At 28.2% G+C, this 57632-nt stretch carries 56 protein-coding genes, 1 tRNA gene and 1 rRNA gene; 49 read left to right on the top strand and 9 right to left on the bottom strand.

The features are described 5' to 3' along the window. From H8S10_RS09570 to H8S10_RS09525, 10 genes are all read left to right on the top strand, one after another. A 23S ribosomal RNA gene (locus H8S10_RS09570) occupies positions 1–113 on the top strand; the annotation flags it as partial. Positions 114–165: 52 nt separating this feature from the next. Further along, positions 166–240, top strand: a tRNA-Asn gene (locus tag H8S10_RS09565). A gap of 161 nt (positions 241–401) precedes the next feature. Continuing rightward, entirely contained in the window at positions 402–1433 is a 1032-nt protein-coding gene (locus tag H8S10_RS09560) for a polysaccharide deacetylase family protein (protein ID WP_186838705.1), read from the top strand. Between the two features lie 186 nt (positions 1434–1619). Continuing rightward, complete coding sequence (locus H8S10_RS09555) at positions 1620–2312, top strand: response regulator transcription factor (RefSeq protein WP_186838704.1); 693 nt, start codon at positions 1620–1622, stop codon at positions 2310–2312. Beyond that, positions 2305–3699 (top strand): ATP-binding protein, encoded by a 1395-nt coding sequence (locus H8S10_RS09550; protein WP_186838707.1) that lies wholly within the window; start codon positions 2305–2307, stop codon positions 3697–3699. The genes H8S10_RS09555 and H8S10_RS09550 overlap by 8 nt, the downstream gene beginning before the upstream one ends. Before the next feature lies 1 nt (position 3700). Next, on the top strand, positions 3701–5155 hold the full coding sequence (locus H8S10_RS09545; protein WP_186838703.1) for a hypothetical protein: 1455 nt from the start codon (positions 3701–3703) through the stop codon (positions 5153–5155). Position 5156: 1 nt separating this feature from the next. Beyond that, complete coding sequence (locus H8S10_RS09540; RefSeq protein ID WP_186838702.1) at positions 5157–6536, top strand: TldD/PmbA family protein; 1380 nt, start codon at positions 5157–5159, stop codon at positions 6534–6536. 11 nt (positions 6537–6547) lie between these two features. Next, positions 6548–7891 carry a TldD/PmbA family protein gene (locus H8S10_RS09535; protein ID WP_186838701.1) on the top strand — a complete coding sequence of 448 codons (1344 nt, stop codon included), beginning with the start codon at positions 6548–6550 and terminating at the stop codon, positions 7889–7891. Positions 7892–8008: 117 nt separating this feature from the next. Beyond that, a complete protein-coding gene (locus tag H8S10_RS09530) occupies positions 8009–8896 on the top strand; it encodes a diacylglycerol kinase family protein (RefSeq protein WP_186838700.1) in 888 nt (295 codons plus the stop codon). 17 nt (positions 8897–8913) lie between these two features. Continuing rightward, positions 8914–9849 carry an FAD-dependent oxidoreductase gene (locus tag H8S10_RS09525; RefSeq protein WP_186838699.1) on the top strand — a complete coding sequence of 312 codons (936 nt, stop codon included), beginning with the start codon at positions 8914–8916 and terminating at the stop codon, positions 9847–9849. Positions 9850–9862: 13 nt separating this feature from the next. Here H8S10_RS09525 and H8S10_RS09520 read toward each other — a convergent pair whose 3' ends face one another. Both H8S10_RS09520 and H8S10_RS09515 read right to left on the bottom strand, forming a co-directional pair. After that, positions 9863–10420 carry a GDSL-type esterase/lipase family protein gene (locus H8S10_RS09520; RefSeq protein ID WP_186838698.1) on the bottom strand — a complete coding sequence of 186 codons (558 nt, stop codon included), beginning with the start codon at positions 10418–10420 and terminating at the stop codon, positions 9863–9865. A gap of 11 nt (positions 10421–10431) precedes the next feature. Further along, positions 10432–11049: a RusA family crossover junction endodeoxyribonuclease gene (locus H8S10_RS09515; RefSeq protein WP_186838697.1), complete on the bottom strand. Its 618-nt coding sequence runs from the start codon at positions 11047–11049 to the stop codon at positions 10432–10434. 211 nt (positions 11050–11260) lie between these two features. On the opposite strand from H8S10_RS09515, the gene tsaD reads away from it, so the two are divergent. The 3 genes from tsaD (at position 11261) to H8S10_RS09500 (ending at position 14605) form a co-directional block, all read left to right on the top strand. Continuing rightward, positions 11261–12271, top strand: coding sequence for a tRNA (adenosine(37)-N6)-threonylcarbamoyltransferase complex transferase subunit TsaD (gene tsaD / locus H8S10_RS09510; RefSeq protein ID WP_055265709.1), 1011 nt, complete (start codon positions 11261–11263; stop codon positions 12269–12271). A 31-nt stretch (positions 12272–12302) separates the two neighbouring features. After that, the gene (locus tag H8S10_RS09505) at positions 12303–13301 is read left to right on the top strand and encodes an alpha/beta fold hydrolase (RefSeq protein ID WP_186838696.1); all 999 of its coding nucleotides are present in this window, start codon (positions 12303–12305) and stop codon (positions 13299–13301) included. A 116-nt stretch (positions 13302–13417) separates the two neighbouring features. Next, positions 13418–14605 (top strand): trypsin-like peptidase domain-containing protein, encoded by a 1188-nt coding sequence (locus tag H8S10_RS09500; protein WP_186838695.1) that lies wholly within the window; start codon positions 13418–13420, stop codon positions 14603–14605. Between the two features lie 83 nt (positions 14606–14688). Here the strand turns inward: H8S10_RS09500 and H8S10_RS09495 are convergent, their stop codons facing one another. Beyond that, on the bottom strand, positions 14689–15750 hold the full coding sequence (locus tag H8S10_RS09495; RefSeq protein ID WP_186838694.1) for an FAD:protein FMN transferase: 1062 nt from the start codon (positions 15748–15750) through the stop codon (positions 14689–14691). 358 nt (positions 15751–16108) lie between these two features. On the opposite strand from H8S10_RS09495, the gene H8S10_RS09490 reads away from it, so the two are divergent. Both H8S10_RS09490 and H8S10_RS09485 read left to right on the top strand, forming a co-directional pair. Beyond that, positions 16109–16498: a NusG domain II-containing protein gene (locus H8S10_RS09490; RefSeq protein WP_186838693.1), complete on the top strand. Its 390-nt coding sequence runs from the start codon at positions 16109–16111 to the stop codon at positions 16496–16498. A gap of 11 nt (positions 16499–16509) precedes the next feature. Next, positions 16510–17022 (top strand): Gx transporter family protein, encoded by a 513-nt coding sequence (locus tag H8S10_RS09485; RefSeq protein WP_186838692.1) that lies wholly within the window; start codon positions 16510–16512, stop codon positions 17020–17022. Positions 17023–17198: 176 nt separating this feature from the next. On the opposite strand, the gene H8S10_RS09480 is transcribed toward H8S10_RS09485, so the two are convergent. Next, entirely contained in the window at positions 17199–18335 is a 1137-nt protein-coding gene (locus H8S10_RS09480) for a glycosyltransferase family 1 protein (protein ID WP_186838691.1), read from the bottom strand. 124 nt (positions 18336–18459) lie between these two features. On the opposite strand from H8S10_RS09480, the gene H8S10_RS09475 reads away from it, so the two are divergent. The 3 genes from H8S10_RS09475 to H8S10_RS09465 are packed head-to-tail and all read left to right on the top strand — an operon-like array spanning position 18460 to position 21233. Further along, positions 18460–19455, top strand: a complete 996-nt coding sequence (locus H8S10_RS09475; RefSeq protein ID WP_186838690.1) for a CotS family spore coat protein — start codon at positions 18460–18462, stop codon at positions 19453–19455. Positions 19456–19466: 11 nt separating this feature from the next. Beyond that, positions 19467–20201: a hypothetical protein gene (locus tag H8S10_RS09470; protein WP_186838689.1), complete on the top strand. Its 735-nt coding sequence runs from the start codon at positions 19467–19469 to the stop codon at positions 20199–20201. 15 nt (positions 20202–20216) lie between these two features. Then, a complete protein-coding gene (locus H8S10_RS09465; RefSeq protein WP_186838688.1) occupies positions 20217–21233 on the top strand; it encodes a CotS family spore coat protein in 1017 nt (338 codons plus the stop codon). 101 nt (positions 21234–21334) lie between these two features. On the opposite strand, the gene H8S10_RS09460 is transcribed toward H8S10_RS09465, so the two are convergent. After that, the gene (locus tag H8S10_RS09460; RefSeq protein WP_186838687.1) at positions 21335–22453 is read right to left on the bottom strand and encodes a glycosyltransferase family 1 protein; all 1119 of its coding nucleotides are present in this window, start codon (positions 22451–22453) and stop codon (positions 21335–21337) included. 106 nt (positions 22454–22559) lie between these two features. Between H8S10_RS09460 and H8S10_RS09455 the strand changes: the two genes are divergently transcribed. The 13 genes from H8S10_RS09455 to rho all read left to right on the top strand — a co-directional run bounded on the left by H8S10_RS09455 (position 22560) and on the right by rho (position 37745). After that, positions 22560–23561 (top strand): CotS family spore coat protein, encoded by a 1002-nt coding sequence (locus tag H8S10_RS09455; protein ID WP_055265685.1) that lies wholly within the window; start codon positions 22560–22562, stop codon positions 23559–23561. 88 nt (positions 23562–23649) lie between these two features. Next, on the top strand, positions 23650–24531 hold the full coding sequence (yabG, locus tag H8S10_RS09450; protein WP_055265683.1) for a sporulation peptidase YabG: 882 nt from the start codon (positions 23650–23652) through the stop codon (positions 24529–24531). Between the two features lie 454 nt (positions 24532–24985). Further along, a complete protein-coding gene (locus H8S10_RS09445) occupies positions 24986–25222 on the top strand; it encodes a Veg family protein (protein ID WP_055265681.1) in 237 nt (78 codons plus the stop codon). Positions 25223–25598: 376 nt separating this feature from the next. Further along, positions 25599–27167 (top strand): SPOCS domain-containing protein, encoded by a 1569-nt coding sequence (locus H8S10_RS09440; RefSeq protein ID WP_186838686.1) that lies wholly within the window; start codon positions 25599–25601, stop codon positions 27165–27167. Between the two features lie 138 nt (positions 27168–27305). After that, a complete protein-coding gene (locus H8S10_RS09435) occupies positions 27306–28139 on the top strand; it encodes a cyanophycinase (protein ID WP_055265677.1) in 834 nt (277 codons plus the stop codon). Next, a complete protein-coding gene (cphA, locus tag H8S10_RS09430) occupies positions 28123–30744 on the top strand; it encodes a cyanophycin synthetase (protein ID WP_186838685.1) in 2622 nt (873 codons plus the stop codon). Before H8S10_RS09435 ends, cphA begins: the two co-directional genes overlap by 17 nt. A gap of 139 nt (positions 30745–30883) precedes the next feature. Next, positions 30884–31726 (top strand): 4-(cytidine 5'-diphospho)-2-C-methyl-D-erythritol kinase, encoded by an 843-nt coding sequence (ispE, locus tag H8S10_RS09425; protein ID WP_055265673.1) that lies wholly within the window; start codon positions 30884–30886, stop codon positions 31724–31726. Positions 31727–31793: 67 nt separating this feature from the next. Then, positions 31794–32435: a stage II sporulation protein R gene (spoIIR, locus tag H8S10_RS09420; protein ID WP_186838684.1), complete on the top strand. Its 642-nt coding sequence runs from the start codon at positions 31794–31796 to the stop codon at positions 32433–32435. Between the two features lie 15 nt (positions 32436–32450). Further along, positions 32451–33440, top strand: coding sequence for a DUF814 domain-containing protein (locus H8S10_RS09415; protein WP_055265669.1), 990 nt, complete (start codon positions 32451–32453; stop codon positions 33438–33440). Between the two features lie 9 nt (positions 33441–33449). Next, positions 33450–33866: a DUF1934 domain-containing protein gene (locus H8S10_RS09410; RefSeq protein WP_186838683.1), complete on the top strand. Its 417-nt coding sequence runs from the start codon at positions 33450–33452 to the stop codon at positions 33864–33866. Between the two features lie 124 nt (positions 33867–33990). Then, positions 33991–34281 carry a ribose-5-phosphate isomerase gene (locus H8S10_RS09405; RefSeq protein WP_186838682.1) on the top strand — a complete coding sequence of 97 codons (291 nt, stop codon included), beginning with the start codon at positions 33991–33993 and terminating at the stop codon, positions 34279–34281. A gap of 191 nt (positions 34282–34472) precedes the next feature. Continuing rightward, positions 34473–36077 (top strand): CTP synthase, encoded by a 1605-nt coding sequence (locus tag H8S10_RS09400; RefSeq protein WP_186838681.1) that lies wholly within the window; start codon positions 34473–34475, stop codon positions 36075–36077. 261 nt (positions 36078–36338) lie between these two features. Beyond that, entirely contained in the window at positions 36339–37745 is a 1407-nt protein-coding gene (gene rho / locus H8S10_RS09395; RefSeq protein WP_055265661.1) for a transcription termination factor Rho, read from the top strand. Between the two features lie 230 nt (positions 37746–37975). Here rho and rpmE read toward each other — a convergent pair whose 3' ends face one another. After that, positions 37976–38182 carry a 50S ribosomal protein L31 gene (gene rpmE, locus H8S10_RS09390; protein ID WP_032117239.1) on the bottom strand — a complete coding sequence of 69 codons (207 nt, stop codon included), beginning with the start codon at positions 38180–38182 and terminating at the stop codon, positions 37976–37978. A 173-nt stretch (positions 38183–38355) separates the two neighbouring features. Here rpmE and H8S10_RS09385 point away from each other — a divergent pair, with 173 nt between their 5' ends. The 18 genes from H8S10_RS09385 to H8S10_RS18260 all read left to right on the top strand — a co-directional run bounded on the left by H8S10_RS09385 (position 38356) and on the right by H8S10_RS18260 (position 53977). Continuing rightward, a complete protein-coding gene (locus H8S10_RS09385) occupies positions 38356–38943 on the top strand; it encodes a thymidine kinase (RefSeq protein ID WP_055265655.1) in 588 nt (195 codons plus the stop codon). 18 nt (positions 38944–38961) lie between these two features. Next, positions 38962–40722 carry a peptide chain release factor N(5)-glutamine methyltransferase gene (gene prmC / locus H8S10_RS09380; protein ID WP_186838680.1) on the top strand — a complete coding sequence of 587 codons (1761 nt, stop codon included), beginning with the start codon at positions 38962–38964 and terminating at the stop codon, positions 40720–40722. 62 nt (positions 40723–40784) lie between these two features. Continuing rightward, a complete protein-coding gene (gene prfA / locus H8S10_RS09375) occupies positions 40785–41870 on the top strand; it encodes a peptide chain release factor 1 (protein ID WP_186838679.1) in 1086 nt (361 codons plus the stop codon). A 317-nt stretch (positions 41871–42187) separates the two neighbouring features. Next, the gene (locus H8S10_RS18100) at positions 42188–42514 is read left to right on the top strand and encodes a hypothetical protein (RefSeq protein WP_243175856.1); all 327 of its coding nucleotides are present in this window, start codon (positions 42188–42190) and stop codon (positions 42512–42514) included. 19 nt (positions 42515–42533) lie between these two features. Next, positions 42534–43583, top strand: coding sequence for an L-threonylcarbamoyladenylate synthase (locus tag H8S10_RS09365; protein ID WP_186838706.1), 1050 nt, complete (start codon positions 42534–42536; stop codon positions 43581–43583). Positions 43584–43734: 151 nt separating this feature from the next. Then, entirely contained in the window at positions 43735–44190 is a 456-nt protein-coding gene (gene rpiB, locus H8S10_RS09360; RefSeq protein ID WP_055265647.1) for a ribose 5-phosphate isomerase B, read from the top strand. Between the two features lie 81 nt (positions 44191–44271). Continuing rightward, the gene (upp, locus tag H8S10_RS09355) at positions 44272–44901 is read left to right on the top strand and encodes a uracil phosphoribosyltransferase (RefSeq protein WP_055265645.1); all 630 of its coding nucleotides are present in this window, start codon (positions 44272–44274) and stop codon (positions 44899–44901) included. A 231-nt stretch (positions 44902–45132) separates the two neighbouring features. Continuing rightward, positions 45133–45627, top strand: coding sequence for a dCMP deaminase family protein (locus H8S10_RS09350; RefSeq protein ID WP_186838677.1), 495 nt, complete (start codon positions 45133–45135; stop codon positions 45625–45627). Between the two features lie 190 nt (positions 45628–45817). Then, entirely contained in the window at positions 45818–46999 is a 1182-nt protein-coding gene (locus H8S10_RS09345; protein WP_055265641.1) for an acetyl-CoA C-acetyltransferase, read from the top strand. Positions 47000–47262: 263 nt separating this feature from the next. After that, positions 47263–47655, top strand: coding sequence for an ATP synthase subunit I (locus tag H8S10_RS09340; RefSeq protein WP_055265639.1), 393 nt, complete (start codon positions 47263–47265; stop codon positions 47653–47655). After that, positions 47634–48317, top strand: a complete 684-nt coding sequence (locus tag H8S10_RS09335) for a F0F1 ATP synthase subunit A (protein WP_055265637.1) — start codon at positions 47634–47636, stop codon at positions 48315–48317. Before H8S10_RS09340 ends, H8S10_RS09335 begins: the two co-directional genes overlap by 22 nt. A gap of 121 nt (positions 48318–48438) precedes the next feature. Next, positions 48439–48672: an ATP synthase F0 subunit C gene (atpE, locus tag H8S10_RS09330; RefSeq protein WP_032117250.1), complete on the top strand. Its 234-nt coding sequence runs from the start codon at positions 48439–48441 to the stop codon at positions 48670–48672. 44 nt (positions 48673–48716) lie between these two features. Further along, on the top strand, positions 48717–49196 hold the full coding sequence (locus H8S10_RS09325) for a F0F1 ATP synthase subunit B (RefSeq protein ID WP_186838676.1): 480 nt from the start codon (positions 48717–48719) through the stop codon (positions 49194–49196). A gap of 2 nt (positions 49197–49198) precedes the next feature. After that, positions 49199–49738 (top strand): F0F1 ATP synthase subunit delta, encoded by a 540-nt coding sequence (locus H8S10_RS09320; RefSeq protein ID WP_186838675.1) that lies wholly within the window; start codon positions 49199–49201, stop codon positions 49736–49738. A 10-nt stretch (positions 49739–49748) separates the two neighbouring features. Then, positions 49749–51263 carry a F0F1 ATP synthase subunit alpha gene (gene atpA, locus H8S10_RS09315; protein WP_186838674.1) on the top strand — a complete coding sequence of 505 codons (1515 nt, stop codon included), beginning with the start codon at positions 49749–49751 and terminating at the stop codon, positions 51261–51263. Between the two features lie 33 nt (positions 51264–51296). Beyond that, entirely contained in the window at positions 51297–52142 is an 846-nt protein-coding gene (gene atpG / locus H8S10_RS09310) for an ATP synthase F1 subunit gamma (RefSeq protein WP_186838673.1), read from the top strand. A gap of 15 nt (positions 52143–52157) precedes the next feature. Beyond that, on the top strand, positions 52158–53555 hold the full coding sequence (gene atpD, locus H8S10_RS09305; protein WP_186838672.1) for a F0F1 ATP synthase subunit beta: 1398 nt from the start codon (positions 52158–52160) through the stop codon (positions 53553–53555). 5 nt (positions 53556–53560) lie between these two features. After that, positions 53561–53977 carry an ATP synthase delta/epsilon chain alpha-helix domain-containing protein gene (locus tag H8S10_RS18260; RefSeq protein ID WP_186838671.1) on the top strand — a complete coding sequence of 139 codons (417 nt, stop codon included), beginning with the start codon at positions 53561–53563 and terminating at the stop codon, positions 53975–53977. Positions 53978–54396: 419 nt separating this feature from the next. On the opposite strand, the gene hflX is transcribed toward H8S10_RS18260, so the two are convergent. The 3 genes from hflX to H8S10_RS09285 form a co-directional block, all read right to left on the bottom strand. Then, positions 54397–55641, bottom strand: a complete 1245-nt coding sequence (gene hflX, locus H8S10_RS09295) for a GTPase HflX (protein WP_162214182.1) — start codon at positions 55639–55641, stop codon at positions 54397–54399. Positions 55642–55822: 181 nt separating this feature from the next. Beyond that, on the bottom strand, positions 55823–56596 hold the full coding sequence (locus H8S10_RS09290; protein WP_007286427.1) for a 23S rRNA (adenine(2058)-N(6))-methyltransferase Erm(Q): 774 nt from the start codon (positions 56594–56596) through the stop codon (positions 55823–55825). Between the two features lie 661 nt (positions 56597–57257). Continuing rightward, a partial coding sequence (locus H8S10_RS09285; RefSeq protein WP_186838670.1) for an IS1595 family transposase occupies positions 57258–57632 on the bottom strand: 375 nt, incomplete at its 5' end.

The raw sequence follows: 57632 nt of genomic DNA, 5'->3' as shown, positions 1-57632 counted from the left end.
CCCATAGCATAAGCTAGTAAGACCCCTTGAAGAACACAAGGTTGATAGGTCAGAGGTGTAAGTGCGGTAACGTATTTAGCTGACTGATACTAATAGGTCGAGGGCTTGACCAATAAAAATATAAAATTCATGTGCAATTTTCAGAGAACAAACTCTGATTAATAATCCGCGATAGCTCAATGGTGGAGCACTCGGCTGTTAACCGATAGGTTGGAGGTTCGAGCCCTCTTCGCGGAGCCATAATAAACAGAAACATTTATGTTTCTGTTTATTTTTTTACTTTTAATAATTTTTGTAACTCTTTTGTAACCATAATTAATTATTTTGTAAAGAATTAATTATATTTTAATAATATAATTTAATCAAGGGAATAATTAAAGTGATTAAGGGGAGTTTAACAGATGAAAAGTAAAAGAGCCAATACGGTTAAAAAAGGTAGGAATTATAAACATTCAAATAGATTAAAAAAGAATAAGAGGAAGTTAAATAAATTAATAAGAGCAACAATAATAATATTTATTGCACTTGTTATAAGTACAGTAGCTTTAAAATCACTTAATACTATGTCATTAGGTACAAATAAAGAAAATAACATAGATATTAAAGATAATATTAATATAATTAGTGATAACAAAGAAACCAATGAAGAACAAAATCAGTTAAAAGAAGAAAATATTAATGATAATGAATCAAACAATAAAAAAGTAGATTCTGATGAAATGGTGTACTTGCCATTACAAGAAGATATAAATGCTACAGATGCTAGAGAAGTCCAAAATAGATTAACTTATTGGAATTATCAAAGAGAAGATAACAAGAAAATTGCATATTTAACATTTGATGATGGGCCATCAGAATATGTTACAGATGAAATATTAGATGTTTTAAAAGAAAAAGATGTAAAAGCTACATTTTTTATATTAGGAAGTATGGTTGATAAAAATGACTATGCTAAAAGAGCCTTAAAAAGAATAGTTAAAGAAGGGCATGCCATTGGAAATCATGGATATTGTCATAGATATGATGTATTGTATCCAGGTGGAGTAGTTAATGCAGATGTATTTATGGATGATATGAAAAAGTCAGAAGATGCAATGAAAAAAGTACTAGGAGAGAATTTTAGTACAAAGGTTATAAGATTTCCAGGTGGACATGGTTCTTGGGATACATCAACTATAGATAGTGTTTTAGAACAAGATGGATATTCATATATTGATTGGAATACTCTTAATGGAGATGCAGAGGGGCAAGGATTAAGTCCAGATCAATTACTAGCTAGATTACAAGAGACTGTAACAGACCTAGAGGGAAATAACGATGTTATAGTAATTTTAATGCATGATACAGATGCAAAAGAAAGTACTGCACAATATTTAGGGAAGGCTATAGATTACTTAAAAAGTCAAGGATATGAATTCAAAACATTAAAATAAACTTAAATGTCGGATAAATAGTATAAACTATTTATTCGGCATTTTTTATATAAAGTATAAGCATAATAAAGAAAAAGTGAATATTTATATAAGTTACATTTAAAGAGATATACTATATTTTCAAATTCATATTGTAGTAAAAAATAGAAAACATGTTATATAATTATATAAAATGGAGGTAGAAAAGTGGAGAAGATATTATTAATAGAAGATGAAGCTAGTATAAGAGGTTTTTTAAAAATAAATTTAAAAAGAAATAATTTTGATGTGTTGGAATGTGATAATGGGGAAGAAGGTATACAAATAGCATTACTTGAAAGACCAAAGATTGTTATATTAGATGTTATGCTACCAGGTATAGATGGATTTGAAGTATGTAAGATACTAAGAGAAAAAATAAGTGATATAGGAATAATTATGCTTACAGCAAAAGGACAGGATATGGATAAAATAATAGGATTAGAATATGGAGCAGATGATTATATTGTAAAGCCATTTAATCCTATGGAAGTTATATTAAGGATAAAGGCTATATTAAGACGCATAGGTAAGGAAGAGAAAGGAAACGAAATACTTGAAAATGGGCCATTTAAAATAGATTTATATTCACAGAAAGTTAGTAAGAATGATGTAGAGTTAGACTTAACACCAAAGGAATATTTACTTATGAAGTTATTTTTAGAAAATCCTAAAAAGGCATTTACTAGAGATGAGCTACTAAATATATTATGGGGAAAAAATTATTTTGGAGATTTAAAGATAATAGATGTTAATATAAGAAGGTTAAGGGCTAAAATTGAGAATGATTCATCTGCACCAAAATATATAGAAACTATATGGGGAACAGGGTATAGATGGAATGGTAAAGAAGATGAATAGTGTAAGGAGTAAATTAATAAAGAACTTTCTAATAGTAATTGTATCTACTGTAATAATATTAGATATATTTATGATAGTTTTCTTTAAGGAATACTACTATAAAAATAGACAAGACTTTTTAACAAATCAGATTGAATCATCAATAAATTTTTATGATAAGTATTTTTCAAGTCAGACATTAATACAAAATATCTATGACAATATAGATTCTTTTTGGAATAATATAAATGCACAAGTAGAAATATTAGATCCAAACGGAAAACTACTTATGGATTCTATAGGAATAAGAGATGATAAGTTACTACAAACTCCTGACATAGGAAAGGCTATTAATGGAGAAACTGCTAGATGGGTTGGTAAAAGTGATTATTATCATGGAAATATAATGATTGTATCTCATCCTATAATAATAAATGGTGAATTAAATGGAATAATAAGAGTTATATCTTCGTTAGAAGATATAGATAATACAATAAATGCTTTTATAATATTGTTTTTAATAATATCTTCAATAGTTATATTAATAGGATTGATATTGAGTATATTAATGGCAAAATCAATAGTAGATCCTATTAAATCAATAACTAAAGTTGCTAAAAAGATGGCAAGTGGAGATTTAAAGATTAAGAGTTCAGTATATAACAATGAAGAAATAACTCAATTATCTAATACATTAAATTACATGGCATCAGAGATAGAAAAGAGAGAAAAATTAAAAAATGAATTTATATCTTCAGTTTCTCATGAATTAAGAACTCCACTAACTGCAATTAAAGGTTGGGTTATTACTTTAAATGATGATGAGACAGATAAAGAAACATTAAAAATGGGATTTGATATAATTGAAAAAGAAACTGATAGGCTTACGCTTATGGTTGAAGAGCTATTAGATTTTTCTAAGCTAGTAAGTGGGATAGTTCATCTTAATAAAAGAAATGTTGATATAAGAAGCTTTGTAACTCATATTGAAAATTATATGAAACCTAGGGCAGTAAACGAAGATATAGTGTTTAATGTAGATATTAGTAATAATGTATCTAAAGGATTTTTTGATTACAATAAAATGAAACAAGTTTTAATAAATATATTAGATAATGCATTTAAATTTACTGATAAAGAAAGAAAGGTAAGTTTATTTGTAGACCAAAATGAAAGTGATATAAAATTTACTATTATAGATAGTGGAGTAGGAATAAGTGAGGAAGAACTGCCTAAAGTAAAAGAAAAATTTTATAAAGGTAAAAATAGCAATTCACAGAATGGAATTGGATTATCCATATGTGATGAAATAATAAAACTTCATAAGGGAACTTTCAATATAGAAAGTGAACTTGGAAAAGGAACATCAGTTAAAATTACTATTCCGAATATTAAGGAGGAAAAGTAGTATGAAATATAAGTTGTTTGTAGTAGTTCTTATCCTTAATATAATATTTATAGGATGTTCAAAGTCAAATAATTTAGATGATATACTAGTAGATAATACGTTTAAGTATAGTGGAACATGGATAGTAGAAAGTTATTCTAGTATATCAGAAGATAAATATAATGAAGCGGAAGATTTAACAGGAAAAGAAGTTCAAATAAAAAAAGATTCTATAAAAATATTTAATTCTTTAGTTGCAAACGTTAGATATAAGCTAAAGGTTGTAGATAAGAGCTATGTAATATCATATGAAAACAATATTACTGCAGAAAGATTTATGGGATCAAAAGATAGAGTAGATATTATTTCGGCTATAGATAATAATATAACTTTATGTGAATTTATAATTTTAGATGATGATAATATAGTTATGATATATAGGTCAGACTTAATATATTTAAAAAAGATTAGTAGTGATACAAATTTTACTGTTAATAATGGAAATATAATCAATGATAATTCTATAGATGATAGTAATAATAGTGATGTTGGTGTTATGATTGGACTAAAAAAACCAAGAATGTTAAATGAAGATGGTAGCTATACTCAAGATGAATATAGAACTATTTGGATAAGTTATAAGAATGACTATATAAATGCTATATATGAAAAAGAGAATATTATATTTCCGAGAATAAATGGTATTTGGTCTATAAAATTTAAATATGATGAGATAGACAATAAACATTTTGATTACTTTGAGATAAGTACCTTAGAAGGAAAAATAGTTAGTAATAGTGAATATAATAAAGAGGTAAGTACTTATAAAAGTATTAATTTTATAGGAAATGATTATATAGCGTTAGAAAGTTATAGAGGAGATAATTTTATAAATGAATACCATGATTATAAAATAATACCTGTAGATAATATTAACTCTAATGATGGATTAACTATAGAACAGCTTTTTAATAAAGATATTAAAGAGTTATATGATGCTGACTTTAAAAAGGCTTATGAAAATATAACAGATGAAGATAAAGAAGATTATAAAAATACAGTAGATTATACTAATATAACTATGGATAGACATGATGGTAAATGGATATTAAAAGGTAAAATAACATCAGTTAAAGAAAATGAAGATGGTAAAGATTTTAGTACTTCTATAGCTCCAAATACAAAGTTAATTAATTTTAATTCTTTATTAGTACCATGGAAAATATTAAAAGGAGAAGTACCTTTTTTATCAGATGCATATACTTCACCTAATGGAGAAATAGCAATAGTTAAATATAAAAATTATTTAACTGTATATAGAATAGAAGATGGACACTTACAAGGTTCACCATTAATAAATATACCAATGAAGGAAAATGAAGAAATAATAATGGCAGAATGGTGCACTAGTGGATATGTAGATGAATGGCAAAAAGCTTTTAATGATGGAAGCGAGATATATATAGAGGAGGAATAGAATGTTATCAAGAGAAGTAGCACAAAGAGTTTTAGGAAGGTGTTTAATTACAGGAGGAGATTTTGCAGAAATATTTGAAGAGGATACTATAAATAATACTATAGGAATTCTTAATGGAAAAGTTGAAAATTCTGTTGGTGGAAGAAGCTATGGAATAGGAATAAGGATATTTAAAGGGTTAAAAAGCGTATATGCTTATACAAATAACAATAGTTTATCATCATTACTTAATGTTGCTTATAAAGCAGCATTAGCTCTTGGAGAAGCCAAGGAAGAAAAAAATATAGTATTAGACTGTACAACTATCAAAAATTCACATCCAATTATACACATGCCATCTAGCATTGATATAAATAAAAAGATTGGTGTTATGAAGATAGCTTATAATGCAGCCAAAGATTATAGCAGCGAAATATCTCAAGTTGGAGTAAATTATATAGATAAAGAGCAAAATGTTTTAATCGCAAACACTGAAGGGTTATATGTAGAGGATAAGAGAGTTAGAACAAGACTTGCGATTAATTCAGTAGCATCTCTTAATGGAGAAAATCAAACTGGATTTGAAGGACCAGGAGCTCATATGGGATTTGAACTTTTTAATCATATAAATCCAGAGTACTATGGAAAAGAAGCTTCAAGAATAGCATATACAATGCTTCATGCTAAAAATTGTCCAGCAGGTAAAATGACGGTAGCTATAGATAACGGATTTGGTGGAGTTATATTCCACGAAGCTTGTGGACACTCATTGGAAGCAACTGCTGTAGCAAAAGGAAATTCTGTATTTACTGGAAAACTTGGTGAACAAATAGCTTCAACAAAGGTCACAGCTATTGATGATGGTACAATTCCTAATGCATGGGGTTCATTAAACATTGATGATGAAGGTAATAAAACTCAAAAGAATGTTCTTATTGAAAATGGTATTTTAAAATCTTATATGATAGATAGATTGAATGGTAGAAGAATGGGGATGGCTCCAACAGGAAGTGGAAGAAGACAAAGTTATAAATTTGCTCCAACTTCAAGAATGACTAATACTTATATAGCTAACGGTGAGGATTCACCAGAAGAAATAATAAAATCAATTAAAGATGGATTATATGCGAAGAAGATGGGTGGAGGTTCTGTAAATCCAGTAACAGGAGAATTTAACTTCGCAGTATCTGAAGGATATATAGTTAAAAATGGTGAAATACAAGAACCAGTAAGAGGAGCTAGCCTAATAGGAAAAGGTAGCGAAATACTTATGAATATAGATATGGTAGGAAATAATATGACACAAGGTCAAGGAATGTGTGGATCATCATCAGGAAGCATACCTACAAATGTTGGTCAACCAATGATAAGAGTAAGTGAAATAACTGTAGGTGGAAGATAGGGGGGATATTTATGAAATTAAATCAATTTGTTAATGAATTATTTGATAAAGCAAAAGAAGTTGGATTTGCTGAATGTGAAGTATATTATGTTGATAGAGAAAGCCTTAGTATAGGAGTATATAAAGGTGAAGTTGAAAAATATAATTTAAATAACTCCTATGGACTATCATTTAGAGGAAAGATAAATGATAAAATAGGATATTCATATACTGAGATATTAGATAAAGAAGCTATAGATATGCTTGTAAGAAGTGCAAAGGAAAGTGCGTTAGCCGTAGAAAGTGACGATATTCAGTTTATATATGAAGGAGATAAGGAATATAAGGATGTTAGCACTTATTATCCTGCATTAGAAAATATAGAAGCTGATAAGCTTATAAATATAGCATTAGGAATGGAGAGAAAAGCTAAGGAGCTTTCAGATAAAGTAACTAGCTTTAGTGGATGTTCAGTTAGTTATAGTTCTGGAAAATATGGAATAATTAATACAAAAGGATTAAATTTAAAAAATAAATCTAATATATTAACTGCGTATGTTGTACCTATACTTACTATTGATAATAAAATGTATGATGGTTTTGGATATGTAGTAGCAAAATCTTTAGATGAGGTTGATGTTAAGAAGATAGCAAAACAGGGAATAGAAGAGGCTTTATCTAAAGTAAATGGAAAGAGCATTGAGTCAGGTAGTTATCCAATAGTAATAAAAAATGAAGCAATGGTATCTTTACTTTCAACTTTTGCAGGAGTATTTAGCGCAGATGCAGCTCAAAAAGGATTAAGTTTATTAAAAGATAGAGAAGGAGAAGTTATTGCAAGTTCAAATGTATCTTTAGTAGATGATCCACATTTAGAAGATGGATTAGCAACTGTAGGATTTGATGATGAAGGAGTAGCAACTAAGAAAACATATTTAATAAAGAATGGTAAACTAGAAACTTTACTTCATAATTTAAAAACAGCTAATAAAGCAGGAGTTAAGTCAACTGGTAATGGATTTAAAGGATCTTATGCTTCACCTATATCAGTTTCTCCAACTAATTTTTATATTGAACCAGGAGATAAGGATTTTGACGGAATAATATCATCAATAGATAAAGGGTTAATAATTTGTGATTTTGCAGGATTACACTCAGGTGCTAATTCAATAACTGGAGATTTCTCTTTAGCAGCAAAAGGATTCTATATAGAGAATGGCAAAAAAACATTTCCAGTTGAACAAATAACTATAGCAGGTAATTTCTTTGATATGTTAAAAAATATTGAAGAAATAGGAAATGACTTATTATTCCCTATGAGTAGTGTAGGAAGTCCGTCTATTAAAGTAAATGGCCTTTCAGTAGCAGGAGAATAATTATTTACAATATATGTAAAATAATATAAAATTAAATTAAGGATCTGTCATATAGCTATTTATAAATTAAATACATATTTATAAATAGCTATAAATTTTTTATTGAGGTATTATAGTATGAAGCATTTATTTATTATTAATCCTATTGCAGGTAAGGGAAATGCAATTAGGTGTAAAGAAATAATAGAAAAATATTTTGAAGATGAAGATGACTACTATGAAATTATAACTACTGAAAGACCGGAAGAAGCTACAGATGTTGTCAAAAATTATGATTATAGTGAAGAATGTAAGGTCTATTCTGTAGGAGGAGATGGAACTTTAAATGAAGTTATAAACGGATTAATAGGAAAAAATGCATCTTTAGGAATAATACCAGCTGGATCAGGAAATGATTTTGTAAGAAGTTATTTAGATTATAGTGATTTAAGCAATATCATAAAAGATACTATAGAGGGTGAAAGTAAAGAAGTAGATGTTGGATGTATAAACGATAGGTATTTTATAAATATATCTGCAATTGGTTTTCCAGCAGATGTTAATTTGAATGCAAAGATATTTAAAAATAAACATATTATATCGGGGTCATTAGCTTATATATTAGGAGCATTAGTATCATTATTTAAGTTTAAATCTGAAAAAATAAAGTTTATAATAGATGGTGTAGAAAATACTGATGAAATGTTTTTAGTTGCATTAGCTAATGGTAGATATTATGGTGGAGGAATAGTTTTAGCTCCAGATGCTGAATTGTCAGATGGAAGTTTAGATTTTTATGGGATAAAAAAATCTAATCCATATAAAATTCTAAGATATCTAGTAGCTTTTTTAACTAAAAAAGATATTAGAAAATTTAAAGATACTTATTATAATAAATGTAAAACTCTAAAAATAATTTCTGAAAAAGAAATAATAAGTAATATAGATGGAGAAATAATAAAGTCTAATGAATTTAATTTTGAAATAATACCAAAAGGGATAAAGCTTATTGTACCTAAGAATTAAGGTATGGAGGGATAATAATGAAGGAATATAATTTAGTAATTATAGGGGCTGGAGCATCAGGACTTTTAGCTGGAATAGCAGCATTAGAAGAAAATATAGAAAATGTTTTAATAATAGAGCAAGAAGAGGATTTAGGTGGAAACCTAAACTTATTTATAAATAATGATTTTGGAGAATTTCATTTAGGAGAAAAGGTTCCAGGTCCGGAATTTGCTAGTATATTAATTACAACATATATTAGCTTAAATGGACAGTTTAAAAATAATACAAGAGTTTTAGAGATAACTGATAATAAAAAGATTAAGTATGTTAATCCTTATGAAGGGGAAGCAGAGATAATAGCCAATAAAATAATATTAGCTTCTGGATGTAGAGAGAAGTACACAGGTAACATAATAGTGCCAATACATAAATATACAGGAATATTCTCAACGGCTGCAGCTCATAGATTAGTAAATTTTCAAGGTTTATTACCAGGAAGAGAAGTAATATTATCAGGTAATACAATGTGGACATATATATTAGCGAGAAGACTTGTTATTGAAGGAGCTAAAGTAAAAGGTATAATAACGTCAAGAGAAAGCGTAAATGAAGATTTAGCTAATATAATAGATGAATTTGATGTACCTGTTATATGTAATAGTGAAGTTGTCGAAGTTGGTGGAAGTGAAAGAATAGAGTGGGCTAGAATAGAAAATTATAGTGGAAAAGAGGAATCTAAAATTATAGAGTGTGATTCTTTAGTTCTTGCTATTGGATACTATCCAGAAATTGATTATTTAAAAAATAGTAATATTAAGATAAATGAAGACTCTTTAGAGATAGAAAATTATAAAACATCTATAGATGATATATATTGTTGTGGAACAATTATAAATGGTAGTAATGGATTGTTCAATAGTGGAGAAGATGGATATAAAGTTGGAAAAATAGTAGCATCACAAATGAAATAAAGTGCTTCGCACTTTATTTCAAGAACTCCTTTAACATAAGTTGATGTCCTTTAGGATTTAAGTGTATTCCATCGAGATAAATATTACTTTTTATATTGTTTTTTGTTAAAGAATAAAAATCAACATATTTACAACTATAATTATTACAAAGAGAAATGATATTTTCTCTTAATATTGGGAGTGAGGCTTTACAATAATCATATGTAGGTGATTCCATAAATAAATTATAAGCATCTTCAATAATTATATCTGGAGGTATTCCTATAATTATGTCAGAATTAATTAATTTTAAATCTTTAATCATTAATTCGATATTTGACTTTATAGATAATATGCTTCTATTACATAATAAATCATTTGTACCACCCATAATAAATACCTTTCTAGGGGTAAGGGATATTACATCTTTATCAAATCTTACAAGCATATCTATAGTAGTGCTACCATTAATACCTTTATTTATTATATTAAATTCAGAAGTACTAGCAATTAATTCAACCCAGCACTCTTTTTTATTTACTCCATAACCAAAGGTTAGGCTATCTCCTAAAAAAACGAAATTATCTTTCATTTTATATCTCCTTAAAATAACTTTGTAAAACAAGTTCTACATATAATAGTTTTTCCACCATCAGCTTTTACGCATGAATTAAGATCTACTGTCTTGTTACAAACAGAACAAACGCTATTTGAAGATTTAAGTTTTTCTTCTTTTTTCTTAATAGGAGCTTTAGTAGATTTTTTTAGTGAAGAATATAAGAGCTTATCTTTTCTATCAACATTTTCTATTAGTGAATAAGATAATGAGAATTTACTTTCTGCAAAAAGTTCAAGTTCAAACCTAGGATTTTCTTTATCATAAAATTCCTCTACAATTATTCTTCTTATTTGAGCATCATTTACTATTAAGCCGCTCTTTTCTATTCCGTCAAAGATACTTTTTGTAATATTAGCTGTATCTGGATGACGTTTTTCGCTTTTATAATAAACTTTTAAAATTGCAATTAATGATTCCTCAAAAACTATAGTTGGATTTTGACTTCTGGCATAGTAAGCTATTTCTTCTTCATATAATGCATATTTATCATGTACCTTACCTGTATTGTAAGGAAGAATTGCTCTACCATCTTTATTATGTAATTTGAAATTTGACTTTGAAATTGGTGACCCTGGGACAATAACTTTAGCATAAGTATTCATATAAATCTCCTTAAAAATCCAAAAAATGAAACAAAAAATGATGAATAATTTGTTTAATAAGTATATAATATTCGTAATAGTTAGATGTAGTTCTAAATCTATACTAAAATATACAGTAGAAAGAATAAATTAACAAGTAATAGTTTGAATATAAATAATTGATGATATATAATACAAGTATTGTAAAAACAAGAAAAGAAGAGGTATATATATGGAAAAAAAATATATTTTATCTATAGAGTCAAGTTGTGATGAAACTTCTGCGGCAGTAGTAGTAGACGGTAGGGAAGTTTTATCAAATGTAATAGCATCTCAAATAGATACACATAAAAAATTTGGTGGAGTTGTACCAGAAGTTGCATCAAGAATGCATATTGAAGTAATAAGCGGAGTAGTAGAAGAAGCACTTCAAAAAGCAAATGTAACTCTAGATCAAATTGATGCTATAGGAGTTACATATGGACCTGGACTTGTTGGAGCACTTTTAGTAGGCTTACAATATGCGAAAGGATTAGCTTTTGCAACTAAAAAACCTTTAATAGGAGTAAATCACATAGAAGGACATATATGTGCTAATTATATACAGCATAAGGACTTAAAGCCACCATTTGTATCATTAGTAGTATCTGGTGGACATACGTTTATAGTTCACGTAAAAGACTATGGACAATATGAAGTAATAGGTCAAACAAGAGATGATGCTGCTGGTGAAGCTTATGATAAAGTAGCTAGAGCTTTAGGGCTTGGGTATCCAGGAGGTCCTAAGATAGATAAATTATCTAAGGAAGGTAATCCAAATGCTATTGAGTTTCCAAAAGCTAAATTCCAAGAAGACACATTAGACTTCTCATTTAGTGGAGTAAAATCTGCAGTATTAAATTATTTGAATAAGTGTAAAATGCAAAACATTGAAGTTAATGCAGCAGATGTTGCGGCTTCTTTCCAAAAAGCTGTAGTTGATGTATTAACTGAAAATGTATTATTAACTTGTAAAAGAAGAAAAGTGAATAAGATAGCTATAGCTGGGGGCGTAGCATCTAATTCAACCTTAAGAGAGAATTTAATAAAAGTTGCAGGAAAGAAAGGAATAGATGTATTATTCCCAGATATGATTCTTTGTACAGACAATGCTGCTATGATTGGTAGTGCTGCATATTATAACTTTATAAATGGGAAGGAAAATAACTTAAGTTTAAATGCTAAGCCAAACTTAAAGTTATAATTATACAAAAGAAAATAAGGGGGGATGGGAAATGAAGCTATTGCCATATTCAAATGGTTTAAGAAAAGTTAGCATGAAAAAAAATCGAACGCCTAAAGAGATTGCAAAGCTAATTTTAATAATACTTAGTATAATATTTGTAATAGGGTTTGTTTATCAAAAAATAAGCAATTTTATTACTAAGGAAACTTTAAGACAAAGAGTTGATTATACTACAGTAGATGATAGAAGAATGGACTATAGGTTAGAAGGAGAAGGGAACTATACTGTAGTTTTTGATGGAGGAATAGGAGGAAATTTAGAACAGTGGACACCTGTTGTTGATGAATTAAGTGACGATAATGTAAGTACATTTGTTTATAATAGAAGAGGTTATGGATATAGTGATTCAGGACCAGAAAGAACCCCAGAAGAGCAAGCACAAGATCTAAAAATATTACTTAGAAAGGCTGGAGCTCCAGAACCGTATATATTAGTAGGAGAGGGATATGGATCATTAGTGTTAACAAGCTTTGCAGAACAATTTAAAGATAGTGTTGCTGGTGTAATGTTGATAAATCCATTAGATGAATCATATATAGGATCAAAGGATTATAATAAGAAACAATTAATTACTAAAATAAGAAGAAATATTGAGAAAATAGGATCAAATTTTGGTTTGACAGAATTGTTAGATAAGTTAAATTTAGATGTTAGTTTAGATGATTTTGAAAATTCTATTTCAGGAGATCAGTTAGAGGAGTTTAAAGCACAAAGAACTAAAACAAAATATACAACTGCTGTATATAATGAAATGAACAACTTATCTAAAGGATTAAGTAGTAGCCAAAATCCAGGAGTATTTTCCGGAATACCATATTACTTAATGACTAATTCTGATGGAGAGAAGTTTAAAGATTTAGGAGATGAATCATTAACTAAAATTTATAAAACAGAATCAGAAACAATTTTTTCAGGTTTAAATAGCACAGAAAGTGTTGTAAATGGAATTAGATATATAGTTAAAGAATTACAAAGTAAACAAAGGTAGAAATAAAAAGATGGGCTTTATTAGCTCATTTTTTTTATTATTTTAATTTTGTCATATATTTGACACATTATAGGTTTATATTATAAATATAGAAAAAAGTAAGAGGAGTGTACATTATGGACAACGAAAATATTTATGATGCAGTTTATAAAGAAGAGAATTTGAATCAGAAAAATGAAAATAATAGCTATAATAGCGAAAGAAATAGAAAGCCAAGAAAAAAAGGTGGCGGAATGGGAAAAATAATTGCTCTAGTAGTTTCTTGTTCATTACTAGGTGGTGTTGCAGGTAGTGGATTAACATATGTTATGATGAATAACGAAGTAGATACAACTCAACAAAATACTGTAAGCAATGTAAACACTGCAGATGTTAGTTTTAAAAATGATAGTACATTATCTATAACAGAAGCTTTTGAGAAAGTTGCACCAGCAGTAGTAACTGTATCAACTAAGGGAGTTACATCAAATGGTTTCTTCCAACAACAATATGAAGGTGTAGGTTCAGGTTTTATTATAAATGAAGATGGATATATATTAACTAATTATCATGTTATTGAAGGTGCTTCAGAAATATCAGTTACTTTAAGTGATAACACAACTGTAGCAGCAAAGGTTGTTAATTATGATGAAAACCAAGATGTAGCAATGTTAAAGATAACAGATAGTGATGTTAAAATTCCAGCAGTAGTTGAATTAGGAGATTCAGATCAATTAAGACAAGGTGAATCAGTAATTGCTATAGGAACACCTTTATCAACTAATTTATCACAAACCGTTACAAATGGTATAGTTAGTGCATTGAATAGAAATGTTGAGACTGAGTCAGGAGTTATGCAAAATCTTATTCAAACAGATGCATCTATAAATCCAGGAAATAGTGGTGGACCATTAGTAAATACTAGAGGTCAGGTAGTAGGAATTAATACAATGAAGGCTACTGGTACTGATACTGAAGGTATAGGTTTTGCAATTCCTATAAACGATATAAGTGATAAAATAGAATCTTTATCAAAACCAATATTAAATCTTGGAATATCAATTAGAACAGTAGACGAAACATTAGCAAATAAATTAAGTATGGAACAAGGTTTATATGTTGTTGAAGTAAATGAATTCTCTCCAGCAGAAAAAGCAGGAGTAAAGCCGGGAGACTTAATTGTTAAAGTAGATGGTCAAGGAGTTAAAACTTTTGATGAATTAAAAGAAATTAAGAACTCAAAAAATGATGGAGACACTATTACGTTAGAAGTTATAAGAGATGGAAAAACTAAAACATTAAACGTAACTTTAACATCAGAGTAATTTATTTAATCAAATAAGTAACAATTAATAATTGAGATTACTGAAAAGAGCTAGCGAATGCTAGCTCTTTAATATATATTTTTTTAGTTCATAACTTTAAAGTTGTCATCTCTTAACTCAAAATTATCTTTAATTCCTGATGTAAGATATATTCCATTATCTTTAGTAACAAATATTGCATCTACACCATCTAATCCTTCTACAAATTTTATACCTTCATCAACGCCAAGGGCAAATACAGATGTAGATAATGCATCACCTGTAGTTGATTTATCGCTTATAATAGTTATACCAGCAATAGTATTCTCATATGGATAACCTGTTTCTGGGTTTAATATATGATGATATTTAACTCCGTTAACTTCGATATATCTCTCATATACACCTGAAGTAACTATAGATTTATTTTTTGTAGAAATAGCACCTACTATTTCACCTCTAGTTGAAAAAGGATTTTGAATACCTATTTTCCAAGCATCACCTGAAACTTTTTCACCATGTGCAAATATATTACCACCAAGATCTATAATTGCACTTTTAACTCCTTCATTAGTTAACATCTTAGAAATAACATCTGCAGTATATCCTTTTGCTATACCACCTAAATCAAGCATCATACCAGGTCTAGTTAAAAATACAGTTTTGTTGTTTTCATCTATAATAACGTCTTTATAATTAGTTAATGGAAGAACTGCATCTATCTCATCCTGGGTTGGAATATCTTCTGTAGGACGATCTGGTATATTCCAAAGCTTAACTAATGGACCTATTGTTATGTCAAACTTACCATGAGAAAGATCTGAATAGTAAAGCCCTTCTTTAACTACTTCCATTGTATCATCAGATACTTTAACTGGTTCAATACCTGCATTTTCATTTATTTTATCTACTTCTGTACCTGCTTCATTTATACTTAATGTTTCTTCTAAATTTTTAACTTTATCAAAAACCTTATCAAGGATTGTTTCATCAGTAGAGTCATATAAAGTAACACTGATAACTGTACCCATTAGCATTTCAGTACGCTTTATAGGTTCTTGCTGAGTAGTTTGTTCATTTTTTTTAGTATTTTGACCACAACCAACAAGCATAAATACTAAGGACAAACATAAAAGTGATTTTGAATACTTTTTGAATTTAAACATATGTAATTTCCTCCTTTGAATAGAAATGTGTACGACGAAGTCAAACCTTTCACCAAAATGCTTCGCACTTTATTTTTATTGTTTACTAACTAATTATAAAATATAAAGAAAACATTAACAATATAAATAGATTATGTAAAAATTATTATGATAGATTATTAGTATAAATAGATAAAGAATTGTTTGAATGTGTAGACATTTTAACAAATAACTTATAGAATAATCTAGTAGTTATTTTTAATTTTAATAGATTAAAAAATAATTATAATTAAAAAGTAAAGAAATTAGAATTATATAAATATTAACCTTTAGATAAAATATTATCAATTTTGATAAATAATAGAGAAGAGGAATTTTTATGTTTAAAAGATGGGATTTTATCATTATTGCAATTTTAATGATTTTTTCTTTTTTACCAGAAGTTATTTTTGGATTTGTAGTAGGAAGAGATTTTGATCAGACTTATGCTGAAATTAGTATTAATGGGAAGATTGAAAAGACAATTCCATTAACTAACCATACAGGAGAAGAAATTATTGATTTTAAAAGTGACAAAGGTCATAATACAATAATTATAAATGGAGACAAGATAGGAATAATTGATGCAGATTGTTCTGATAAGGTTTGTATGAATCCAGAATATATAAGTAAACCTGGAGAGACTTTAGTTTGTTTACCACACAAGTTTATGATAGAAGTTAAAGGTAAAAAAAATGATGAAGATGAAGATATTATATTATCTCATTAGGGGTGAAGTTTATGCGAAAGACAAGTAAAATGGTGTATATTGGATTACTGGTAGCGCAAGCATTAGTTTTACATATATTTGAGAGAATGATACCAGTTCCTTTTGTAACTCCAGGTGCAAAGCTTGGGTTATCAAATTTAATAACAGTAGTAGCTTTATATACTTTAGAAAGTAAAAGAGATGCATTTCTTGTAGTGTTTTTAAAACTTACATTATCTACAATGTTTGGTGGAAACCTATCATCATTTATGTATAGTGCTGCAGGTGGGGTTTTAAGTTTTTTTGCAATGGTATTAGTAAAGGAAAGTTTTAAAGAAAAAGTAAGTATTGTAGGAGTAAGTGCAACTGGAGCTATATTTCATAATGTAGGACAATTATTAGTTGCTTCATCAATAGTTCACAATATATCAGTTATGTTATATTTACCGGTACTATCTATAGTAGGTATAGGGACAGGAATTTTTATAGGGGTTACTGCTAATTATTTAGTAAGGCATCTGTCTAGATTACCTGTATTTAGATAAAAAGTGCGAGTCATTTTATAGTTAAAAGTTAAAATAGAAAAGTTAATGGTCATAGGTTGAAATTATAGTGTAAATTTATTAAAGATATATTTTTAGACACTATGTGGTATTTTCATCCTTAACTATTAAAGCTTGATTCTTAACTGTTAACTAGAAGTGCTTCGCACTTTATTTTTTTAGATATTATTATTTAGTGATTTATAGATTGCTTCATAAGCTTGCAATGTTAATTCTGCTGTTTTAGTCCAAGTGAAATTTTTACTATTACTATATCCTTTTTCAGAAAGTTCTTCACTTAAAGAAGAAGAATTTAATACTTTTAATATTGAGTTAGATAACTCATCTTTGTTGAATGGATCTATTAACAAAGCACAATCCTTAGTAACCTCAGGTATAGATGTTAAATTTGAAGTAATTACGGGAGCTTTACAGCTCATAGCCTCCAACGGAGGTAAACCAAAACCTTCATAAAGTGAAGGATATACAAATAAGCTACAACCATTATAAAAGAATGGTAAATCTTCATCAGGAACAAATCCAGTAAAAATAACGTTATTTTCAAGTCCGAGACCTTTACAGAATTCTTTTAATTTTTCACCTTCATCTTTTATAGAGCCACATAATACTAATTTATATTTCTTTTTTAGTGATGAATAAATATCATTAAAAGAGAGAATAAGTTCTTTAACATTTTTTCTTGAACTAAAGCCACCTATATATAAAATGAAAGGAAAATCTATATTATATTTTTCTTTTAAAAAACTATTACAGATATCTTTTTCCATAGGGTAAAAGGATGAATTTGCAGCTAAAGGTGTTACAAAAATTTTATCTTCAGGAAAGCTTGGGAAAAATTTAAGTATATCCCTTTTAGAATATTCAGATACTGTAAGAATCCCTTTAGAATTTTCTATAATATATGGCATATCTTTTAAAAATCTTGTTAAATATCCTTTACCACAGGTTTCAGGCAGAGTATAAGGAATTAAATCATGAATTGTAACAACACAAGGAACAGGATAATCTTTTGATAAGCCAATTCCATTTTGAGGTATATGATGTAAATCTATATTATTACTTTGTAAGTAATTAGGGTAATAAAAATTTTCATAAAACATACCATGTCTTTTTGAAGTTAAAACAATATTAGTATTGCTTTTTTTAAATGCATCATAATTATCTCCAGCCCAAAATATAGTATATTCATTTTTATTATCAATAGTAATTAATACTTTAAGTAGATTTGCTATATAAGTACCAATTCCTGAACCGTTATAAAGTGTAATACCTCGACCATCTATGGAGAGATTCATTAAATTTCACTCCTTAAAACTTTATAATATTAATAATATTATTTGAGATTTAATTATGTGATAGCAAACACAATAAAATATAGTATTCATATAATAAATAAGAAGAAAAATATAGGAGTTTGTTATGGATACTATCAATATAAGTAGGGTTATAGAAAATAATTACGATATAGATATACGCTACATTGAACAAATAAAAAATGCATATAAAATTGATTCAAAAGATAGAGGGTATTGTGTAAAAGTTATAGGATATAAATTCCCTCATTTTCATTTTATTTTATCTGCTATGAAACATTTGCAAAAAAAAGGATTTAAAACTGTTCCAAGTATAATAAAAACTAAAAATAATATGGATTTCATAAAATTAGGTGATAAATATGCATATTTAACAGAATGGATTCCATCTAGAATAAGCAATTATGATAATCCTATAGAACTTGCTAAAGTTGCTGAAAAGATAGGTGAACTTCATACTTGCAGTACAGGTTTTATATTAGATAGAAGAATGACACCAAGATATGGGTGGAATAAATGGATAAGTACTTTTAGTACAAGATGTGATGAAATGTTAGATTTTGCTCATAGAATTTCTCAAAAAGCTAAGAAATCTGAATTTGATAGATTGTATTTAGAGCATTTAGATGAAGAGATAGAGAGAGGAATAGCCAGTATAAACGGATTAAAAAAGAGTAACTACTTCTATTTAATGAATAAAGAAATTATGAAATGTGGATTTTGCCATCATGATCTTGCTCATCATAATATATTAGTAGATAGGAATGGAGAACTTAATATTATTGATTTTGATTACTGTATATTAGATTCTCATATTCATGATTTAAGTTCTCTTATGATAAGGGCAATGAAAGATGGGAAATGGAGTAAAGAAAAAGCCGATTTAATATTAAACAATTATTCTATAAGTAATGAAGTAAAAGATGAAGAGTTAAATATAATGAAGTATTTTATAAAATTCCCTCAAGTTTTTTGGCAAGTTGGAATTCAATATTATTGGGAGCAACAATTGTGGGGAGAAGAATTTTTTGTAAGTAAATTAAAGAAATATTTAGATGATAGAGAAGAAAGAGAGGAGTTTTTAGAAGAGTATTTTAGATAGGTGGTGAACTTATGGATATAATAACTTATTTAAATAATAACAAGGTAATTATAGATGAAAATATTACTAGAAAAAGCGATAAAAATAGTATAGATATAAGTAGTCAGTTAGATCTAATTGTAATGATACAAAGTAGATTAATGAATAATAAGATAACAATAATACCTAGAATAAATAGTACAATTGGAAAAGATGTTGAAAATTTTAGAGTTCAGATTAAAAAAGTAGATAAACTATTGAATACTATAAACCTAAAGAATAATAAAAATGAATTTGATTTCTATCTTTTAGAAAAAGGAAATATAGCTTTAAATAGAGCAAAGACATCATTTGATGTTATGGATAATGAGAGTTATTTTGATCTTATAAGACGGAGTATGAATAATTATGAAATGTGCTTAGGAAGAGTAGATGAAGGAAATTTGAAACTTGCAGAAAATGAAATCTTAAAAATAAGAACAACAAAATATATATCATATAATTTAATAGAGCATGATTTATTTAATTATATTAAAAGGATAAAACGTAGAAATTTTAACATACAAATAGAAAAAGTAATTGATGAATTTGTATATAAATCATCATTATCAGAAAAAAGTAAAAATTATTTAACTGCCTTATGCAATTATCCATTTGAAACTATGAAGTTAATATATAAGTATAGAGGGTATGATGATAATGACTACGATGATTGGATTAAAAAGATTAATATGGCTATAGAGATAGATGGTGATGAGATAATATAAGGGGGGAGAGTTAATTTGGTTAAAACCAGATATGTAGATAAAAATATATTGTGTGAATATGACTTTAAAGAAGAGTTCATAAATTTATTAGGAATAAAGATAAATGATGTAATTCCATTAAGAAAGGTATTTGTCTTATTCACAGATAAGGGCAAAAAAGTATTGAAGATAACAGATTCTACAAAAGATAGAATCGATTTTATAGATAAGGTATTAAAAATAATTGAGTCAGAATATCCCATGGTTTTAAAATACACTAGGAATACAAATGGAGATATAATAACCGTATGGAAAGGTAAGAAATATGTATTACTTGATATGGTAGAAGGAAGAGAGGCTACATTTACTAATCCTATTGAAGTGGAATTATGCACTAAAGCTATTGCAAAAATGCATATAGCCTCTAATAATATATTTAAGAATATTTCAGAAGAAGAGATAAAGAAAAATAGCAGTGAAAATTTAATTAATAAGATGGAAGAGGAATATTATACTTTATTACAACTAGAAGAGCTTGTTAACAAGTATAGATATAAAAATGAATTTGACAATTTGTTTTTACAAAATGTAGATAATGCAAAAAAAGACTTAATAAAGACTATAGAAGAATTGAAAAATAGTAGGTACGAAAGTTTGATTAACAATAAAGAGAATAGAGTGCTATGTCATAATGATTTGGCACATCATAACTTTATTATAGATGGAGATAAAGTAAATATTATAGATTTTGATTATTGTAGCATTGATATGAGAATAGTAGATATTTATGGATATGCTATGAAGGTAATTAAGAATTTAGCATATAACGAAGAAATAATAGAACTAATTATAAAATCATATGATGAAGTGAATAAGTTAGAGAAAGAAGAGGTAGAAATATTAAGAAAATTAATTAATTATCCTAAAGATTTTATAAGTATTGCAACTGATTACTATTTTAAACAAAAAGCTTGGAGTGAAGAAGTATTTTTAAGCAGACTAAAAAATAAATTAGAAATAGATAAATTTAGGATAGAATTTTTAAATAATTAAATATTTATTAGCAATAAATAAAAAGGGCTAGCAATGCTAGCCCTTTTAAATTAAGAGATTACAGTATAGCAAATTTAGTTTTAAATAATAACAATGCATAATTAAACTCCAATTATAGATTTATATGCTGAAATAGTATCTTTGGCCGTATTTAACCATGAATATTTCGAGCAGTTGCTTAAACCACATTTAATCATAGAATTTTTTAAATTATCATCAGATAGTAATTCCTCCATAGATAAATTTAAAGCATCTATATCATGAGGATCTACTAATAATGCTGAACCAGAGCAAATTTCAGGGATAGACGTTACATTTGATGCTATAACAGGAGTACCACAAGCCATAGCTTCTAGTGGAGGTAATCCAAATCCCTCATAAAAAGATGGATAAACTAAGAATTCACAAGCATTATAAAATAATGGTAGGTGATCTAAAGGAATAAAATCGGTAAATATTACAGAATTTTTGATTCCTAAGTCTTCAGCTCGCTTCATATATATACTATAGGAAATACCTTTTTTACCTGTAATAACAACGTAAAGATTTTCTCTTAGCTTAGGATCTAAAAGAGAGAAAGCTTCTAATATACCGATAATATTTTTGCGTGGGCTATAGCCACCTACGTAAAGTATAAAGTTTTTATCGATATTATATCTATTTTTTAAAAAGTTTTTGCATGACTTTTTATCTAATGGTTTATAAATATCCTCTGCACCTAAATAAGTAACAAAAATTTTTTCTTTAGGAAAATTAAATTCCTTTGCTATATCATTTTTAGAAAATTGAGAAACAGTTATTATACCATCACAGTTTTCGATTATTTTAGGTAATTGATTATTAAAGATATTAAGATATCTATCACTGACAGTTTCAGGCATTCTTAAAGGGATTATATCATGAAGTGTTATAGTTTTTAGGCAATTAATATTTTCTGTAAGTCCAACACCATTTTGAGGAACGTGATATAAATCTATGTCAGTATTATTTAATATATTAGGGGCATTGACTTCATCCCAAAAGTTAGAGTTAGGAGATTCTTCGATTAATTTTGTTGCAAAGTTATTATTTAGTTTGAGGTCTGTATTTTGAGGAAGAAATAATAGATAGTTATTAATATTATCAATCTTATTTATATTACTTATAAGTTGATAAGTATATGTTCCTATCCCTGTACCTCTATACCACTTTGCAGCTCTTCCATCAATACCTATATTCATAATTAAATCCTTTCAATATAGTTTTAATTTATTATATTAAATAAAGTAAAAAAACGTTAATAAAAGAATTGAATAGTACATATAAATATATAAGGGGGTGAGAGTTATGATGAGGGAGTTTGAAGTAGAAAGACAATTTGGAATTAAAATCGATAATATTAAAGCTAACAAAGGAGTATACTATTTAAAAACCAACAAAGGTGAAAGGTGTTTAAAGAAGATAAATTATGGCCCTCAAAAGCTTTTATTTGTATATGGAGCTAAGGAGCATCTTATAAAAAATGGTTTTAAAAATGTAGATAGGTATTTTTTGAACATAGATGGGGAGCCCTATGCATTAGTTAATGAGGACTTATATACTTTGTCTGAATGGCTAGAGGGTAGGGAATGTGATTTTCATAACATAGAAGACGTAAAAATTGCGGCTAGAACACTTGCAAAATTACATGAAGCATCAAAAGGATATGATCCACCAGAAAATTCCAAGTTAAAAACCGACTTGGGGAGATGGCCTACATTAATGGCAAAGAGGGTTAAATCTTTAGATAAGATGAGAGATATGGTAAGAAAGAAAAATAATAAGAGTAGCTTTGACCTATTATATATAAAATCATTAGATTTTTATAAAAAGATAGGTAAAGAGGCTTTAAAAACTTTAGAAGAATCTGAATATGAAGCATTATGCGCTGTAGCAGAGAATGAAAAGGGATTTTGTCATCATGATTATACTTATCATAATATTATAATTGGACAAGATAACGAGATAAGTGTAATTGATTTTGATTATTGCAAGAGAGAAATAAGAACATTTGATATTTCAAATTTTATGACAAAGGTTTTAAAGAGATGTAATTGGAATATAGATTTTGCAACAGCTATAATTGATTCTTATAATGAAGAGTCACCTTTAAAAGAAGAGGAATATAAAGTACTTTTTGCATATTTACAATTTCCACAAAGATATTGGAGATTAGCAAATAGATATTATTATAATGAAGTAAATTGGGGTCAAAACACCTTTGCTAGTAAATTAGAAGGTATAATAAATGAGCAAGAAGAATATCTTAAATTCTTAGAACAATTTAAGAATAATTATGATATCAAATAAAGCATCGTTATTTTAACGATGCTTTATTTGAGTCAAAATTAGTAAAAAAACATATTATAAAATGATAGTAACTTTAAGCGAGGTAGAGATGCAAATAGGAGATATTGTCGTAAGAAAATCCTATGATAAAGATATTACATTTAAAATAATTGATATAAAAGAAGAAAAAGGTCAAGCTATTTATATTTTAAAAGGAATTAGTATAAGAATAATTGCGGATTCTTCTGTTGATGATTTAGAACAAGTAGATTCAGCTTTTATAGGAACAAAGGAAAAGATATTAAATACAAGGGTAAATGAAGCTATAAATAAAGCTATAGGGCTTAGAGGTGATTTGGCAGCGAGGGAAGCGATAATGTCAAGGGGGAGTAAAAGTCAAAAACAAAATCCAAATAAAGAATTAATGTTTGGACGACCCGGGAAGATACTCCACATTGACGGTGATAAAGATTATTTAGAAACTTGTTTAAAAGTATATAAGCAATTATCCTTAGATGCAGTTGGGAGAGCTATTCCAGAAAAAGAACAATGGAATTGCGTAGTTGATTTAGTAAAAGAAATAAAACCAGATATAGTCGTATTAACAGGTCATGATAGTGTTTTAAAGAAAACTGATGATTTTTTAGATTTGGACAATTATAGAAACTCTAGATATTATATAGATGCAGTTAAGGCACTAAGAAATTATAATTCTAGTTATGATGAATTAGTTATTTTTGCTGGTGCATGCCAATCATGTTATGAGTGCTTATTAGATGCAGGAGCAAATTTTGCAAGTTCTCCAAGTAGAGTATTAATACATTGTCTTGACCCCGTATTTGTATGTGAAAAAATTGCATATTCAAGAATAGATACGGTTGTATCAATTACAGATGTAATAGATAGTACAATAACAGGAATAAGAGGAATTGGGGGATTGCAAACAAGAGGAAAATACAGAGAAGGATATCCTAGATCTCCATTTGTATAAAGTGCGAGCTAAGGCTCGCAAGTGAAAAGTCGACTTTGTCGAAGTGAAAGGCTACTACGTAGCGGTGAAAAGTTAACTACGTTAAGGGGGAAATGCTACTATAAGTAGCAGAGAAAAGCATTTTATCTCATTAGAGATCTTTTCCCTATTGCCATAGGCAATATTTTCTCCTCAGCTTTAGCTGAATTTTCCCCTTTGACGAAGTTAAACCTTTCACCAAAGTGCTTCGCACTTTATTTCAAGTGTTCTTTAATCTATTTTGCGTACTAATTATATTTTAAAAAAATGTATAAAAGGTTAACAATATTCCCATAATATTAAATGTGGGAATTATTATTTTTATAAAAAAGTAAAAGATTACATTGACATTGTATCTAACACGTGATAAAATAATATATTTGCTTTGACTAAAAATACCAAATATGTTATAATATATTAAAAGGAGGGTGTTTATATGGAGTTAAACAAAACTATCGCTACCATTAAAAAAGATATACAAAATCATTTAGGTGAAAAAGTTACTCTTAAAGCTAATGGTGGTAGAAAAAAGATTTTAGTTAACGACGGAGTAATAGAGAGTGTTCATCCAAGTATTTTCGTAGTTAGGCTAGAAAACGACACCCAAAGGACAGTGACATACAGTTATTCAGATGTTTTAACAAAAACAGTACTGTTATATTATCCTGTATAAACAAAAGCTTCGATATTTATCGAAGCTTTTGTTTATTAAAAAAAAGAAAGATGGCGGGTATCCATCTTTCAACTATGGTATAAAAGGGTATTGAGAATTTATGAGAGGTTATATGGTCAATAACCATCTTTATAATACGACATATTTAAACAATAGTCAACAACTTATTTAAAAAAAATAAAAAAAAATTAAAAAAAGTTCTGATAAAACCTAAAATTCGACACAATATATGTAATTATAATACTTAAAAGTAAATATATGAAATAAATTGAAATTTAAAATATAAATAAAAAAAGAAACAGTTTATATATTTTAGAATAAATATATATTTAGAGAAATATATATTAAATAGTAGTTATACTATGGGAGGGATATTATGTCACAAATAGATGTTATAAAAGAGAATGTTCAATATGAACAACTACTAAGAGAAGGCTCAACTAATCATGTTCTCAAAGGGGAATATTTAATTAAGGATTCACATCCAGATGCACATCAGATTTTAGGGGTAGATGCAAAAGCAACTGTAACCAATAAAGAGATACTTGCAGATAAAGTAATGATTGAAGGACAAATAAATTATTCTGTATTATATCTGTCTGAAGATGAAAGCGGAACACAAAGAGTTGATTCTGTTAATTTATCTGAAAAATTTGCCGATTATCTTGAACTTAATAATGAAGAACATAAAATCCTTTGTGATGTAGAGTGTGTAATTGAACATATTCAAGCTAACATAATGAATGAAAGAAAGATTTCTATTGATGGAGTAAGATCAACTAAGTGGAATATTTATAAAATACAAGATCTTGAATTTGTAAAGGATATTGAAGGTAGTGGAGATGTACAAGTTCAAAGAAAAAATGAAGAATTAAATCAAGTTAAAGGTCAAAAAGATATTGAATTTATAGGAAAATCACTTATAAAAGTTACTATGGATAAACCAGAAGTTGATGAAATCTTGAAGTATTCTATGATGTTACACAAAAAGGAAGTTAAGTTAGGAGAAAATAAAGTTTACTTTGGATGTTATTGCAAAATAGAAGTACTATATAAAGGCAGAGATTCAGAAGATTTAGTAGTATTACAAGATGATGTTTATTTATCTAAGGAAGAAGAATTAGTGGGTGCTAATAGTGAAATGATGACATCCCACAATATAGATGTAGTTAATAGCGATTGTACTGTAATGCCTGATGATTTGGGCGAAAATAGAAACATAAGCATTGAGTTCGTAGCTAGAGGTGATGTTAAGGTCATGTCTAGAGAAAGTGTAGAAGTAGTAAAAGATGCGTATTCACCAACAGTTACAATGGACCTAGTTGAAAATAACTGTGAGATTGGAGTAGTTCATGGAAACATGACAACTGATCTTATATTAAAAGATAATTTATACTTAAAGGATGAAAATGAAAGATTAGGAAATATTATTATGGTTTATGGTTGTCCTGTTATAGCTGATAAGACAGCTGAAGAAGATAAAGTAAAGATTGAAGGTATAATTAAAGTATCTGCTTTATATAAAACTGCTGATGAGGGCTATAAAGTTGATATGTGTAATGGAGAAATACCTTTCACATCAGTATTAGATATAAAAGGAACTAAGCCAGACATGAATGTTATAGCTAAAGTTCAATTAGAATCTATAGATGGAACAATAGAGGCTAATACTATAGCTATTAGAGCTACGTTATCAGTTTCAGTAAATGTATTATACAATGTTAACAAGGAATGGATTGTAGATGTAGTTCAAAATAAAGAAGAAAAGAAAGAAAAGAAATCATCTGTTACAATTTATGTTGTTAACAAAGGTGATACTTTATGGGAATTAGCTAAGAAGTTCAATACTACTATGGATGAATTGATAAGGGTTAACGATATGGAGAATCCAGACTCTATTAATATTGGACAAAGAATTATAATTCCTGGAAGAGCAATTTTTTAGTTACCAGTTAAAAGTTAATAATTAAGAATAAATTAAAAGGTAATTGCTGAAATTAAGCAATTACCTTTTAATTTATGATTTTGAATAATATGGTTTAGGAATGGATAAAATAGTGAATGTGTGATTTGAGGTGAAAATATGGATGAAAAAATAGAAGGAAATTTAATAATAATAGGAGGCGCAGAAGATAAAAAAGGTGATAAAGAGATATTAAAGCGTGTAGCTGATTTTATAAATAAAGATACTGATATGCTATTAATAGCTACTATAGCAACTGAATGTCCGGACGAAAGTTATAGTAAATATAATAAAGTTTTTTCAGGTCTTGGAATAAAGAATATAGAAAAATTAGATATAACTAATAGAGAAGATGCGTGTAATAAGAAGAATGTAGATTTAATAAAAAGATGTAATTTATTATTTTTTACAGGTGGAGATCAGCTTAGAATAACAAGTATTTTAGGTGGAACTCCAGTGTATGATGCATTGAAGGATATTTGTAGTGAAGGGAAAGTAATAGCTGGTACTTCTGCAGGAGCTTCTGTTATGAGTCATACAATGATAGTTCAAGGAGAAGACGAGGAGTCACCAAGAAAATGCACATTAAAAATGTCACCTGGATTAGGGCTAATTGATAGTGTAATAATAGATCAACACTTTGCTCAAAGGGGAAGAATAGGAAGGTTATTAACAGCTGTAGCTCAAAATCCAGAAGTTTTAGGAATTGGAATAGATGAAGATACTGCAATAGTGGTAAGTGATAAAGGCATTGCAGAAGTAATAGGATCAGGGGCAGTATATTTTTTAGATGGAAGTTCAATAATATATAGCAATGTATCAGAACAATACTGTGATGAAGTTTTAAGTATGTTTAATGTTAAACTTCATGTTTTAAAGGAAGGTAATAAATTTGATTTAATTAAAAAAGTACCTTTCGAGGAGGATAATTTAAAAAATGAAAATACTAAGTAGTAACATTTATGAGGGGAAGAATATATACTCACATAAAAAGTGTATAAGACTTGATGTCGATTTAGAAGGATATTGTGAAACGCCTAGCAAGGATATAAATGGATTTAACGAGAATTTAGTAAAAATGATTCCAGAATTATATACTCATAGGTGTGGAATAGATGAAGATGGAGGGTTTGTAAAAAGGCTTAAGGAAGGTACATATTTAGCTCATATATGTGAACATATCATTATTGCAATACAAAATATAATTGGTATAGATGTTGCTTATGGGAAAGCAAGAGAAGTAGAAGGCGATATATATCAAATAATATATCAATATAAATACCCTAAAGCAGGTATAGAATCTGCAAAATTAGCTATTGATATAATAAATGGATTAATTAGTGGCATGGTTATAGATTTTAAAAGTAGAATATTGATTATAAAAGAAATATTAAATGATGAGCTAATTGGACCTAGTACTTTAGCAATATGCGAAGCTGCTCAAAAGCATGGATTACCAGTTATGAAGTTGGGAAGCAGCAATTTTTATCAAATAGGTTACGGGAAGCAAGGGAGAGTTATAGAAGCGTCAATTACAAGTAATACTGGTTGTATTTCAGCTGATATATCTTGTGACAAATTATTAACTAAAGAATTATTATATTTGCAAAATTTACCTGTAGCTAGAGGGGCTAAAGTATGTAATGTAATAAATTTATTAAAGGAAGCAGAAAGAATAGGATATCCTTTAGTATTAAAACCTCAGTATGGAAATAAAGGTAAAGGCGTTATTATAGGAATAAAAAATGAAAAAGAGCTTATTATAGCTTATCAGAAATTAATAAATGAGTTTGATGATATTATACTAGAAGAATATTGGGAGGGTGATGACTACAGAGTTTGTGTAGTAAACAATAAGGTAGTTGGTGTCTCTTTAAGAATACCACCATATATAATAGGTGATGGCAATAAGTGCATAGAAGAATTAATAGATGAGTTAAATTCACATGAGTATAGAGGTGAAGGTCATGAAAAACCACTTACTAAAGTTAAGAAAGATAATATGCTTATTAACTTTATAAGTGAGCAAGGTTATTCATTAAGTAGTGTTTTAGAAAAAGATAAAAAATTATTATTAAGAAAAAATGCTAATTTATCTACAGGTGGTATAGCTATTGACTATACAGATAAAATATGTGAAGAAAATAAAGATATATGTATAAGAGCTGCTAAAACTATAGGATTAGATGTATGTGGCATAGATATATGTACGAAAGATATATCAAAAAGTATTATGAATAATAATGGGATAATAATGGAGGTAAATACTGCTCCAGGTTTAAGAATGCACATATACCCTTCTGAAGGAAAGAGTAGGGATGTCGGCGATGAAATAATTAAGATGATGTATAAAGAAGATATAAAGAATATACCTGTAGTATCAGTAAGTGGAACAAATGGAAAGACTACAACTACACGTCTTATAAATTATACCTTATGTAAACTTGGAATGTGTTCAGGAATGACTAGTACAGAAGGAATCTTTATAAATAACAAATGTATAGATATTGGCGATGATACAGGAATGGATAGCGCAAAATGTGTACTATTAAATAAGGATGTAGATATAGCTATACTTGAAACAGCTAGAGGTGGAATAATAAGAAAAGGATTAGCTTATGACTTAGCCGATGTAGCTGTAATAACAAACATAACAGAAGATCACTTAGGTTGCGATGGCGTGCAGGATATGGAAGATTTATGTTATGTAAAATCGTTGGTAGCAGAAGCTGTTAAGAAAGATGGTTATGTAATAATTAATGCTGACGATAAGTATAGTAATACAATTATAAATAGAATAAAGTCAAATATAATATATTTCTCTAAAGATTATAAAAACCCACTTATAATAAATAGTATTAGAGACGGTAAAACTGTAGTTTATTTAAAGGAAAGATATATCTGCATTAATAAGAAAAGAAGAGAATATAGAATAAGTAGTATTGATGATATTCCAATAATATTAAAAGGTGCATTGCAATTTAATATAGAAAATGTAATGGCTGCTTGTGCAGCGTTAATTGGATTAAATGTTGATTATAATATTATACAAGATTCAATTCAAAGTTTTGAGTTAAATTCAAGAGAGAACTATGGAAGATTTAATATTCATGAGTATAATGGAATTAAAATAATATTAGATTATGGTCATAATATAGAAGGATATAAGAAAGCTTTATCAGCAGTAAAAGAAATAACTGATGGTAAAGTAATAGGAGTAATAGGAGTTCCTGGAGATAGAAATAATGAATCAATAAAAGAGATTGGAAAAGTTAGTTCAAAATTTATTGATAAAATTATAATCAAAGAAGATAAAGATAAAAGAGGTAGAAAATCAGGTGAAATTGCAAAAGTTATAAAAAATGGAATAGATAGTTGTAATAAATATGTTAGTGTAAAAATGGTATTAGATGAGGTAGAAGCTTTTAAAGAAGCTATAAGAGAAGCTACTATAGGAGATAGTATTATTGTTTTCTACGAAAAGATTGAACCTTTGATAGAAGTTATAGATAAATTAAATGAAAATAAAACCTCTAATGCTGTAATTAGTTCGATTTAACAAATACGTAAATCTAACAGATATTTACGAGAAATAAAATAACTTATATAATATAATTTATAACATGATAAATAAAGTTCGGGTTAATACCTGAACTTTATTTAGAATATATAGTAAAAGTTGAAAGGAACTGAAAGAGATGAAAATGAAAGCTTATGCCAAAGTGAATATTTCTCTAGATATAGTTGGAAAAAGAGATGACGGATATCATCTTTTAAGAATGATAATGCAAAATATAGATTTATACGATGAAATTATTGTAGAAAAGAATAATAAAGATATTATTATAGAGTGTAATAAAAATTATGTACCAACAGATTCAAGAAATCTTGCTTATAAGGCAGCGATAGCTTTTAAAGAAAGATATAATATTGCAGAAGGGGTAAAAATAAAAATATTTAAAAATATTCCAGTTTCGGCAGGTTTAGCTGGCGGAAGTACTGATGCAGCAACAGTGTTGAAAATAATGAATAAGTTATTTGAAGTAAATGCTTCAGATGAAGAACTTATGGAATTAGGATTGAAACTAGGTGCTGATGTACCTTATTGTATAAAAGGAGGAACAGCACTATGTGAAGGAATTGGAGAGATAATTACTCCATTAAATCCATTTAAAAATAAAATTATTGTTTTAGTAAAGCCTTCTTTTGGAGTATCTACTAAAGAAGTGTATAAGAATTTTAATATGGAAAAAGTAAAAAAACATCCAGAAACTGAAGAATTAATAAAGGCTATGGATGAAGATAATTTAAGATATGTTGCATATAATATGAAGAATTTATTAGAAAATGTAACTTTGAAAAAGCATAAGGTTTTAATTGATTTAAAAGAAGAAATGAATAAATATGGAGCAATAAATTCTATGATGAGTGGAAGTGGTCCAACGGTGTTTGCTTTTTTTGATGATATGCTTAAAGCACAAAAATGTTTTGAGAAAATGAAAGAAAAATATAATGAAGTATTTTTAACAAGAACTATATAAAAAATAAATAGCAAAATGAATAATCCCCTATAAATTGGAAATAATTAAGCTAGAGGGGGTTATCTTTATGAAAAAAAATATATTTTATTTTATTATAATAGTATTTATTGTTACTTTATTTGGAGGATGTTCTTTAGGAAATAATGAAGCATCTTTAGATTTAAGAGAGTTAAATTATGAAGAAGTTGCGGACAAGCTAATTAGATTTCATGTAATAGCTAATAGTGATTCTGAAGAAGATCAAGCATTAAAATTAAAAGTTAGAGATAAAATAATAGATAAGATGTCTATAAAACTTGAAAGTGTTGAAAGTTTAGATGATGCAAGGGAAATATTAAATTCGAGTATAGAAGAAGTTAATAGTATAGCTAAAGAGGTAATTGCCGAAGAAGGTTTTGATTATGATGTAAAGACTATGTTGTCAAATGAGAATTTTCCAGATAAGATATATGGAGATTATATATTTCCTCAAGGTAATTATGAGGCTTATAGAGTAATAATAGGAAGTGGAGAAGGTCAAAATTGGTGGTGTGTAATGTTTCCACCATTATGTTTTGTTGATGAGAGCAAAAATATAGTTGATACAAAAAAATTAGACGAAAATATAGCTAATATAGAAGGTAAAACTGAGGAAAATAAAAAAGATAATGATAAGCAAGTTATATTTAAGTTTAAGGTAGTAGAGGTTTTTGACAAAATATTTAACTAGTAGAGGAGTGCTAATATGACAAAGGCGTTAGCTATGATTTCAGGTGGGTTAGACAGTATACTAGCCGCAAAACTTATAAAAGAACAAGGTATAGAGGTAATTGGTATTTGTTTTAGATCTTATTTCTTTAGCGAAGAAAGTGCTAAAAAGATGACAAAACAAATAGATATTCCATTAGTGGTAGTTGATTTTTCTAATGAACATTTAGATATGGTTAAAAATCCTAAGCATGGAAGAGGTAAAAACATGAATCCATGTATAGATTGTCATGCTATGATGATGAATTATGCTGGAAAGCTATTAGAAGAATACAAAGCAGATTTTATTATAACAGGTGAGGTTTTAAATCAAAGACCTATGTCTCAAAACAGACAAGCATTAAATATTGTAAAAAAAGAATCAGGTTTTGCAAATAAGATTTTAAGACCATTATGTGCTAAAAATTTAGATCCTACAGAAATGGAGCTAAGTGGATTAGTTGATAGAGAAAAGTTATTAGATATATCAGGAAGAAGTAGAAAAGCTCAAATGGAACTTGCTGAAAAGTGGGGAATAACTGAATATCCATCACCAGCAGGTGGATGTAAATTAACTGAACCTAACTATGCCTTAAGATTAAAGGATTTATTGGATTATAAAAATGAAGTAGAAGAAGATGAATTAAGTCTTTTAAGATATGGTAGACATTTTAGAACCAAGGATAATAATAAGATAATAGTAGCTAGAACTAAAGATGAAGGTGATATGATTAAAAATCATATAGATGGAAGTTATTATTCATTCCATACTTCAGACTTTTCAGGAGCACTTGTTTTATTACAAGGGGAAGGAACAGAAGAAGATAGAAAGTTAGCTGCAAGAATATCAGGAAGATATAGTAAGGGTAGAACGGAAAAAGTACTTAAAGTTAAGTTTGGAAAGTATGGAAGTAAGTTTAATTCTGAAATAGAAGTAGAACCTATAAGTGATGAGGAATTACAAGAGTACATAGTATCAGTTAAGTAGGAGGAAATTATGGAGAAGAATGCAGTAATTCAAGTGAAAAGTTTTTCTGATATAGATGAAAGTGATGCAATTGAAGTTATTACTCCAGGGAAATTTATAGTGAAAGAAAGTTCATATGAAATTATATATGAAGAGTCAGAGATTTCTGGAATGAAAGGAACAACGACAAATCTTAAAATTGAAGAAGATAGATTTGTTTTAGAAAGAGTTGGTACAACATGTACTACTATGGAATTTAAAATAGGAGAAATGGGATTATCATTATATAATACACCATATGGTATGTTACATTTACATATAGATACGAAGATATTAGATATAAATATAGATGAGAATGGTGGATTTATTTATGCTAAGTATCTTTTAAGTGCAGAAGGACAACCGCCTATAACAACAGAGATAAAGGTAAAGATAAAAGTTCAATAGTAAAAATGGAAAAAGTGGCTTTATGCCACTTTTTTTGTATAAATGAAAGTTTTATGGGGATAAATTAAATAAGTGGTTATTGAAGTTAATAAAGGTATGTTTTTGTCTATAGTTTGATTTAGAGGTGATAAATATAGAAAAGTATAGAGTTGTGGTAGAGGTATTATGTAAATATTATGAAATAACTAATTTTGATTTATTATATTTACTCAAAAATAAAGAGTGTAAATATTTATTTTTATTACTATTAAAAGAATATGGATGTTTAGAAAAAGATAAGCTTATAGGTGAGCTGATGTTTAGTAGTAATAAGAGTATAAATTATAATTTAAAGAAAGCTGAAGAAAGATTGCTTATTAATAAGCAATTCAGAGATAATTACGTAATTTTAGATAAAACAATAAAAAATGACTAATAAAAGACATTGATAAAGAATAAAATATTATGATATCATAGAAAAATGTTGATTCACCTCACTTATTTATAGAGTGAGGTATTTTAAATTATACTAAATATAAAATCAATAGTCAATAGAAAAATTGAGTTTTTTATTTGAATTTTTATAGTTATTAAATGCTAATTTTATTTGTTTAGGAGGAAATATAAATGAGTACTAAATATGTTTTTGTTACAGGTGGGGTTGTATCTTCATTAGGGAAAGGGATAACAGCAGCATCTCTAGGAAGATTATTAAAGAATAGAGGTCTGAAGGTGTCAATTCAAAAATTTGATCCATATATAAATATAGATCCAGGAACAATGAGCCCATATCAACATGGAGAGGTTTTTGTTACTGATGATGGAGCAGAAACAGATTTAGATTTAGGACATTATGAAAGATTTATAGATGAAAATTTAACTAAAAATAGTAATGTAACTACTGGTAAGATATATTGGTCTGTAATATCTAAAGAAAGACGTGGTGAATATTTAGGAGGTACAGTTCAAGTTATACCACATATAACTAACGAGATAAAAGAAAGAGTTTATAAAGTTAGTAACGAACAAGATGTAGATGTAGTTATCACTGAAATAGGAGGAACTGTTGGAGATATAGAATCACTACCATTTCTTGAAGCTATAAGACAAATAAAATATGATGTAGGTAGAGAAAATGTATGCTTCATACATGTAACATTAGTTCCTTACTTAGGAAAATCAGGTGAACTTAAAACTAAACCGACTCAACACTCAGTTAAAGAATTAAGAAGTATAGGAATACAACCTGATATAATAGTTTGTAGGAGTGAACAAGAGATATCAGAGGAGCTAAGAGCTAAGATAGGTCTATTTTGTAATTTAGAAGCTAAATGTGTTATACAAAATTTAGATGCGGATCATTTATATGAAATTCCATTAATGCTTCATAAAGAAGGATTAGATAGATTAGTAGTTGAAAAGCTTGAGTTAGGCTGTAGAGATATAGATAATACTGAATGGATAGACATGGTTAATAAGATTAAAGTTATTAAAGATGAGGTTAATATAGCTTTAGTTGGTAAGTATGTAGAACTTCATGATGCATATATATCTGTTGTTGAGGCATTAAAGCATGGTGGCATTTATAATGATTCAAATGTAAATATTAAATGGATAAATGCTGAAGATGTTACAACTGAAACAGCTGAAAAGCTATTTGATGATGTAAATGGAATACTTGTTCCAGGTGGATTTGGAGATAGAGGGGTAGAAGGTAAGATAGAAGCAATTAGATATGCTAGAGAAAATAATATACCTTTTTTAGGAATTTGCTTAGGAATGCAAACAGCAGTAATTGAATTTGCAAGAAATGTTCTTGGATATGAAGGTGCTAATAGTGCAGAGATTAACCCAAATACTAAGTATCCAGTTATTGATTTAATGAAAGATCAAGAGGATATAGAAGATTTAGGTGGAACAATGAGATTAGGAGCATATCCTTGTAATCTTGATAAAGAATCTAAATCGTATGAAAGCTATAAAAATGAATTAATATATGAAAGACATAGACATAGATATGAATTCAATAATGATTTTAGAAAAGCTATAATAGAAGCTGGAATGAATGTAGTAGGGACGAGCCCAGATGGTAAATTGGTTGAAATTGTTGAAGTTAAAAATCATCCATGGTTTGTAGCAACTCAATTCCATCCAGAATTAAAATCAAGACCAAATAATCCACATCCTTTATTCATAGGATTTATAAATGCATCATTAAAAAATAATAAGTAATTAAATATATAGAGGAGCATAGATATTCTGTGCTTCTTTTTTGATGGTTGTTATAAAAAATAAAAAAAGGGATAAGCTTATAATATAAGTTTTTATTGTTTTTTATCTTTTATTGCTTCATAATTATATATACATAAGCAAAAGAGATAAATTTCTGCTTTATATAATCTAAATTATAGATAATAATTCAATTCACATATATCAGTTCTAGAGAGATAGTCTAAGAATTCCCTATGTAAAATAACAATTGGAGGTGTAGTTTTGACAAGAGAAAACTATGAAAAGATGACCTTAGCAGAGTTAAAGGAAATTGCTAAGAATTTAGGCATTAAAAATATAAGTAAATTAAAAAAATTAGAATTAGTAGATGAGATAATAAAAATTTCACCTAATAGAATTGAAAAAGATGGAGTAGTATTAGTAGAAAAAATTGCTCCTAAACTGAAGGCTGTAAATCAAGAAGTGGATATAACACAAGAACAAGTTAATGAAGAAAATAGGGAAGAAAAAAAAGAAAGACTTAAAGTAATGATAAATGAATCAGGTTCTGCCAAGGGTGTATTAGAAGTTCAAGAAAATAATAACTTTGGTTTTTTAAGATGTGATAATTATCAAACTGGAGAAAATGATATATATGTATCTCCGTCTCAAATAAGAAGATTTAACCTTAAAACAGGAGATGAGGTTCAAGGGAAAGTAAGGGAAGCTAAAGAGGGAGAGAAATTTAAGGCTCTACTTTTTGTTGAGAAAGTAAATGGTGAAGATCCTAACAAAGCTATAGGAAGAAAAGCTTTTGAAACTTTAACTCCTATATATCCTAATGAAAGATTACATTTAGAAAGTAAAGATAGAAATGATTTATCTTCAAGACTTATGGATATAATATGTCCAATAGGTAAAGGGCAAAGAGGTATAATAGTTGCGCCACCAAAGGCTGGTAAAACAACTTTGTTAAAGAAGGTAGCACAAAATATTTCACGTAACTATCCAGATGTTAAACTTATAGTTTTATTAATAGATGAAAGACCTGAAGAAGTTACAGATATGAAGAGATCAATAGATGGGGATGTTATCTATTCAACTTTTGATGAAGAACCACAAAACCATATTAAGGTATCAAGAATGGTGTTGGAAAGAGCTAAAAGAATGGTTGAACAAGGTAAGGATGTGGTTATACTTTTAGATAGTATTACTAGACTATCAAGAGCTTATAACCTTACTATAACACCAACAGGAAGAACTTTATCTGGAGGTTTAGATCCAGGGGCATTAATAATGCCAAAGAAATTCTTTGGAGCAGCTAGAAATATAGAAGAAGGTGGATCATTAACTATACTTGCTACAGCTTTAGTTGAAACTGGATCAAGAATGGATGATATGATATTCGAAGAATTTAAAGGGACAGGAAATATGGAAGTTCATTTAGATAGAAAGCTTCAAGAAAGAAGAATATTCCCAGCTATAGATATTTACAAGTCAGGAACAAGAAAAGAAGACTTATTGTTAAGTGAAGCTGAAAAAGAAGTTGCTTTTGCTATAAGAAGAGTTATGTATAGAGATGGAAATATAGAAACTATAACTGAGAATCTTATTAATATGCTTTCTAAAACTAAGGATAACGAAGAATTTATTTCAGTATTTCCAAAAAGTGATGTATTTAAAAAGTAGTTAAGAATTAAGAGTAAAAAGTTAAGAGTTGAGATAGAAGCTATTGTTAGCTTCTATGCTGTTAATTGTAAAAATCTAGCGCTAGCTAGATTTTTGCATTTAATATATTTAATACTAGTTAAAAATTAAGATTTTCTCTTTTTGTATACATATTAATTAGTGTAAAAATTTTGAAATAAAAAGAAAACAGGAAAGATAAAAATCTTTCCTGTTGATCAAAAAAAGTTAAATTACTTGTTAAGACCGAATTTCTTGTTGAACTTATCAACTCTACCGCCGATATCAACGATTTTTTGCTTACCAGTGAAGAATGGGTGGCATTTAGCACATATATCAACTTTTAATTCTTCCTTAACTGATCCAGTTGTGAAAGTGTTTCCACATGCGCACTTAACCACAGCATCGTGATGGTAATTTGGATGTATGCCTTCTCTCATTATGATTCACCTCTTTCGAAATTTAAGTATCATTAAACGACATATTTAATGACTAATTGAGTATAACATAAGGGGTAGAAAAGGTCAATGATAATTAAGGGATAAAACATCTTTTTAATAATGGCTTAAAATGCTATAATCGATATATAACTATCGAAAAAGGAGACGAATTAATGAGTAAATTATACTTTAGATACGGAGCGATGAATTCTGGAAAATCGACTAACTTAATGCAGGTAGCACATAACTACGAAGAACGTGGAATGAATGTAGTATTAATAAAACCAGCTACTGATAAAAAAGGTGGAGATAAGTTAGTATCTAGACTTGGAGTAGAAAGAAAAGTTGACTTAGTAATAAATAGTGATATGAATATATATGATGAAGTTAAAAAATGGAATGATGATAAATATAAAATTAATTGTATATTAGTAGATGAAGTTCAATTTTTAAAATCATATCAAATAGACCAATTATTTGAAATAGCTGTCGGATTAGATATACCTGTAATATGCTATGGATTAAGAACGGATTTTAAGATGCAAGGTTTTGAAGGTAGTACAAGATTATTACTATTAGCTCATAGTATTGAAGAAATGAAAACAATTTGTAAGTGTGGAAGAAAAGCTGTCTTAAACGGAAGAAAAATCAATGGTAAGTTTGTTTTTGAAGGAGAACAAGTTGCTATAGATTTAGTTGATAATGTTGAATATGAATCATTATGTGGACATTGTTATATAAAATATAAGAGCCAAAAATAATTTTGAAAGAGTGATGATATGAGAAAATGTGATGTTGGGGGTCAAGCTGTAATAGAGGGAGTTATGATGCGTGGCTCAAAAGGATTAGCTACAGCAGTAAGAACTCCAAGTGGTAAAATTGAAGTAGATATGAAAAGTGTCAAACCATTGACTAAGAGATATAAATTTCTAAATATACCATTTATAAGAGGAATATTTATTTTAATAGATTCTTTAATAGTTGGAATTAAAACTTTAAATTATTCTGCTAGTTTTTTTGAGGAAGATGAAGAAGAGTCTAAGTTTGAACTTTGGTTAAAGAAAAAGCTTGGTGATAAGGGAGCAAATGACCTAATAGTTACTGGAACAATGATGTTTTCCCTTTTGTTATCTGTAGGATTATTTGTTGGAATTCCGACAGTATTAGCTTCTATATTTAAGAGCTTTGGATTACATCCAATAGCATTAAATTTAATAGAATCTGTGATAAGGGTAGGAATTTTAATCTTATATATGTATTTAGTTAGTAAGTTAGATGATATATATAGAGTTTTTCAATACCATGGAGCAGAGCATAAGACTATTTTTTGTTATGAAAATGAAGAGAAATTAACTGTTGAGAATGTTAAGAGATATAGCAGATTTCATCCAAGATGTGGAACTAACTTTTTATTTTTAACTATGTTTGTTAGTATAATAGTTTTTTCGTTAACAGGATGGGGTGGAATTATACAAAGAATAGTTCTTAGAGTTTTACTAATGCCATTTGTAGCAGGCATAACTTATGAGTTAATTAAATGGCTTGGAAAAACAGATAGTAAATTAGGAAAAATAATAGCTTATCCAGGATTAAAGTTACAAGAGCTTACTACAAAAGAACCTGATGACTCGCAAATAGAAGTAGCTATAGCATCTTTATTAGCAGCAGAAGGAATTGAATATAAAAAGAAAATTGGAGAGTTATTACAAGAAGGATCAAGTATTTTAAAGGAAGCTGCAGTAGATACTTATATGCTTGATTCACAATTATTATTAGGAAAAGTCATAAATAAAGATAAGTTATACTTAATTACTAATAGAGATAAAGAGATAAGCAAAAAAAATGAAAAAGAATATTTTGAGCTTATTGAAAAAAGGAAAAATAAAATGCCTATTAAGTATATTTTAAAAAGTGCCGAATTTATGGGATTAGATTTTAATGTTGAAGAAGGGGTATTAATACCTAGACCAGATACTGAGATATTAGTAGAAGAAACATTAAAGTATATTCCACAAGATGAGAGTATGAATGTTTGTGATCTTTGTTGTGGAAGTGGTGCTATAGGTATAGCATTAGCAAGTTTTAGGAAAAATATAAATATTGACTTAATTGATTATTATGACACACCAATGAAAGTAACTGAAAGTAATATTGCCAAACACAACTTAAAAGACAGAGCTAAGTTTGTAAAAAGTGATTTGTTAAAGGTAGTTATTAATCAGAATAAAAAATATAAGATATTAGTTTCAAATCCACCATATATAAAAGATGAAGTAATTCCTACTCTTATGGATGATGTTAAAGATTATGAACCACACACAGCTTTATCAGGTGGGGAAGATGGATTAATATTTTATAGAAGAATAGTTGAGGAAAGTTCAAAGGTTTTAGAAGATGATGGAATACTTGCTTTTGAAATTGGTCATGATCAAGGTGAAGAAGTTAAAAAGTTAATGATAAACAGCGGATACAGTGATGTAAGAATAGTTAAAGATTTAGCTGGATTAGATAGAGTTGTAATAGGAACTTTAAAAAGTTGATAAAATTACAATTACTATGATATAATACTAAAATGTGAAAAATTAGAGTATGGAGTGATACTATGTTATTAGATAAATTAGCATTTACTGAAAATAAATATGAAGAACTATCAGTTAAAATATCAGATCCTTCAATAATGGCCAACCAAAGTGAATGGAGAAAGCTATGTAAGGAACACGCAGAATTAGAAACATTAGTAACTGTTTATAGAGAATATAAAAAAGTTGTAGAAGACTTAGCAGCAAATAAGGAAATGTTAAGTGAAGAGTCAGATAAAGAGATGAGAGAGATGTTATCTGAAGAAATTTCTATGTTATCTGAAAAAGAATCAGAATTAGAAAATAAAATTCAAATAATGTTATTACCAAAAGATCCTAATGATGATAAGAACGTATTTGTTGAAATCAGAGCAGGAGCTGGGGGAGATGAAGCAGCATTATTTGCAGCTAACCTTTTCAGAATGTATACAAAGTATGCAGAAAGCCAAAGATGGTCTGTTGAATTAATGAGTGCAAATGAAACTGATATCGGTGGATTTAAAGAAGTTGTATTTATGATAAAAGGTTCTGGAGCTTACTCAAAGCTAAAATATGAAAGTGGAGTTCACAGAGTTCAAAGAGTTCCTGATACAGAATCAAGCGGTAGAATTCATACTTCAACTGCTACAGTTGCAGTTTTACCAGAAGTTGATGATGTAGATATCGAAATCAATGATAAAGACTTAAGAATTGATGTGTTCAGAGCATCAGGAAATGGAGGTCAATGCGTTAATACTACAGATTCAGCTGTAAGAATAACTCATATACCAACTAATACTGTTGTTTCATGTCAAGATGAAAAATCACAGCTTAAAAATAAAGAAAAAGCTATGAAAATTTTAAGAGCTAGACTTTATGAGGTAGCTGAAGCTGAGAGAATGGCTGGAATAGCTGAAGATAGAAAGAGCCAAGTAGGTACTGGAGATAGAAGTGAAAGAATAAGAACTTACAACTATCCTCAAGGAAGAGTAACTGACCATAGAATAGGTCTTACACTTTATAAATTAGATAGTTATTTAAATGGAGATATAGATGAAGTTATCAATGCTTTAATCACTGCTGACCAAGCAGAAAAGATGAAAGCTATGGGAAATACTGATTCTATGTAATAAGATTAAAAGCCTTGCATTTATAATGTAGGGCTTTTAGAATAGGTAAATAAATTATGTACATAGATAAAGCATTAAAAAGGCAGAATAAATTAAAAAAATTATTTTATAGTACTATGATATTTTTAAGTATCTTCTTACCTATGATGGTTTACTTATCAAATATAAGGTCAAAATTCATATACTTATATTTATTAATTTTAGAAATACTAATTTTTTTATCTATATTGAATAAGATTAATTTTTATAAGTTAAAATTTTCATGTTTAAATAATAAGTTAAAATTCAAAAATGGACTATTTTCAAAAGAGAATATTTTGATTTGTGATAAAATAGCGATAGTACATACCAATGATACTAAAGAAGATATGGAAATAATAATAGTTACAACTATGAAATTTAGAAATAAATCATTAAAACATATTAGTAAATCGTTTTTACAGAGATATCCAGAAGTTAATCATGAATATTTAAAGCTTAAAAAATTAAATTCTGAAGATACTTATTATTTTCAAATAATAAATAGAGGAGCTTTAAATAAATATATTTTACTAGAAATAATATATAAAAATTGTGTAAAAGCTGTATATACAAGCTCTGCTATAGATAATATTAAAATAGCAAGAAGGCAAAATGAATTTTAAAAGAAAGAAGGTAAGTCTTGTGAAAACAAAGGTTGCCATAATAAAAGATATTAGAGATGATATAGATTATATAAAAGAAGCTGGAAGTATAATTAAAGATGGTGGAATAGTAGCATTTCCAACGGAAACAGTATATGGACTAGGAGCAGATGCATTAAATTCAGAAGCCGTAAAAAAGATTTTTATAGCAAAAGGGAGACCACAAGATAATCCACTTATAGTTCATGTTAGTTCTAAAGATTTATCAAATCTAGTTAAAGATGTTCCTAAGGTAGCTCAAGATTTAATGAATAAGTTTTGGCCAGGTCCTCTAACAATAATCTTAGATAAAAAAGATATAATTCCAGATGAAACTAGTGCAGGACTTAATACTATAGGTATAAGAATGCCTAATAATGAAATAGCATTAAAGCTTATAGAGTTATCAGGAAAACCTATTGCAGCTCCATCAGCGAATATATCAGGAAGACCTAGTCCAACTGAAGTAGAAAGATGTGTTGAAGATTTAGACGGAAAAGTAGATTATATTCTAGGTGGGAATAAGAGTGATATAGGTGTTGAATCAACTATTGTAGATTGTACCGTAAATCCACCAATGGTATTAAGACCTGGCGGAATTACTCTAGAAATGTTACGAGAGGTTGATTCTAGGATAGAGATAGATAAAGCTTTGATGAGTAAGCCAAGTGATAATTTAAAGCCAAAGGCTCCAGGGATGAAATATAGACATTATGCACCTAAGGCATCTCTGAAAATAATTAGGGGCAAAAATGAAAAAACTATTGAAATTATCTCAGAAATGTTGGAGAATTATATAGATAAAAATAATAAAGTAGCAATACTAACAACAGATGAAAATGTAAGTAGATTTAATAAGGGTGAAATCATATCATTAGGTAGCGAAAAAGATTTATATCAAATAGCTCAAAATCTTTTTGAAGCTTTAAGAAAATGCGATGATTTAGGAGTTCAATATATTTTATGTCAAGGCTTTGAAGAAGCTGGGGTTGGACTTGCAATAATGAATAGGCTTAATAAAGCTGCTGGATATGATATTATAGATGTTTAATTAATGGAGGATGGGGGAACCTATCTTCCTTTTTTATAAATAAAAAATAATTAAAAATTAAGAACTTAGGGAGAAAGTTAGTAATATAGCATTATAAATTACTACTCATTCTATCTTAATTAATCATTAGAAGAAGTTGGAGGATGATTTTATGAAGATTGCGTTAGGTTGTGACCATGGTGGTTTAAATTTAAAAGCTGAGATAGCTAATTATTTAAAATCACAAAATATAGAGTTTAAGGACTTTGGTACATATACAGAAGAATCTTGTGATTATGCAGACATAGCTTTACCAGTAGCAGAAGCAGTAGTAGCTAAAGAGTATGACTTTGGTATTTTAATATGTGGAACAGGAATAGGAATTGGAATAGCTGCCAACAAAGTTCCAGGAATAAGAGCAGCACTTTGTTCAGATACATTTAGTGCTCATGCAACTAGAGAGCATAATGATGCTAATATATTAACTATGGGGGAAAGAGTAGTTGGTAAAGGATTAGCTATAGATATAGTTAAAGCTTTCTTAGGAGCTGAATTTGAAGGAGATAGACACGTTAGAAGATTAGAAAAGATAACTAAGATAGAAGAGAAATATAGAAATAACAAATAGTTAATGTAAAACCAATAATTGATATGTATATGTTAATTGTTAGTATATAAATTAGTTGATTTAATTTAGGAGGAATAAACAATGAGTAAAGTAACAGAAATGAAACACCCATTAATATCACATAAGTTGGCTTATATAAGAAGTAAGGATACAGGGTCTAAATATTTTAGGGAATTAGTTGAAGAAGTATCTATGTTAATGGCATACGAAGTAACTAGAGATTTAGAAACAGAAGACGTTGAAATTGAAACTCCAATTTGTAAAACTACATGTCAAATGTTAGCTGGTAAGAAAATGGCAATAGTTCCTATATTAAGAGCTGGGCTTGGTATGGTTGATGGAATACTTAACTTAATACCAGCAGCTAAGGTTGGTCATATTGGATTATATAGAGATGAAGAAACTCTACAACCAGTAGAATATTTCTGTAAACTTCCTCAAGACATAGCAGAAAGAGATGTAATAGTTGTAGATCCAATGTTAGCTACAGGTGGATCAGCTGCTGATGCTATAATGTTATTAAAGCAAAGAGGAGCTAAAAAAATAAGATTAATGTGCCTAATTTCCTCACCAGAAGGAATAGAGTTAGTACAAAAACAACATCCAGATGTTGATATATACGTAGCTGCTATAGATGAAAAACTAAATGAAAAAGGATATATAGTACCAGGATTAGGTGATGCTGGAGATAGACTTTTCGGAACTAAGTAATAAAAAACGAAGCATGCGCTTCGTTTTTTGTATAAAGTACGAATGACTTTTTAAGTTAAGAATGAAAAGTTAAAGATGAAACTACTAGATAGTTTATAGACTTATAAATATTTAAAATCAGATTAGTTAATTATATTCCTAAAGTCTTAATTCTAAATTCTTAAAGTTTAATTGAATAAATTGTTATAATAACTATTCTATTAACCTAATATATATTAAGGTGGTGTTTTTATGAAAAGAGAAACTTACTTAAAATGGGATGATTATTTTATGTCTGTAGCTTTATTATCAGGAATGAGGAGTAAAGATCCTAGTACGCAAGTAGGGGCTTGTATAGTTAATAGTTCTAATATAATCGAAAGTATAGGATATAATGGTCTTCCTAAAGGGTGCTCTGATGATGAATTCCCTTGGGAAAGAGAAGGAGAAACATTAGATACAAAATATCTTTATGTAGTACATGCAGAATTAAATGCAATATTAAATGCTAAAGGAAAAGACTTAAGTGGATGCACTATATACGTTGCATTATTTCCGTGTAATGAATGTGCTAAGGCTATTATTCAATCTGGAATAAAGGAAGTAGTATATTTAAGTAATAAATATGCTGATACAGATTCAGTGAAAGCTTCAAAAAAAATGTTTAGTGCTACAGGTGTTAAATTAAGACAGCTTATACCGAAAGAAAAAGATATACATTTATCAATGGACATTGAAAATATATAGATGAGAGTAATATGTTAGAATATTAAATCATATATAAAAGAGTGTTTTACATAAAAAAAGATGATGTAAAATAAATATAAAATATACAAAATATGGTTGAGAATTAAAAGGGGCAAATGTTATAATAAAGCTATTAATTGTTAAACAATTAATAGCTTTATTGTTTATAAAATTAATGGGAGGGTATATTATGAGAGAAGTAGTAATTGTTAGTGCAGTAAGAACTGCAATTGGATCTTTTGGGGGAGCATTAAAAGATGTTCCAGCAGTAGATTTGGGTTCTTTAGTAATTAAAGAAGCAGTAAATAGGGCAGGAATAAAACCAGAATTAGTTGAAGAAGTTTTAATGGGAAATGTTATACAAGCTGGATTAGGACAAAATGTTGCAAGACAAGCATCTGTTAAAGCAGGATTACCAGTAGAAGTACCAGCTATGACGATAAATATGGTTTGTGGATCAGGATTAAGAACTGTATCATTAGCAGCTCAAATGATTAAAACTGGAGATGTAGATATAGTTGTTGCAGGGGGAATGGAAAGTATGTCTCAAGCTCCATATGCATTAAAAAGTGCTAGATGGGGACAAAGAATGAATGATGGTAAGATGTTAGATACAATGATAAATGATGCATTAACAGATGCATTTAATAATTATCATATGGGAGTTACAGCTGAAAATATAGCTAAAGAGTGGGGATTAACAAGGGAAATGCAAGATGAATTTTCTCTAAATTCACAATTAAAAGCTGAAAAGGCTATAAAAGATGGCAGATTTGTTGATGAAATAGTACCTGTAGTTATTCCTCAAAGAAAAGGAGAACCAAAGGTATTTGCACAAGATGAATTTCCAAGGTTCGGATCTACAATTGAAGGTATGGCTAAATTAAGACCTGCATTTATAAAAGATGGTACTGTAACAGCTGCAAATTCATCAGGTATTAATGATGGTGCAGCAGCAGTAGTGGTTATGAGTGCTGAAAAAGCAGCAGAATTAGGAATTAAACCAATGGCAAAGATAGTTTCTTATGGAAGCAAAGGATTAGATCCATCAATTATGGGATATGGACCTTTTTATGCAACTAAAAAGGCATTAGAAAATACAGGTTTAACAGTTGAAGATATGGATTTAATAGAAGCAAACGAAGCTTTTGCAGCTCAAAGTTTAGCAGTTGCTAAAGATTTAAAATTTGATATGAGTAAAGTAAATGTTAATGGTGGTGCAATAGCACTTGGACATCCGGTAGGAGCTTCAGGAGCTAGAATATTAGTTACATTACTTCACGAAATGGAAAAGAGAGATGCTAAAAAAGGATTAGCAACACTTTGTATAGGTGGAGGAATGGGTACTGCTTTAGTAGTAGAAAGAGAATAAGTAATAAAAAAAGATCTTACATTTTAGTAAGGTCTTTTTTTGTGGTATAGAATCTGAAAATTCAGCTAAATGAATTTTATAAATCATAAAATTAATCGGTTATTCATAAGATGAGATAGAGTTGAAAAATATAAGTAAGAGTGAATAATATAAAAATATAATAATAAAATAAGTAAAAATAACCAAATATTAGGAAATATTAAATTTTATATTAAGGTTCCAAAGAGCTATAATTACAGAAGTTATCTAAGGAGTAATAGTATATGAATAGAGAAACAAAAAGTTTATTAAAGATACTTATTAAAGATGTAATATTGATATTGGCAATAATAAATTTGATTTTGTTAGTAATTGGACATGCTATGTTAGCTTTCATATTTTCTTTAGGATTATTAGTTGCAACTATAAATTTTATACTTAGTGGAGTTATGCTTGAAAAGACTATTAATAGTAAAAAAAAGATTATTAAATATGTTTTTCCATTAAGTTATATTTTAAGAATTATAACAATAATTATTATAGCGTATCCATTTATATATAACATCGAAAAACTTTTAGCTTATGTATTAGGTTTTATAAGTTTTTTCGTAGTATTAACAATAACTTGGTTAAAAATGCAAAGGGGAGTGAGTAAATGGAGTCATACAAACCTATAGTTTCATTTAATCTTGGGGGGCTAATAATAGACATAAAACCAGAAGCAATAATACAACTAGTAATAATACTGCTTATTGGGATTTTGGCATGGTATTCTACAAAAGATTTGAAAAGTAAACCACAGAGTAAGAAGCAAGTGATTGTTGAATACTTATATAACTTAATTAAAAATGTTGTGGATAGCAATATGGGAAAGGAATATAGAGATGTAATACCTTTTATAGGTACATTGGCTATATTTATTTTAACAATGAATCTAACTGGATTAGTTGGAATAGCTGCACCTACTAAGAATTTTAGTGTAACAATTGCATTATCACTAATAGTATTTGTATTTATACAAGTTTATACAATTAGAAAAACAGGTATAAAACGTTACTTTGGCGGATATGCAAAACCAATGGCAGTTATGTTACCGATAAATATCTTAGAAAGAGTTATGCTACCTATATCTCTAGCTTTAAGATTATTTGGAAACATATTAGCTGCAACGGTTTTAGTTGAATTGGTATATAAAGCTTTATCATCATTAGCATGGATAGCTGAAATTGGATTACCAATACCTCTTCATGCATATTTTGATATATTTGATGGAGCAATTCAAATGGTTATATTTGTTATGCTAACAATGATAAATACTAAAATAACAGTTGAACATTAAGTAAGAATCTAAACTTAACATATAAGGCATATGTAATTTAGTAATTTGAATTTACTAATTTTACATGAGTAGAAAGAATTTTATTTAATAATATATAAAGATTTTAAGGAGGAATTTAATTATGGATCAAGAGTCAGTAAGAGCATTAGCTGCTGCAATAGCAGTATTAGTAGGTATAGGAGCTGCAATTGGAATTGGTAATGCAACAGCTAAAGCGGTTGAAGGTATTGCTAGACAGCCAGAAGCAAGTGGTAAGATAACAACTGCATTAATGATAGGAGCAGGATTTGCTGAAGCAACTGCAATATATGGTTTATTAGTATCAATTTTACTAATATTCGTAGGAATAAGCTAAGGGTTTAAGGTTTTAGATAATTCTCAGAAAGGAGAAAACTCATCATGGAAATAAATATAGGGGTTATACTAGCTTCAATTGTAAATACAGCAATATTATATATGATATTAAAACATTTCTTTTTTGATAAAGTTAAGGCTGTAATAAATGAAAGAGAAGAATATATAAATAAAACTTTTTTAGAAGCTGAAGAAGCTACAGAAAAAGCAAGAACAATAAGCATAGAAAGTGAAAAGAGAATAGAAGAATTAAAAAGAAAAAGTAGGAAAATAACTGAAGATGAAAAGAGGAAGGCTGAGAATATATACAAAGACATAATTGATGAAGCGAAGAAAGAGGCTGAAATCATAAAAGAAAAAGCTAGAGTAGAAATAGAAAGAGAAAAGAAAAGAAATGAATATGTTTTAAAAGAGAGATATGTTAACTTAGCAATGGAGTTATCAGAGCAATTAATAGAAAAAAATATTGATGAAGGAAAAAATAAAGAGTTAATAGATGAATTTATCTCTAAAGTAGGAGATTAAACATGTATGAATTTTTAGATAAAAGATATGCAAGGGCTCTTTACGAAGTTGCGGATGAAAATGGAAAAGTTGATGAATATATTGAGACTTTAAAATTAATATGTGAGTTAATTGATAATTATGAGGAGTTTTATGAGTTTATTAAGAATCCTCAAGTTGGAACAAGAAATAAGAAAAAGGCTTTTATTAATATTTTTAAAAATAAAATTGATGAAGATTTATTATCTTTCTTATTGATCTTAATTGAGAAAGATAGAATTCTGCATTTGAGAGAAAAAGTAAATGAAATGGAAAAGATAAATCTTGAAAAAAATAACACATTAAAAGGAGTTGTAAAAACAACAATTCCACTATTAGATGAACAGTATAAATTACTGATAAATAACTTAGAGAATAAATATAATAAGAAAATTATATTAGAAAGAATTATAGATCCTAATATAATAGGTTCCATATATGTAAAAGTAGAAGATGAAGTTATAGATGGAACAATCAAATTTAAAATGGATAAATTAAGGGAACTAATGCTTGAATTAGAATAGAGGTGTTAAGGTGAATATAAAGCCAGAAGAAATTACATCTATTATAAAAAAAGAAATAGTAAAATATGAAAAGAATATAAAAACTGAAGATACAGGAACTATAATCCAAGTTGGGGATGATATTGCTAGAGTTTATGGATTAGATGACTGTATGGAAGGTGAATTATTAAAATTTCCAAATGGTGTCTATGGAATGGCATTAAACTTAGAACATGATAATGTAGGATGTGTTCTTTTAGGACCTGAAGAAGGGATAAAAGAAGGAGATATAGTAAAAAGGACCAATAAAATATCAGAGGTTCCTGTTGGTGAAGATATGTTAGGAAGAGTAGTAAATGCCTTAGGAGAACCAATAGATGGACGAGGTCCTATATACTATGAAGAGTTTAAACCTATTGAAGCACCGGCACCAACAATAATAGATAGGACATCTGTTAAGGAGCCATTACAAACTGGGATTAAAGCTATTGATGCTATGATTCCTATAGGAAAAGGACAAAGAGAACTTATAATAGGAGATAGACAAACAGGAAAAACAGCTATAGCTATAGATACTATAATTAATCAGAAAGGTAAAGACGTAATATGTATATATGTTGCAATAGGGCAAAAGCAATCTACTGTAGCAAATATAGTTAATACCTTAGATAAAATGGATGCGTTAGATTATTCCATAATTGTGGCAGCAACAGCATCAGAAGGAGCACCATTACAATATCTAGCTCCTTATGCAGGATGTACAATTGGAGAGTATTTTATGAATAAGGGAAAAGATGTTCTAATTGTTTATGATGATCTATCAAAACATGCTGTAGCATATAGGACAATGTCACTTTTGCTTAGAAGACCGCCAGGAAGAGAAGCTTATCCAGGAGATATATTTTACATTCACTCAAGACTTTTAGAAAGAGCTGCAAAATTATCTAAAGAAAAAGGTGGAGGTTCTTTAACAGCACTTCCTATAGTAGAAACTTTAGCAGGAGATGTAACAGCATACATACCTACTAACGTTATTTCAATTACAGATGGACAAATATTTTTAGAAAGTGATTTGTTTAACTCTGGACAAAGACCTGCTGTAAATCCAGGAATATCTGTATCAAGAGTAGGTGGTAATGCTCAAATAAAGGCTATGAAGCAAGTATCAGGAAATTTAAGATTAGAGCTTGCGCAATATAGGGAGCTAGCATCATTTTCACAATTTGGATCTGATTTAGACGCGGATTCTAAAGGAAGATTAGAAAAAGGAAAAAGAATATTAGAGATATTGAAACAAAAGCAATATCAACCTATGAAAGTAGAATATCAAATACTAATTTTATATGCTATAAGTAATAATTATTTATCTGATATAGAATTAATTGATATTTCAAAATTTGAGGAGCAGTTAATAGAATTTGCGGATACACATTATAGAGATACATTAAAAGACATAAAAACTAAAGGTGTTTTAACAGATGAAATAAAAAATGATATGGAAGAATGTATTAGTGAGTTTAAAAAGATATTTACTGAAAATATATAGGACTACCTATGTATTTGTTTGGGAGGCATTATTGTGGGAACATCTGGACTTGTAGAGATTAAAAGAAGAATACAATCTATTCAAAGTACTAAGAAGATAACTAAGGCTATGGGGTTTGTTGCCACTTCTAAGCTGAAGAAAGTAAGAAACAGGCTTACTGATAACAATGAGTATGTGAAAATTATTGAGGAAATAGTACAAGAAGTAGTTAATAGTCTGCCTGATGATTATGAATCTATATATATTAATAGAATCAAAGGAAAAAAATTATATATAGTTATTACATCAGATGTTGGATTATGTGGTGGATTTAATAACAACGTAGTATCTTATTTTAGAGAAGTTATAGAAGATAAAGAAGAAAGTAAAATCATTCTTATTGGCAAAAAAGGAATATCATATTTTGAAAAATTTAATCTTAAATCAAATAAACAGATTATTGATATGCCAGATGTACCAACAAATAAGGAAGTTAATGAATTATATAATATTATAAATGAAGCTTATAGAAATGATGAAATAGCTGAAGTAAATATAGTATGTACAATTTTTAAATCTCCAATAAATCAAGTACCTGAAGTAATAAAACTACTACCAATAGAAAAAAAGGATAATCAACAAGATAAATATATTATTGAGCCTAATATAGATAGCGTATTTAATAATGCAATGAACCTATATATTAAAAGCAAATTAATGGAGTGTTTATTACAATCGAGAGTAAGTGAAGAAAGTGCAAGAAAGATGGCTATGGATGGTGCAACTGATAATGCAACGGAAATGTTAAGAACATTAAATATTAAATTTAATAGAATTAGACAAAGTATTATTACACAAGAAATTTCAGAGATTGTTGGTGGCGCTGAAGCTCAAAAATAATAGGAGGGAAACATTATGGGAGAACAAAAAGTAGGGAAGGTTGTTCAAGTTATAGGGCCAGTAGTTGATATAAAGTTTGATTCAGATTCGCTTCCTAATATTTATAACAAAATAGAAATAGAAATTGGAAAAGAAAAGTTAGTTACAGAAGTTGAGCAACATATCGGAGACGATATAGTAAGAACTATAGCTATGGAAGCAACTGATAGACTAAAGAGAGGAATGAAAGCAGTAGATACAGGAAATTGTATAACAGTTCCTGTAGGAGAAGAGGTATTAGGAAGAGTATTTAATGTATTAGGAAATACTATAGATAATGAAGGAGCTATAGAATCAAAAGAGAGATATCCAATTCATAGATCAGCTCCAAGCTTTAAAGATCAATCGTTAGAACCTGAAGTGCTTGAAACAGGGATAAAGGTAATAGATTTGTTAACTCCATATCAAAGAGGCGGTAAGATAGGTCTTTTTGGTGGTGCTGGAGTTGGGAAAACTGTATTAATTCAAGAGTTGATTAATAATATAGCTACTGAACATGGAGGATTATCTGTATTTACTGGGGTTGGAGAAAGATCAAGAGAGGGTAATGATTTATATTACGAAATGAAGGAGTCAGGCGTAATAAATAAAACTGCTCTAGTATTTGGTCAAATGAATGAATCTCCTGGGGCAAGAATGAGAGTATCATTGACAGGGCTTACTATGGCCGAATACTTTAGAGATAAAGGACAAGATGTCCTTCTGTTTATTGATAATATATTTAGATTTACTCAAGCAGGTTCAGAAGTTTCAGCTTTACTTGGAAGAATACCATCAGCAGTTGGATATCAACCAACATTAGCTACAGAAATGGGAGCTTTACAAGAAAGGATTACTTCAACAAAAAATGGTTCAATAACATCTGTTCAAGCTGTTTATGTTCCAGCAGATGACTTAACAGACCCAGCACCAGCTACAACATTTACGCATCTAGATGCTACGACTGTTTTATCAAGGGCTATATCGGAGCTTGGAATTTATCCTGCTGTTGATCCATTGGAGTCATCATCAAGATTATTAGATCCAAGAATAATTGGAGATGAACATTATACCGTTGCTACAGAAGTTAAGAATATATTAGAAAGATATAAACAGTTACAAGATATAATAGCTATTCTAGGTGTAGATGAATTATCAGATGAAGATAAAAAGGTTGTAGCAAGGGCTAGAAGAGTTCAAAGATTTTTATCACAACCATTTACTGTTGCTGAACAATTTACAGGAATGAAGGGTAAGTATGTGCCTATATCAGAAACTGTAAGAGGATTTAAAGAAATATTAGAAGGTAAGTGTGATAATATTCCAGAATCATTATTTTTGCTTTCAGGAACTATAGATGAGGTTAAAGAAAAAGCAAGTAAAATGAATGGGTGATTTATGTGGAAAAGCAAAGTAAGCTAACTATTGTTACTAATGATAATAAGAAGGTAGAAGAGGCAGTAGTTTCAGTAGTAACAGAAAGTGATGAGGGTAAAATAGAAATTTTACCTAATCACACTAAGTCAATTATAAGTACAATTCCTACTGTAACTACATTTATTTCTTCTGATGGAAAAGAAAAAAATTTATTTACTTCATCAGGAATTATATATATAGATAATAATTCAATAAAATTCTGTTGTGACTCTATAAATTGGCCAGAGGAAATTGACTTAGATAGAGCAAAACTAGCAGAAGAAAGAGCTAAAAAGAGGTTGTCAGAAAAAGGCAATACAGATACTGAGAGAGCAAAAAATGCACTTTTAAGGGCTAAAGCAAGGATAGAAATTAAAAAAAATGGCTTTGTTTTAAAATAGTGTTGAAATTAGCATAACATAATAGGATGTCCATTTGGACATCCTATTTGAATCGCAATAGATTAATATTGTTCACTTTATTATATTATAGCATTAACTTAATTTACACATTTCATTTAAAGTATTTTTGTTATTTCTTTAATACACATTTTCCCCATCGTAGTCGTACAAAGACAAAGTCATTCTTACAAGTATATTTATCTCTAGCTTAATTGGTTTTGGAAGTATTTATTTATCCTATTTTAATGTCTTTAGCATCATTTGTAGTTATTTACTTTATTGTTGCAATAAACACATACAATAAAATCATTTCTAATTACTTATCAAATATAAAAGAGGCTATCACATGAACAATTTTCAATTGGTATGCGACATCCTCTTTCATTTATGCATTGTTTATATAGATACCTAGAATCACTCTAGATTATATATGACTGGTATTTAACATAATCCTCTTTACTACATTCTATACTAAATAAAGTTCCTTCATTAGTATATTCAGTTTCTAGAACAGTTGAACTATCAATTATATAAGATGTCATTTTACCATCTTTATAAGGAACCATAACCTTACATTTTATATAATCCATAAATATATTTTTACATATAGATTCCAATAATTCTTCTATACCTATATATTTTTTAGCTGAAACCAGCATCCCTTCTATATTGAATGTATCTAATTCCATTAAATCAACTTTATTATATACATAAATCACAGGAATATTATCCGCCCCTATTTGATTTAATGTTTCATTTGTTACATTTATATGATTTTCATAATTAGGATTAGATATATCAATCACATGAAGTAATAAGTCCGCATCACAAACTTCTTCTAGAGTAGACCTAAAAGCTTTTACTAAACTATGAGGTAAATCCCCAACAAATCCCACTGTATCTGATAATAAAAAAGATTTATTATTATCTAATTTTATATTTCTAACATAAGTTTCTAAAGTTGCAAATAGCATATTTTTTTCAAATACTTTTTTATCTTCATCATTTATAAACTTCTCTACTAAAGCATTCATAACAGATGACTTACCAGCATTTGTATATCCTACTAAAGCTACATTAGGAATATTAGATTTTTTCCTTTTACTTTTTTGTACTTCTCTTTGATTTTTTAATACTTCAAGCTCTTTATTTAAATTAGCAATTTTATCTTCTATTCTTCTACGGTCTAATTCTAATTTTGTTTCTCCTGCGCCTCTGTTTTTAGTCCCTACTCCACCACTTTGACGACCTAAATCTTCATTTGAACCAACTAATCTTGGTAATTCATATTGGAGCTTCGCAACCTCTACTTGTAATTTAGATTCTCTTGTTTTTGCTCTATTTGCAAAGATATCTAATATTAACGCAGTTCTATCTATGACATTACAATTTATTTCTTCTTCAATATTTTTAACTTGTGACGCTGATAATTCATTATTAAATATAACTATATCTGCATTGTTTTCTTCTACTAAATTTTTTAATTCATCTATCTTCCCACTACCCATATAAAAAGTAGAGTTAACTTTCTTTGAATTCTGCTTAATTTGACCAACAGTTTCTATTTTGCAAGCTAAGCATAAATTTTTTAATTCTTCCATAGATTCATCAAAATTATTTTTATTATTTATATTAATTCCTACAATTATTCCTTTTTTTATCATCTTCATAATCTCCTGTAATTTTATATTTAAATATTAACTTTAAATATAAAATTACAGGAGATTATGACTCTTTATTAAATTAAGATAATAGCCACAACCCGTGACTTATCCTCTTAATCTTATTGACGCTATTCCACCATTCATAATCATTTTAACACCTCCTAATTTAAATCTACTATTACTAATCTATCTTTTGTTTATATCTAAATAACTGTATCCAATCATTATAAGAAACTTCACTAATATTATTAAGATTTATACCTAGGTATTTAATTACTGCATGAATTTGATTTTTTGTAAATACATCTCTTAAGTTATTAATAGACTTAGATATAAAACTTGTATATTCATTCCATTCATCTTTAGATATATCATATTTATATTTTCTTTTAAAATATACTAAGACGCAATCTACACTAGGCATGGGATGGAAGTCTTCTCTATTAAAATAGTGCACTATCTTAATATCAAATTTAGTTTTTAAAAGTAATGATAATTTACTCTCTCTAGGTATTCCCATAAATCTTTTTGCGGAACCTTTCTCCATAACTAGCCACATATCAGTTGGTGAATTTAACTCTTCTAATAATAATTTCTTAATAATCTTTGTTGTTATATAAAAAGGAATATTAGAAAATACCTTATATTCTCTTTTTTTAGGTAATTTCCAATTTAAAAAATCTTTATTAATAAGAGTAACATTATTTTTACTTTTAAATTTATTTATTAAATTTCCATATAAACTTCTATCTAGTTCTATAGCTGTAACCCAATAACTTTTTTCACATAAAGCTTCTGTTATATGACCTTTTCCTGGTCCAATTTCAATAACAAAATCATTTTTGGATATATTTGTTTTTTTTATTAATTTATATATAGTATTTTTACTAGTAATAAAATTTTGCGATACACTAATATCAACTTTTCCTCTATAATTATTACTTTTAGCTTTCATTCATAATCTCCTTAATTCACTATTTTTACTCTTTAAATAGCACGGAGTTATGACATTATATTAAATTTGTTTAACGATAGCCACAACTCGTGCGCTATCTTCTTAATCTTATTGACGCTATTCCACCATTCATAATCATTTTATTTCCTCCTATTTTTCATATAATAAGCTTTAAATATTTGTTTATAATTTTTGCATCTTTATTAAGTAGTTATTTTCAAACGAAGATATTTTTAAATTTTTTCATTATTTATACTCTCTATGTTAACTATTAATATTAAATAGCGCAGAGCTATAACATTATAAAAAATCCCCTAGAATATAAGTCGATATTCCAGGGGATTTGTATATTAAGCATATGCTATCTAATTTATAATATACCCAGGAGTAATGTATATTTTTTTTAATTTATTAAGCATTATATATAAATTTTCATAACTACAACTCCTTTCATATTTTAATGTATTTAATAATACCATAAACTATATTTACTGTAAAGCACTCCGATTCACTTCTAGCAAAATCACAATATACTTTATAGATAAAATAAAAAATAGGAGCTATGCTCCTATCCTTTTGCTTCGCAATATAATACAATTGTTCATCAATCATTATATTTATTGTACACTAAAAACAGTAAAATAAAAACAAATTTTACCTTTTATACATATATTGGTCTTCTTATCTTAAAGTCCTTTATTAAAGATATAGAATGTGTTGAGTTAGCATGAATAAAGAATTTCTTAGGCTTATTTCTTTCAATTTCTGTTTTAAATAATTGGGTCCATTTATACCAAAATAGGTAGTTTGTTAGGAACTTGGTTGAAACACCATTAAACTTTCTTATCCATCTTTTTAAGCTACTATGAAAAGCATTGACTCTTTGAATATTATAAATATCCACAGTTTTTCTCCCGCCCCTAATTTGATGTAATTCAAAATTATGTTGAGCCGCAAATGGGATATAACTCCTATGTTTATCAGTACATAAAATAGAATTTTCTTCAACAACCTCTGATAAAGCCCTATTTATATC

It is taken from the genome of Clostridium sp. NSJ-49, from assembly GCF_014287725.1.
Taxonomy (GTDB): domain Bacteria; phylum Bacillota; class Clostridia; order Clostridiales; family Clostridiaceae; genus Clostridium; species Clostridium disporicum_B.
Note: the sequence above shows the minus strand (reverse complement) of the source record. Positions and strands in the feature narration are given on the sequence as shown.

Excerpts from the sequence above, each read along its gene's own strand:
- cphA (WP_186838685.1), top strand. The coding sequence starts at position 28,123 with ATGAAAATACTAAGTAGTAACATTTATGAGGGGAAGAATATATACTCA.
- H8S10_RS09400 (WP_186838681.1), top strand. The coding sequence starts at position 34,473 with ATGAGTACTAAATATGTTTTTGTTACAGGTGGGGTTGTATCTTCATTA.
- H8S10_RS09415 (WP_055265669.1), top strand. The coding sequence starts at position 32,451 with ATGACAAAGGCGTTAGCTATGATTTCAGGTGGGTTAGACAGTATACTA.
- H8S10_RS09410 (WP_186838683.1), top strand. The coding sequence starts at position 33,450 with ATGGAGAAGAATGCAGTAATTCAAGTGAAAAGTTTTTCTGATATAGAT.
- H8S10_RS09470 (WP_186838689.1), top strand. The coding sequence starts at position 19,467 with ATGGATATAATAACTTATTTAAATAATAACAAGGTAATTATAGATGAA.
- atpE (WP_032117250.1), top strand. The coding sequence starts at position 48,439 with ATGGATCAAGAGTCAGTAAGAGCATTAGCTGCTGCAATAGCAGTATTA.
- rpmE (WP_032117239.1), bottom strand. The coding sequence starts at position 38,182 with ATGAGAGAAGGCATACATCCAAATTACCATCACGATGCTGTGGTTAAG.
- H8S10_RS09550 (WP_186838707.1), top strand. The coding sequence starts at position 2,305 with ATGAATAGTGTAAGGAGTAAATTAATAAAGAACTTTCTAATAGTAATT.
- H8S10_RS09440 (WP_186838686.1), top strand. The coding sequence starts at position 25,599 with ATGTCACAAATAGATGTTATAAAAGAGAATGTTCAATATGAACAACTA.
- H8S10_RS09500 (WP_186838695.1), top strand. The coding sequence starts at position 13,418 with ATGGACAACGAAAATATTTATGATGCAGTTTATAAAGAAGAGAATTTG.
- H8S10_RS09460 (WP_186838687.1), bottom strand. The coding sequence starts at position 22,453 with ATGAATATAGGTATTGATGGAAGAGCTGCAAAGTGGTATAGAGGTACA.
- prmC (WP_186838680.1), top strand. The coding sequence starts at position 38,962 with ATGAGAAAATGTGATGTTGGGGGTCAAGCTGTAATAGAGGGAGTTATG.
- atpD (WP_186838672.1), top strand. The coding sequence starts at position 52,158 with ATGGGAGAACAAAAAGTAGGGAAGGTTGTTCAAGTTATAGGGCCAGTA.
- H8S10_RS09325 (WP_186838676.1), top strand. The coding sequence starts at position 48,717 with ATGGAAATAAATATAGGGGTTATACTAGCTTCAATTGTAAATACAGCA.
- H8S10_RS09480 (WP_186838691.1), bottom strand. The coding sequence starts at position 18,335 with ATGAATCTCTCCATAGATGGTCGAGGTATTACACTTTATAACGGTTCA.
- H8S10_RS09545 (WP_186838703.1), top strand. The coding sequence starts at position 3,701 with ATGAAATATAAGTTGTTTGTAGTAGTTCTTATCCTTAATATAATATTT.
- H8S10_RS09445 (WP_055265681.1), top strand. The coding sequence starts at position 24,986 with ATGGAGTTAAACAAAACTATCGCTACCATTAAAAAAGATATACAAAAT.
- upp (WP_055265645.1), top strand. The coding sequence starts at position 44,272 with ATGAGTAAAGTAACAGAAATGAAACACCCATTAATATCACATAAGTTG.
- hflX (WP_162214182.1), bottom strand. The coding sequence starts at position 55,641 with ATGATAAAAAAAGGAATAATTGTAGGAATTAATATAAATAATAAAAAT.
- rpiB (WP_055265647.1), top strand. The coding sequence starts at position 43,735 with ATGAAGATTGCGTTAGGTTGTGACCATGGTGGTTTAAATTTAAAAGCT.
- H8S10_RS09350 (WP_186838677.1), top strand. The coding sequence starts at position 45,133 with ATGAAAAGAGAAACTTACTTAAAATGGGATGATTATTTTATGTCTGTA.
- H8S10_RS09435 (WP_055265677.1), top strand. The coding sequence starts at position 27,306 with ATGGATGAAAAAATAGAAGGAAATTTAATAATAATAGGAGGCGCAGAA.
- H8S10_RS09525 (WP_186838699.1), top strand. The coding sequence starts at position 8,914 with ATGAAGGAATATAATTTAGTAATTATAGGGGCTGGAGCATCAGGACTT.
- H8S10_RS09335 (WP_055265637.1), top strand. The coding sequence starts at position 47,634 with ATGGAGTCATACAAACCTATAGTTTCATTTAATCTTGGGGGGCTAATA.
- H8S10_RS09530 (WP_186838700.1), top strand. The coding sequence starts at position 8,009 with ATGAAGCATTTATTTATTATTAATCCTATTGCAGGTAAGGGAAATGCA.
- H8S10_RS09490 (WP_186838693.1), top strand. The coding sequence starts at position 16,109 with ATGTTTAAAAGATGGGATTTTATCATTATTGCAATTTTAATGATTTTT.
- tsaD (WP_055265709.1), top strand. The coding sequence starts at position 11,261 with ATGGAAAAAAAATATATTTTATCTATAGAGTCAAGTTGTGATGAAACT.
- H8S10_RS09320 (WP_186838675.1), top strand. The coding sequence starts at position 49,199 with ATGTATGAATTTTTAGATAAAAGATATGCAAGGGCTCTTTACGAAGTT.
- H8S10_RS09455 (WP_055265685.1), top strand. The coding sequence starts at position 22,560 with ATGATGAGGGAGTTTGAAGTAGAAAGACAATTTGGAATTAAAATCGAT.
- H8S10_RS09505 (WP_186838696.1), top strand. The coding sequence starts at position 12,303 with ATGAAGCTATTGCCATATTCAAATGGTTTAAGAAAAGTTAGCATGAAA.
- H8S10_RS09535 (WP_186838701.1), top strand. The coding sequence starts at position 6,548 with ATGAAATTAAATCAATTTGTTAATGAATTATTTGATAAAGCAAAAGAA.
- spoIIR (WP_186838684.1), top strand. The coding sequence starts at position 31,794 with ATGAAAAAAAATATATTTTATTTTATTATAATAGTATTTATTGTTACT.
- H8S10_RS09540 (WP_186838702.1), top strand. The coding sequence starts at position 5,157 with ATGTTATCAAGAGAAGTAGCACAAAGAGTTTTAGGAAGGTGTTTAATT.
- H8S10_RS09515 (WP_186838697.1), bottom strand. The coding sequence starts at position 11,049 with ATGAATACTTATGCTAAAGTTATTGTCCCAGGGTCACCAATTTCAAAG.
- ispE (WP_055265673.1), top strand. The coding sequence starts at position 30,884 with ATGAAAATGAAAGCTTATGCCAAAGTGAATATTTCTCTAGATATAGTT.
- H8S10_RS09345 (WP_055265641.1), top strand. The coding sequence starts at position 45,818 with ATGAGAGAAGTAGTAATTGTTAGTGCAGTAAGAACTGCAATTGGATCT.
- prfA (WP_186838679.1), top strand. The coding sequence starts at position 40,785 with ATGTTATTAGATAAATTAGCATTTACTGAAAATAAATATGAAGAACTA.
- H8S10_RS09290 (WP_007286427.1), bottom strand. The coding sequence starts at position 56,596 with ATGAAAGCTAAAAGTAATAATTATAGAGGAAAAGTTGATATTAGTGTA.
- H8S10_RS09485 (WP_186838692.1), top strand. The coding sequence starts at position 16,510 with ATGCGAAAGACAAGTAAAATGGTGTATATTGGATTACTGGTAGCGCAA.
- H8S10_RS09520 (WP_186838698.1), bottom strand. The coding sequence starts at position 10,420 with ATGAAAGATAATTTCGTTTTTTTAGGAGATAGCCTAACCTTTGGTTAT.
- yabG (WP_055265683.1), top strand. The coding sequence starts at position 23,650 with ATGCAAATAGGAGATATTGTCGTAAGAAAATCCTATGATAAAGATATT.
- H8S10_RS09385 (WP_055265655.1), top strand. The coding sequence starts at position 38,356 with ATGAGTAAATTATACTTTAGATACGGAGCGATGAATTCTGGAAAATCG.
- H8S10_RS09495 (WP_186838694.1), bottom strand. The coding sequence starts at position 15,750 with ATGTTTAAATTCAAAAAGTATTCAAAATCACTTTTATGTTTGTCCTTA.
- H8S10_RS09475 (WP_186838690.1), top strand. The coding sequence starts at position 18,460 with ATGGATACTATCAATATAAGTAGGGTTATAGAAAATAATTACGATATA.
- H8S10_RS09340 (WP_055265639.1), top strand. The coding sequence starts at position 47,263 with ATGAATAGAGAAACAAAAAGTTTATTAAAGATACTTATTAAAGATGTA.
- H8S10_RS09560 (WP_186838705.1), top strand. The coding sequence starts at position 402 with ATGAAAAGTAAAAGAGCCAATACGGTTAAAAAAGGTAGGAATTATAAA.